The sequence below is a fragment of the Caballeronia sp. LZ033 genome (assembly GCF_031451265.1).
Lineage (GTDB): Bacteria > Pseudomonadota > Gammaproteobacteria > Burkholderiales > Burkholderiaceae > Caballeronia.
In genome coordinates, this window is the sequence record NZ_JARUXQ010000001.1 from 3,238,934 (window position 1) to 3,295,117 (window position 56,184).

Consider the following 56,184-nt stretch of genomic DNA (forward strand, 5'->3'; position numbering starts at 1 on the left):
GCGCCGCCACGAGCTCAGCGGCGAGGCTTGCCCAGATCAGTCCGCGCGAGCCGAACGCGAACGCGCCGTATAGACCCGGCATGCGCGGCAGGTCCAGCGGCCAGGCGCCGGACAGCCGCCGCGCGTCGCGGCGGGCGGCGGCTTCATCGGCGAACTGGCCGATCATCGGCATGCGGTCGCTGGTCACGCAACGGAAGGCGACGCGCCCGCCGCGAACCGTGTCTTCGGTGAACCTCAGCCCAGGGAGCATGCCGGCGACGCGTGCGCGGTTCTCGACATGTCCTTCCGCGTTCAACTCAGGATCGGGATCGTCGATGTCGTAGGTCGCGCCGATCAGCGTGCTGCCTGCGCCGAGCGGCACCGCATAGCCTTCGCCGATCACCGGCACGCGCAGCGCATCGAAGTCGGGTGACTCGAGCATGCTCAACTGGCCGCGCACGATGCGCGTCGGCTGCCCGTGGAGACCGGCCAGGCGCGCGGCATCGCGCGCATTGGCGAGGATCATCGCCGGCGCGCGGGCGATCTCGTTGCCGCTGCTGTTGAAGGCTCGCCACAGCCCGTCTTCACGAGCGATGCGCGCCACTTCGATATTCATACGCATGACCATTTGCGCGGCAGACCCGGCCAGTTGCGCGGCGCATAACGCAGCGGGCGAGATTGCGCCGCCTTGCGGGAAGAACCAGCCGCCGCGCGCAACCTCGACGCCTGCCATGCGCGAAGCTTCGTTTTGCGTCATCGGCTGCACATACTCCGATGGATACGCAAAGCGCGCGATGGCGGCCGCGAGGGCCTCCGCGTCTGCGGGCGTATCAGCGATCTGGAGCAGGCCGGCGCTGCTTCGGCGCAAGTCGTGTCCGGCGTGTTCGAGCGGGCGCCAGCGCTGCAGCGCGTGGAGAAAGCCGGCGCGGGTGAGGCGGGCGGCGACGCTGTCGTCGCGCCAGACGATCGGATGGAACACGCCTGCCGGATTGCCCGATGCATCGCGCGCCGGCTGTTCATGCCGGTCGATGAGCGTCACGCGGAAGCCGCGCGCGGTCAGCCGCGATGTCACCGCACAGCCGGCCAGTCCCGCGCCGATGACGATGGCCTCGCGCGCGCCGTCGCCGTCGGGTAGCGGCGGTTCATGCCGACGCACGCGCCAGCGCGGCGCGAAACGTCCCTTGACTTGCTGGCTGGCGCCCGAGGCATGGCATACGAAACCGGCCGCTTTGAGCGCGCGTTCGAACGTCGCATGGATATCGACGGACGCGTTGATGCAAACGGTCGCGTCGTCGCTGGCGAGTCGCGCGAGCGACTTGCACAGCGTTCTCGCATCACGCACGTCTGCGTCGCTCGCATCGGCGTGCAAGGCATCCGCGCGCAGCCATAGCTTCGGCAGCATCTCCTGGCGCTCGCCGACCGCAAGCGTCAACACGACCCGGCCGTCCGCAAACTCCAGGCGATGCAGGCCCGGCACGCGCATCGGCCAAGCGCGCTGCAGCTCGGCTTCAAGGGGCGAACCCGTGTTCGCCGGAGGATGATCGAGCGCGGCGAGCGGTGCGACGGCAACGACATGGAGACGCTCGCAACGCGCTTCGTCGTCAAGCCAGCCTTGCCACGCGGCAAGAAAGCTTTTGCAAGGCGTGAAGGTCAGATCGACGACCGTGAAGACGCGCCGGCCGCGCCAGCGTGCGGGCAGGTCGTGCGACGGGAGAAGCGAAGGCCCAGTCATGCGCTCGGTCATGGGGATGGAGGAAAGGCGCGTTGGCGAGCCAAGGATTCGACGGAGATCAAGTGCGGCATGGGTTGTGCGGCTCGCCTTGGGCTTGCGACGCGCTTGCACCTTCCCGAAGACTGGGACCGACCGACGACCGGACCCATGGCCTTGATGAAAGTGCTTGCAAGAGCGCTGCACGGCCCTGGGCCGCAGCCGTCAAACCCAATGTGGGCAAGGCTGAGAGCGAGGGCGGGGGAAGTGGGCGGGAACGTTGGCAAAAACCAACGGCATCTTGTGATGAGGGATCCGTTTTTGCCACAAGCGTCGAAAGTCGATGTCCCACGCTGAAAAACCCCGCCGGAAGCCCGAAAAATATAAGGGTAAATCTTTGAAACCCTTATCCTGATTGGGTTTGCGCTGCGCTATCATACCAAGCGCTGCCTACAGAGGCGGCGTGAAGGCGACGATGTGGAGCAACGTCCGTGAAGTGACGCCGGAGAACGTCAAATCGTCGGGCGGGCCTGTCAGAAGGCCGTCCCTACTCGACGGCACGGCTTGCGCACGTATAATCGGCGCGTTCGCGCTGTTCGTGTCAACCTAAACTGATAAAGGAACCTTAATGAACAAACAGGAATTGATCGACGCCGTAGCCGCTCAGACCGGCGCCAGCAAGGCTCAAACCGGCGAAACGCTGGACACGTTGCTCGAAGTGATCAAGAAGGCTGTCTCGAAAGGTGACGCAGTGCAGTTGATCGGCTTCGGCAGCTTCGGTTCGGGAAAGCGCGCAGCGCGCACCGGCCGCAACCCGAAGACTGGCGAGTCCATCAAGATTCCGGCCGCAAAGACGGTCAAGTTCACGGCTGGCAAGGCATTCAAGGATGCAGTGAACAAGCGGTAAGTTTCTTGCCGATTGTCCGGCTACCCGTGGTAGCCAGTGATACATGACCCGCCTTTGGCGGGTTTTTTTTGTCTGCGCTCATTGATGCTTTGCCCGGCGACGACACGCCGCAGGCGTGCCGTCTTGCCGGTCAGTGCCGGTCAATGCCGATGATCCTCGCAACCGCAGTCGGGACCATGATCGTGGTCGTGGTGATCGTGATCGTGATCGTGGTCTTCGATATCCCACGCAGGGAACGGATCGGCCAGATGCTTCCAGCCATCCGCGCCGAGCGCCCATTCATCGTCGGTGAGAAGACACGCGTCGAACGTGTCCTGCCAGTACGCCGGATCGAGATCCAGGCCGATCAGCACCAGCTCCTGGCGACGGTCACCGATGCTGTTGTCATCCGGATCGCCAACCCATTCCGCGACGATCTCTGCTTCGAGCTCGGGATCATCGGTGGGCCATTCGCTGCGATCCTGCGCCGCCCACCACACGCCCGCCGGCCCATGCCGGCACGTGCCGCCCGCCTGCGACAGCGAACCGCCCACTTCACTGCGCGTCGCGAGCCAGAAGAAGCCCTTGGCGCGCAGCACGCCGGTCCATTCGCGATGCAGCAGGTGCCATAGACGCTCCGGATGGAACGGCCGACGCGCCCGATACACGACATGACCGACTTCAGTGACGTCCGCTGCATCGTCCGGATTCGTCGATGGCGCTTCGTCGAGGATGGCAAGCCAGCCCGGCGCGCTTGCCGTTGCATCGAGATCGAAGCGTCCCGTGTCGAGAATTTCGCCCGGCGAAACGATGCCGGATTGCGTCGTGATCTGAAGCGCGCGCGGGTTGAGCGCGTGAAGAATTCGCGCGATCTTCTCCGTCTCCGCGGCATCGACGAGATCGGTCTTGTTGATCACGATCACGTCGCAGAACTCGATCTGCGCGATCAGCGTTTCCACGACCGTCCGGTCTTCCTCATCGTGCGCGCCTGTCTGCAGTCCGCGTTCGGCCAGCGAGTCCGACGACATGTAGTCACGCAGGAAATTCGCGGCATCGATCACGGTGACGAAGGTATCGAGCGCCGCGTGGCCGGCGAGTGTGGCGTCATCGTCGTCGCCGAACGCGAGGTTCTCGGCGATCGTCATCGGATCCGCGGCATGCGATGTCTCGACCAGGATCGCATCGAAACGCTGCTGTTCGGCAAGCCAGGTGATGGCGCCTTCCAGCGCGGACATGGATTGATCGCTCAAGGTGAGCAGCAGTCCGCCGTTGGGAAGCTCGGTCGTTTCCTGGTCGGCGGCCGGCGGGGCCTTGCCGCACGTGATCGCGCCGATGCGTACGGCTTCGGTATTGGCAAGCAAGGCATCGACGAGCGTGGTTTTACCCGCGCCTGTGAATCCCGACAGCACGGTGATCGGAAGGGGCGATTGGTTCATTGCAGTGGACCGGACGGGGAAGAAGGCGCGCAAGCGCGGGTCCGCTGCGCTGCGCGCGGCGCGGACGATCGAAGAGGGGATTTTGCATCAATTGCGCCGGACGCGGATGCGGGCGCGGGTGATGTCAGGGATGAGGGACCGCGCGCCCGCTCAGCGCTTGGCTTCGACCAGCTTCCAGCGGCGCAGGATCTCGATGATCTGGGCCGAGTACTTGTCGCGCAGCGCAGGCGTTTCGGAATGGTAAGCGCCGACCGCCTGCCATGAATTGCCGTACTTGTTCATCTTCTGGCGCAGATGCCACGCAGCGACGTAGACGCTCTTGCACGGCTGCATCAGCGTGCCGCTGGAAATGCCGTATTGAGCCAGTGTGTCGAGGTGGATGGAGTTGATCTGCATCAGGCCGTAATCAGTGGACCCGTTGGCGTTCTTGTTGATCGCGTCCGGCCTGTTGTGCGACTCCTGCCAGGCGATGGCGCGCAGGATGAGCGGATTGACCTTCTGATACTTGGCGGCTTCGTCGAAGCAGTCCGCGTGTGCGGAAGCGGCCGCCAGCAGCGACCCGCATAACGCGACGCATGACACAAGTCTGCGCGTGATTCTCTTCATCTTCTTTCTGCTCCATCCGCCCATGCGGAACGTCATGCCGCCGTTGCGGCGCCTTGGCGCCAACGCCAAACAACACACGTCCGCGGCCGGGTTCGCAGGCTCGAAGGGAACCAATGTTTCGGGAAAACCCACCCTTTTCGAGACAGCCCGTCAAGCGGAACCGACCGTATCATACCGGCTGATGTTTCTGGTACTAAGTTGGCTATCAGACATACGCCAATGCGCGCGCGAGAAGGCCGTTCGCGTGCAAGTGTGCCAGACCTGCAGTTGGCTGTGCGCTAAATGTATGAATATTAAGAGTTCTGGACGCGCTACAATTCGGCTCCCGCGCAAATCGGCTCGTTCCTGAAACCTGTTACGAGCATGGTCTGACGGCAAGTTCCTTGAAGGCTTGAGCGCTGGAATGCATCGCGCGATGCAGCTTCAGACAGATTGCGATCTGGTACGAATTGGCATAATTTCGTTACATAAAGCTGTTATCGTCATATTTTTTTACCCGACTGAGACCGTGCGCCCCGCGCGTCCGATCGCGGTCGGCAGCGCATCCCGCTGACGGGCAGCGCTGCCTTGGCCGGCTTCCCGGTGATCCGGCTCTGATATCACATCCATGAGAAGACAACCTATGGCACTGCGTCGCATCGCGACGGCACTGCTGGCGGCGGGACTCATCGTCGCCCAAGTCGCGCACGCGCAAGTGACGTTGAATTTCGTCAACGCGGATATCGACCAGGTCGCCAAGGCGATCGGCGCCGCCACCGGCAAAACCATCATCGTCGATCCCCGCGTCAAGGGGCAACTGAACCTTGTTTCGGAAAATCCGGTTCCCGAAGATCAGGCGCTGAAGACGCTACAGTCGTCGCTGCGCATGCAGGGCTTCGCGCTCGTGCAGGATCACGGCGTCCTGAAGGTCGTGCCCGAAGCCGATGCCAAGCTGCAGGGCGTGCCGACCTACGTCGGCAATACGCCGGGCGCGCGCGGCGACCAGGTGATCACGCAAGTCTTTCAGTTGCGCAACGAATCGGCCAACAACCTGCTGCCGGTGCTGCGCCCGCTGATCTCGCCGAACAACACCATCGCGGCCTATCCGGCCAACAACACGCTGGTGGTCACCGATTACGCCGACAACATTCGCCGTATCGCGGGGATCATCGCGGGCGTGGATACGGCGGCGGGCCGCGAGGTCGATGTCGTCACGCTGAAGAACGCGAACGCCATCGATGTCGCCGAGCAGATGAACAAGCTGCTCGATCCGGGCACGATCGGCAGCACCGACGCGACGCTCAAAGTCACCGTCACGCCGGACGCGCGCACCAACTCGCTGATGTTCCGCGCGTCGAGCAGCGCGCGGCTCGAGGCAGCCAAGGCGCTCGCGAAGAAGCTGGATGCCCCGACCGGCCAGCCCGGCAACATGCACGTCGTCACGCTGCGCAACGCCGACGCCACGCGCCTCGCCAAGACGCTGCGTGGCATGCTCGGCAAGGGCAGCGGCTCCAGCGACAATTCCAGCTCGTCGAACTCGAACTCGAATAACGGCTACGGCAACAGCGGCGGCGGCCTCGGCAGCAACTCGTCGCTGTCCACCGGCCAGTCCGGCGTGCCCCCGCTGCCGGGCGGCCTCGGTTCGTCCAGCTCGGGCAGCGGCAACAATCCCTTGACGGGCGGCAGCGGCAACCGCGACTCGAGCTTCTCGTCGAACAAGGACAGCGACAACGGCAACGATCAGGGCGGCGGCATGATCCAGGCGGATTCGGCGACGAACTCGCTTATCATCACCGCGCCGGATCCGATGTACCGCAACCTGCGCGCCGTGATCGACCAGCTCGACGTGCGCCGGCCGCAGGTCTATATCGAGGCGCTGATCGTCGAGCTGGATGCGACGTCCAATGCAAGCCTCGGCATTCAGTGGCAGGGCGCATTGCTGTCCAACAGCGGCAATAACGCGCTCTACGGCAGCACGGGCTTTCCGACTGTCTCGGGCACGAGCAACAACATCGTCGATCTGACGCTGGCGGGCGGTGCGGCCGCGCAGAATACGTCCGCGCTCACGGCGGCGACCGGCTTGCTCGCTCCGGGCCTCAACGTCGGCTTGCTGCACCGTTTCGGCAGCCTGTTCGGACTGGGCGGCCTGCTGCAGGCGCTGGCGACGTCCTCGGACGCCAACGTTCTCTCGACGCCTAACCTCATCACGCTGGACAACGAAGAAGCGAAGATCATCGTGGGCCAGAACGTGCCGGTGGCGTCGGGCTCCTACTCCACGCCGACCGCGAATACGACCACCGGGATCAGCGCCTTCAACACGTACGATCGTCGCGACGTCGGCGTGGTGCTGCACGTCAAGCCGCAGATCACCGACGGCGGCGTGCTGAAGCTCCAGGTCTACCAGGAAGACTCGAGCGTCGACGCCACGACCGTGAACAACGTGTCCGGGCCGACCATCAACACGCGTTCCGTGCAGTCCACCATCATGGCGGACGACGGCGAGATCGTCGTGCTGGGCGGCCTCATGAAGGACGAGTACGACAGCAGCACCAGCAAGATTCCGTTGCTTGGAGACATTCCGTTCATCGGCAGCCTGTTCCGCAGTGAAAGCAAGGTCCGCACGAAGACCAACCTGATGGTGTTCCTGCGGCCGGTGATCGTGCGCGACCAGGCCACGTCCTCGCAGATCGCGAACACGCGCTACGACTACATGCGTCAGCAGCAATACGGCGCGACCTCCGACAACCGCCTCATCAAGGACCAGAACGTCCCGATGATTCCGCCGAAGCCGCTCGGCCCGAGCGAAGGCGGCGGCGCGCCGGCCGACAACCTGCTCGACTGGAGCAGCATGGCGCGCGGACCGGGACCGAGCACGACGCTGCCGCAGAACCCCGATGCGGGACCGGCGCCGCAACCGGTGCAGACAGCGCCGCAGTCCACGTTGCCGTCGCAGAACAGCTATCCGGCGCCCGCCGGCGCAGGCGGCAATACAGGCAACGGCCAGACCGGAGTACGGCCGTGAGCACGGTGAACGGCGCAGAAGGCGCGCACGACCACGCGAGCACGGCGGCGTCGCCGCTGGCGGCGCGGCTCGTGCCCTACGGCTTCGCGCGCAGCGGACAGATCCTGCTGGCGCACCAGCATCCGGACGGCATCGAGGTCTGGATCAGCGAGCGCACCAGCGACGCCGCGCTCGCCGAGGTCGCGCGCAACTTCGGCGCGCTGTCGATCGTGCGCAAGTCGTCCGACGAACTCGCCGCCGCCATCAACGCCGCCTATGCGCGCAATGACGGCAGCGCGGCGCAGGTGGTGGGCGAGGTGGAAGGCGAGGTCGACCTGTCGCGCCTGATGCAGGACATTCCGGAAGTCGAGGACCTGCTGGAGTCGGAGGACGACGCGCCGATCATCCGCATGATCAACGCGCTGCTTACGCAGGCGGCGCGCGAGCAGGCGTCGGACATTCATATCGAGCCGTTCGAGAATGCCTCGGTGGTGCGCTTTCGCGTGGACGGCACGCTGCGCGACGTCGTGCGCCCGAAGAAGGCGCTGCACGGCGCGCTGATCTCGCGGATCAAGATCATGGCGCAGCTCGACATCGCGGAGAAACGTTTGCCGCAGGACGGGCGCATCACGCTGCGCGTCGGCGGACGTCCGGTGGACGTGCGCGTCTCCACGCTGCCCACCGGCCACGGCGAGCGCGCGGTGCTGCGTCTGCTGGAAAAGGACGCACAGCGCCTGAATCTCGAAACCCTCGGCATGGCGCGCGACACGCTCGTCCACTTCGACAAGCTGATCGGCCGGCCGCACGGCATCGTGCTCGTGACGGGGCCGACCGGCTCCGGCAAGACCACCACGCTGTATGCATCGATGTCGCGGCTGGAGACCACCACCACCAACATCATGACGGTGGAGGATCCGATCGAGTACGACCTGTCGGGCATCGGCCAGACGCAGGTGAACGAGCGCATCGGCATGACCTTCGCGCGGGCGCTGCGCTCGATCCTGCGTCAGGATCCGGACATCATCATGATCGGCGAAATTCGCGATCTCGAAACCGCGCAGATCGCCGTGCAGGCGTCGCTGACGGGCCACCTGGTGCTCGCGACGCTGCACACCAACGATGCCGCCTCCGCCGTCACGCGTCTCACCGACATGGGCGTGGAGCCGTATCTGCTGGCGTCGTCGCTGCTGGGCGTGCTGGCGCAGCGGCTCGTGCGGCAGCTGTGTCCGGTGTGCAAGGAAGAGCGCGTGGAAGAAGACGGCGTGCGCCACTGGCATCCGGTGGGCTGCGAGCGCTGCGGCCAGTCGGGCTATGTGGGCCGCCGCGGGGTCTATGAATTGCTGCTGATCGACGACACGATCCGGCCGCTCATCCACCGCAACGCCGCCGATGCCGAGATTCTCGAAGCCGGCCGCAAGCAGGGCATGCGCACGCTGCGCGAGGACGGCGACCGCTGGCTGGCCGCAGGCGTTTCGTCGCTCGAAGAAGTGCTGCGCGTGACCGGCGGCGATTAAGAGCGAACCAGCGCGGAGAACCAACGTATGCCGGCTTTTCGTTTTGAAGCCATCGATTCGGCGGGCAAGACCCAGAAAGGCGTGCTCGACGCCGACAGCGCCCGCGCCGCGCGCAGCCAGTTGCGCACGCAAGGGCTGACGCCGCTCGTCGTCGAAGCGGCGGGATCGCGCACGCGCGGCGAACGGCAGCAGCGGCTGTCGCTCGGGCGCCGTCTGTCGCAGCGCGAGCAGGCCATCCTGACGCGCCAGCTGGCGAGCCTGCTGATCGCCGGCCTGCCGCTCGGCGAGACGCTCGCCGTGCTGACGGACCAGTCCGAGCGCGACTACATCCGCGAACTGATGGCCGCGATCCGCGCCGAAGTGCTCGGCGGCCATTCGTTCGCCAATGCGCTCGCGCAGCATCCGAAAGACTTCCCGGAGATCTATCGCGCGCTGGTGGCGGCGGGCGAGCATACCGGCAAGCTCGGTCTGGTGCTGTCGCGCCTGGCGGACTACATCGAGCAGCGCAACGCGCTCAAGCAGAAGATCGTCCTGGCGTTCACCTATCCGGGCATCGTGACGATCATCGCGTTCGGCATCGTGACCTTCCTGCTGAGCTACGTCGTGCCGCAGGTCGTGAACGTGTTCGCGAGCACGAAGCAGCAACTGCCCTTCCTCACCATCATGATGATGGCGCTGTCCGCCTTCGTGCGCAGTTACTGGTGGGCGATGCTGATCGGCGTGGCGCTGTTCGCCTGGATCGTGAAGAGCATCCTGGCAAGGCCCGGGCCGCGCATGTCGTTCGACCGCTGGCTGCTCGGCGCGCCGCTGGTCGGCAAGCTGGTGCGGGGCTACAACACGGTGCGCTTCTCCAGCACGCTCGCCATCCTCACCGCCGCCGGCGTGCCGATCCTGCGCGCGCTGCAGGCCGCCGGCGAAACGCTCAGCAACACGGCGATGCGCGACAACGTCGACGACGCCATCGTGCGCGTGCGCGAAGGCTCGTCGCTGTCGCGGGCGCTCGGCAACACGAAGACCTTTCCGCCGGTGCTGGTCCATCTGATCCGCTCGGGCGAGGCGACCGGCGACGTCACCACGATGCTCGACCGCGCCTCCGAAGGCGAAGCGCGCGAGCTCGAACGCCGCACGATGTTCCTGACGAGCCTGCTCGAACCGCTGCTGATCCTCGCGATGGGCGGTGTGGTACTGGTGATCGTGCTCGCGGTGATGCTGCCGATCATCGAACTGAATAATCTGGTGCAGTAATGAACGCCTTGCAAACCCGACTCTTGTCGCTGGCCGCCCTTGCGCTCTTTTGCGTGACGATCACCTACTGGGTCGTCACGCTGACCGCGCGCCAGACCACGCCGCTGCCCGGCGCGGCCGCGACGCGCACGCCTTCGGTCGAGCAGGCCGCGACCATCTTCGGTGGACGGCTCGAACGCCAGGCCAACTCCGACGTCCACCTGTTCGGCATCCTGGCGCTGCAGGGCGGCGCCGCGGCCATCGTGAGCTACGGTGGCGAGCCGGCCAAGGCGGTGTCGCTCGGCGGGCCGCTCACGCAGGGCGTGAAGCTGTCGGAGGTGCGCGCGCGCTCGATCATCATCGAGCGCAACGGCGTGAAATCGGAGATTTTCCTGCCGCAGAATCCGCCCGGGCCGACCATCTGGGTGCGCTGAACGCGGCGCGGTCCGGCTCGCTGCGACGCGATGCCCGCATGCGGCGGCCACGCATGATGAAAGCGGATCGATAGAATGAGCGGCGGCGGCGTCCCACGCACGGCCGCGCGATTGTTTCAGAACACCGGACGCGAGAGTCCGGAACGTTATTTTCAATTGAAGAGGGTGTTATGCATATGTTGACCCAACGCCGCATGCGGCTTCAGCAAGCCCAGGCGCAAGGTCGTCGCCAGCGCGGCTTCACGCTGATCGAAATCATGGTCGTGATCGCGATTCTCGGCATTCTCGCCGCGCTGATCGTGCCGAAAATCATGAGCCGTCCGGATGAAGCGCGCCGCGTCGCCGCGAAGCAGGACATCGGCACGATCATGCAGGCGATGAAACTCTATCGCCTCGACAACGGCCGTTATCCGACCCAGGAGCAGGGCCTGCGCGCGCTGATCGAGAAGCCCTCCACCGAACCCGTGCCGAACAACTGGAAGGACGGCGGCTACCTGGAGCGCCTGCCTGCCGATCCGTGGGGCGGCCAGTATCAGTATCTGAATCCCGGCGTGCACGGCGAGATCGACGTCTTCAGCTACGGCGCGGACAACAAGGCGGGCGGCGAGGGCAACGATGCCGACGTCGGCTCGTGGCAATGACCGTCCGGCGGTAGGAAGGAACGCAGCGTGAACAGGCACGGCAGGCACATCGACGCACGGCGCAACGCCGGCTTCACGCTGCTCGAGATGCTCGTCGTGCTGGTGATCGCGGGTTTGCTGGTGTCGCTTGCGTCGCTGCAGCTGACGCGCAATCCGCGCACCGATCTCAACGAGGAAGCGCAGCGGCTCGCGCTGCTGTTCGAAGCGGCAGGCGACGAAGCCCAGGTGCGTGCCCGGCCCATTGCGTGGCAGCCGCAGGACGGCGGCTTTCGCTTCGACATCCGCAGCGAAGACGGCTGGCGCCCGTTGCGCGACGACCTGCTGCGCGCGCGCCACTGGGAAGGCGGCGTGACCGGCGTGAGCATCCAGTTTCTCGATTCGGACAAGTCGGTGAGCCGGCTCGTGTTCGGCACCGAAGCGATCGACACGCCGATGGAAATCACGCTGTTCTCGGCCGCGGGCCGCGCGACCATCGTGGGCAGCGGCAACGGCCGCTTTCAGGTGCGATGATGCGGCACCGAAGTCATCGAACCGGTCAACGCGGCTTCACGATGATCGAAGTGCTCGTGGCGCTGGCGATCATCGGCGTGGCCCTGGCGGCGTCGATCCGCGCGGTCGGTTCGCTCGCGACCGGCGAGGCCGACCTGCACCGGCGTCTGCTGGCGGGCTGGAGCGCGGACAACGAACTCGCGCAGCTGAGGCTCTCGCATCAGTTTCCGCCGCTCGGTTCGCGCAGCTTCGACTGTTCACAAGGCAATCTCAAGCTCACCTGCACGCAGCGCGTGAGCCAGACGCCGAATCCGATTTTCCGGCGCGTCGAAATGTTCGTCTCGACGCCGGGCCGCTCCGGCAATCTCGCGCAAATGGTCACGGTGGTGGCGAATGAAACGAACCGCTCGCTCTGACCGCCGGCCGCTGACCGGCAAACGCGGGCAGCGCGGTTTCACGCTGCTCGAAATGCTGATCGCCATCGCGATTCTCGCGGTGATCGCGGTGCTGTCGTGGCGCGGACTGGACTCCGTGATCCGTGCCCGCGCGACCATCGAGAATGCGATGGAAGACGAGCGCATCGTGGCGCAATTGTTCGACCAGATGCGTATCGACGCCCGCCAGGCCGCCACTGACGACGAAGCCGGCCAGCCCGCCGTGCAGATCGGCAACGGCTCGCTGCAGATCGTGCGCGGCGTGTTCGCGGCGAATGTGCCGCCGCGCCTGCAGGTGGTGCGCTACCGGCTGTCGAACGGGCGTATCGTGCGCTATGCGTCGCCGCCGCTGGCGAACGTCGGCGAAGTGCGGCGCGCGTTGTCCGGCGACACCGGCGGCTGGAGCTCGATTCCGCTGATGGGCGGCGTGGGGTCGCTCGCGACGCGCGTGTTCATCCCGGAGAAAGGCTGGACGACGCGCATGAGCGACGTGCTCGCGCAGATCAACCAGAACGACAACAACCTGAAGGTGCCGCAACTGGGCAACGCGCCGCTGCCGCGCGCGGTGTCGGGCATTCAGGTGGCGGTCGCCGCGCAGACGTTGAAAGCGCCGCTCACACGCGTGTTCCTGGTCGGAGAATGACAATGCGCCATCGTTCGAACCGTCGGCCGGAAAGGAAGCAACGCGGCGTGGCCATCATCACCGCGCTGCTGGTCGTGTCGCTGACAGCCATCCTCGTGTCGGGCCTGCTGTGGCGCCAGCAGGTGCAGATCCGGCGCATCGAGAACCAGCGGCTGCTCGCGCAGGCGCAATGGATTTCGCGCAGCGCGCTCGACTGGACGCGCCTCATCCTGCGCTCGGAGGCCGATACCTCGCCCACCGTCACCTATCTCGGCGGCGTCTGGGGCGTGCCGATCGCACGGACCAAGCTGTCGGACTTCCTCGGGCAGATCGGCGAGGTGCGCGCGCAGCAGGGCGCATCGACCTATCTGTCCGGCTCGATCGAGGATGCGCAGGCGAAGTTCAACCTGCGCAATCTGGTGTCCACGCCGACGCCCGGCGTGCTCACCGTCAACGTCGAGCAGATCCAGGCGTTCCAGCGGCTCCTGACGATGCTCGGCATCAACGGCTCGCTGGCGAAGACGGTCGCGCTGCAGATGCGCGCGGGCCTGCAGCGTTCGGCGACGCGCTTCCAGACGCAGACCGGCACCACCGCAGGCACCAGCGGCACGACGGCGGAAGCGCAGATTGCCGCGCTCGCGCAGGGCGGCGGCGTGGGCGGCGGCAACTTCACGGACGATCCGGGCCTCAAGGACTCGGATGACAACTCGCCGGTCGCACCGCTGCAGATGATCACGGTCGATTCGCTGCTCGACGTGCCGGGCTTCTCGCCGGAGGCGGTCGCGAAGCTGCGGCCGTTCGTGACGGTGTTGCCCACCACGTCGGCCGTCAACATGAACACCGCGCCGGCGGAAGTGGTGGCGGCGATGGTGCAGGGCATGAGTCTCTCGCAGGCGCAGGCGTTCGTCGCGCGCCGCGAGACGGTGTTCTTTCACGACGTCGGCAACGTGCAGCTCGCGCTGTCCGGCGCGGGCGTGAAGACGACATCGATCGATCCGAACGAACTCGATGTCACGACGAAATACTTTGTGATTCACGGACGCGTCGATCATGAACGCGCGCAGCTCGAGCGCACGACGCTCGTCTATCGCGATCCGACGACGCATGCGACGCGCATCGTCTATACGCGCGATTCGACCTGATGGTCGTGTCGCAGTCATTGTTGAGGGGAAGTGTCGCTTGAGCACACTGATCGTTTCATTACCGCCGCGCGATCCCGCGGTGCGCTCGGAAGAGTGGCATCTGCCGGATCTGCCTTTTCTGCTGCTCGACAAGCGCGGCGAGCCGCAACGCATCGGCCGCGCGGCGCTCGGGCTTCTGCCGCGCGCGAGCGCGACGGTGCTGATCGTCGCCGCGCGCGACACGCTGTTGCTCGCCGCCACCGTGCCGCCGCTCAAGGGTCCGCGCTTGCGGCAGGCGCTGCCGAACGTGGTCGAAGACCAGCTCATCCAGGATCCGCAGACGTGTCATATCGCCGTCGATCCCGTTGCGCTGGCGGACGGACGGCGCGTCGTGGCCGTGATCGACCGCGGCTGGTTCCGCTTTGTCGTCGGCGCCTTCGCGGGTGCGGGGCATCGCAACCTGAAGGCGGTGCCCGCTATGCGCTGCCTGCCGGTACCGACGGCTGCGGCTGCGCCTGTCGAGCCTGATGCCGCGCTCGATGCCGACGCAGATGAGGGCGCGCTGCCCTCGACGCCGTTCATCGCCGGCCTGCTGGGCCCGGTGATCTCGACCGCGCCCGCGCTCATCGGCGAGATGGCCGCGCCCACGCCGGCGTCGCTCGGCGCGCCGCGCATCGAGATCGCGATCGCGCGCGGCGAACGCGCGGCGCTCGGCGAAGGCCTCGCGCTGTCCGCCGAATCCATCGTGCCGACGCTGACGGCGCTCGCCGGCGACCATCCGGCGACGCTCTATTCGCTGGTCGACCTGCCCGGCGACGAGCCGCGTCTTGCGAGCGTACGTCCCGTCGCGGGCCATGTGGACATTCCGGGCGCGCAGCCGATTGCCTTCGAAACGCTCGCGCGCAATGCGCTCGCGAGCCGCTTCGACCTGTGTCAGTTCGAGTTCGCCGCGCAGCCGTGGAAACTCGATCGCGCGACCGTGCGGCGGCTGCGCGTGCCGATCGCGCTCGTGGCGCTGTCCGTGCTGGTGTCGATCATCGGCATCAACGTGCAGTGGCTGCAACTCGCCCGCCAGCGCGATGCGATCAACGCGCAGATGACCGAGTTGCTGCTCAACGCGTTCCCGAAGACGACCGTCGTGCTCGATGCGCCCGATCAGATGACGCGCAACCTCGACCGCCTGCGCACGGCGTCGGGGGAACTGTCGCCGGCGGACTTCCTGTCGCTGGCCGACGGGCTCGCGCGTTCGCTCGGTCCCGTGCCGGTGAACGGCATCGCGGGGCTCGACTATCGCGACCGTCATCTGGAAGTGACCTTCAAGTCCGACACCAAGGTCGATCCCGATCTCACCAAGCGCCTCGCCGCGAATGGCCTGAGCGGTTCGATCGACAGCAACACCGGCAAATGGACCATCGGGAGCGGCCAATGAAAGCGGAACTCCTCCGTTCCCTGGCGGAATTCTGGGAAGCGCGCACGCCGCGCGAAAAAACCATGCTGATGTGGGGCGGCCTCGCGCTCGGCATCCTGCTCGTGTATCTGGTGCTGTGGGCGCCGGCGTTCGAAGGCCGCGCGCGGCTGCGCGACACGCTGCCCGGGATGCAGCGCCAGCTTGCGACGATGAACGCGCAGGCCAATGAAGCGCGCTCGCTCGCGCCGGCCGCGGAAGGCGTGACGCCAACCGGCGGCGCGCTGCGCGACGCGTTGCAGAAATCGCTCGCCGACAACGGCATGCAGCCGACGCAGGTGCAGGTGATCGGCGCGGCGGTGCAGATCCAGTTGAAGAACGCGTCGTTCCCGAACTGGACGATGTGGCTCGACGACGCGCGCAAGCAGTTCAAGGTGCAGGTGTCGGAGGCGCACATCACCGCGCTGAAGCCGGATGGCCAGGTGGACCTGACGGCGTCGCTGCAACCGGCCGGCGTGAAATGAGCTACTGGACCCGACGCATCCGGCTGGCGGTGCCGGCGTTGCTCGTGATGATCGTGTCGATCGGCGGGACGCTGCTCGTGATGATGCCGGCCGCGTGGATCGTGCCGCAGTTTTCGAAGGCCACTGATGGACACGTGAACCTGGTCGATCCGTCCGGCTCGCTGTGGCGCGGTTCCGCCACCCTGATGCTTGCCGCCGGCAGCGATGGTTCGGGCGCGACGCTGCTGCCGGGGCGCATCGAGTGGAGCACGGCGTTCTGGCCGCTCTTCACCGGCCGCGTGCACATGACGATGCGCCAGACGCAGGCGATGCCCGATGCCGTGATCGTCGACGCCAGTCCGCGCGGGGCGACGCTCAGCGCGAGCGAGATTGCCGTGCCGGCGACGCTGCTGTCGGGCCTGGGCGCGCCGTTCAACACGCTGAATTTCGACGGCAACGTGCGGCTCGCCTGGACCGAACTGCGTTTGTTGAACCGTAATGCCTACGGGCAGGTGGTGGTGACGCTCGACGACATGGCGTCGAGCGTTTCACGCGTGAAGCCGCTCGGTTCATATCGCGTGGCGTTGCAGGCGCAGGGCGGGCAGGCGAGCATCGATCTGTCCACGAGCAAGGGCCCGCTGATCCTCAAGGGCAATGGCTCGATCTCGCAGGAATCGACGTCGTTCCAGGGCACCGCGACGTCCACGCCCGAACAGCGCGAGAATCTGGCCGGGCTGCTCAACCTGCTCGGCCGTCACACGGATCCGGATACCGTCGCGCTCGTGTTCGTGCGCTGAGGCTGAAGCTGGAGTTGTAGCGTTCAGCGCGCGATTGTGCGGCTTGCGTCCGCCGCGTTGGCCACCGGAGCCGATGCAGCCGCGGGCGCTTGCACGTCGCCGGTTTCGTGGTCCATCTGTGCGACGTCCCAGCCGCCGCCCAGCGCCTTTACGAGTCCCACCGACGACACCATCCGCTGCCCCGCGATGTTCGCGAGCTTCTGCTGTGCGGTGAAGGCCGTGGTCTGCGCGGTCAGCACGTTGATGTACGCGACCGTTCCCGCCTTGTACTGATTGTTGATGATCGCCAGCGCCTGTTGCGCGGATTCGACCGCCTGCTGCTGCACGACGATTTCCTTCTCCAGGATGCGCAGCGACGCGAGGTTGTCTTCGACATCCTGGAACGCCGTGAGCACGGTCTGGCGATAGGTCGCGACGTTCTGGTCGTAGGCGGCGCGCGCGGCGTCGGTGCGGGCGGAGCGCAGGCCGCCGTCGAACAGCGTGGCTGCGATATCCGGCCCGAGCGTCCAGAAGCGCGACGGCGCGCGCAGCAGCTGCGACAACACCGAACTCTCGAAACCGCCTTGCGCCGACAGTGTCAGGGTCGGGAAATACGCGGCCATTTCCACGCCGATCTGCTCGTTCGCCGCGGCGGCCTTGCGTTCCGCGGACGCGATGTCCGGACGCCGTTCGAGAATGGCCGACGGCATCTGCACCGGGACGGTCGGCGGGGTGGCGTCGAGCGGAATGGGCGGGATGGAGAAAGTCGAGGCCGGCTCGCCGACCAGCACGGCGATCGCGTGCTCGTATTGGGCGCGCGCGACGCCGTTGTCGATCGCCGACGCCTGTGCCGATTGCAACTGCGTCTGCGCCTGGATCACGTCCGAGCGCGCGACAATGCCTTGTCCGTACTGGTTCTGCGTGAGCTTGAGCGACTGCTCGTAGGCGGCGACGGTGTCGTCGAGCAGCCTTTGCTGGGCGTCGAGCGAGCGCAGCTGGAAGTAGGTCTGCGCGAGCGTGGCCTGCGCGGAGAGCCGGGCGTTGGCGAGATCGGCGGCGGCGCCCTGTTGTCCCGCTTTCTGCGATGCCACCGTGCGCGACACGCTGCCCCACAGGTCCGGCTCCCACGAAGCATCGAGCGAAGCGCTGAACTGGTTGTTCACGGAGCCTTGCTGGCCGAAGCTGGAACTGCTGGTCGAGCGGTTGCCGGCGCCGGTACCCGACCGCGAGCCCGATGCGGACGCGCCGATGGTCGGGAAATAGGCCGCGCGCGCTTCGCCGACGAGCGCGCGCGCCTGCCGATAGGCGGCGGCATATTGCGCGACGGTCTGGTTCGATTGATTCAGCTGGGCTTCGAGCGCGTCGAGGCGCGGGTCGGTGTAGACGGTCCACCAGGTGCCGCGATCCGACTGATCCGCCGGTTGCGCGACCTTCCACCCTTCGGGCGCTTCCTTGTAGCTTGCCGGGAGCGTCACGGACGGACGCTGATAGTCGGGCCCGACCGCGCACCCGGCGATCAGCATCGCGAGCGTGGCGGCGAGCGCCGTGGCAGTGAGCCGGCGCGGGCTGAGAGAAGCGGAGAGGGCGGTACGGTGCGGCATCTGCGGGTCGGAAGTCCTGTCGGCGCCGCGCCGTTCAAAACGACGGACGCGGCAAGCCGGGATGATAGTGGAGCACTCGTGGAACGCCAACGCCGTGCGCTCGGCGCGCGATCAAGGCGCTTTCTGCGCCTGAACAGACCTGGCGGGCGTGTCGGGCAGACGTTAGCGTACCGGGTTCGCCGTAAGCCGGGTGTTACGCGACTGAGGAAATCGGTTACGACGCGTTACCGGCTGGCGTGACGGCCTGGATTCAGGCGCCGGTGGCGCCGCCGTTTCCAGGGCAGGGCGCGCAGGGCGGCTGGAGCAGCGGCCGGGCGGCCACGGGTGACGCTGCAGGAGTTTTCGCAGGCGCGGCTTCCTTGCGCCGATGCCGGTTCTCGTACCAGCCCATGCCCAGCACAATGAACGATCCGCCCGGCAGCAGAAAAACGATCAGATACAGCGCAAATTTCCACGTATTCAGCTTCGGCGGGACGAAGTGACGGGAAGCGTGGGCGATCGTGCTGCTGAGAGTGCCGAAACGTCGGCGGGCGGTGCGTACGAAGCGGGTCATGGGAGGGATCCTGGGGGCGTCGGCGGGCGACGCTGCGGGCGATCAGAACATGGTCTCGGGTGGCGCGGGAAGCGCGTAACTCGTTGCATGAAATAATATTGACTGTGCAAGTATTTTTCAAGATACTTCCGACGGCTTTTTTGTGAATGTGGCCCCTTTGTAACGCGGTGCAGCATCGCGGGCTTTGCACTCTTAGCAAGACATGAGCCGCGTGCTCGAGGCCTCCATGAACCGCGACCCGCTCTACGATCCATCGACCATCCGGCTCGAAACGAGCCTCGGCTATCTGCTCGCCAAAGCGCGTAACGTGCTCGTCGCGCGGACCGATCAGGCGCTCAAGCCGCTCGATCTCACCGCGCAGCAGATCGGCGTGATGCTGGCTTTGGCTTCGGGCCGCGCGCGTACGCCGCTGGAGCTGTCGCGCGAGATGTCGTATGACAGCGGATCGATGACACGCATGATCGACCGGCTCGAGAAGAAGGGCTTCGTCAGCCGGTCGAGAAGCGAGGCGGACCGCCGCATCGTCGAACTTGCGCTGACCGAGCGCGGGCGCACCGCGGCGGGGCAGCTTCCGGCGATCGGCGCCGCCGTGCTCAATGAGCAACTCGACGGCTTCAGCCGTGCAGAACTGGATCAGTTGACCGGACTGCTGGCGCGCTTCATCGGCAATGCGGCAGCGGGCGACTGTCCCCCCTGTCCACTCGGCGACGAATAGCAGCGAGTCGAAATCAAGGCGTTTGAATGCCCATATCGCTGTCTGGGCAGAGAATGTCGCGACAAGAGAAAGATTGCATGCGATGCGAGCCTTCACCCTCGCCCCGCTGCTGAAGCTAAAGACGATGTCAACAACGACAACCTCCGCACTACCCGCGCCCATGCCGCTCAAGGGCGGCATCCTGGCCCTGCTGACGCTGGGCCTGGCGCTCGGCACCTTCATGGAGGTGCTCGACACGTCCATCGCGAATGTCGCGGTGCCCACCCTCTCCGGCAGTCTCGGCGTGGCGACGAGCGAAGGCACCTGGGTCATTTCCTCGTACTCCGTGGCGTCGGCAATCGCGGTGCCGCTGACCGGCTGGCTCGCGCGGCGCGTCGGCGAAGTGAAGCTGTTCACCATCTCCGTACTGCTGTTCTCCGTCGCCTCCGCGCTGTGCGGCCTCGCGCACAACTTCGAATCGCTGATCGCGTTCCGGTTGCTGCAAGGGCTCGTGTCCGGACCCATGGTGCCGCTCTCGCAAACCATCCTGATGCGCAGCTATCCGCCCGACAAGCGCGGCCTCGCGCTCGGACTCTGGGCCATGACGGTGATCGTCGCCCCCATCTTCGGCCCGATGATGGGCGGCTACATCACCGACAACTTCACCTGGCCGTGGATCTTCTACATCAACGTGCCGATCGGTGTGCTGTCGGCGGCGCTCGCGTGGTTCCTGCTGCGCGGTCATGAAACGAAAACGACGGCGCAACGCATCGACGGCGTCGGGCTCACGCTGCTCGTGATCGGCGTCGCGAGCCTGCAGATGATGCTGGACCTCGGCAAGGACCGCGACTGGTTCAGCTCGCATCTGATCACCACACTGGCGATCGTCTCGGCCATCTCGCTCGCGTTCATGTTCGCGTGGGAGCTGACCGAGAAGGAACCGGTGATCGACCTCTCGCTGTTCCGCGACCGCAATTTCGCGATGGGCGTGCTCATCACGTCGCTGGGCTTTCTGGCGTTCTTCGGTTCGGTCGTCGTGCTGCCGCTGTGGCTCCAGACCGTGCTTGGCTACACGCCGTGGCTCGCGGGTCTCGCCACCGCGCCGGTCGGCGTGCTTGCGCTCGTGCTGTCGCCGCTCATCGGGCAGAACATGCATCGCCTGAATCTGCGTGTGGTGGCGAGCTTCGCGTTCCTGACCTTCGCGTTCGTGTCGCACTGGAATTCGACCTTCACGCTCGACACGCCCTTTCATCAGATCATCATGCCGCGTCTGATCCAGGGCATCGGCGTCGCCTGCTTCTTCGTGCCGATGACGACCATCACGCTCTCCAGCGTCTCCGACGACCGGCTCGCGGGCGCGGCGGGATTGTCGAACTTCCTGCGGACGCTGTCGGGGGCCATCGGCACGGCGGTCAGCACGACCTTCTGGGAGAACGACATGATCCGCCATCACGCGCGGCTCACCGAGTCGGTCACGCCGTATGCGACCGGCACGACGGCCTATTCGGATCTGCTGTCGGGGCTTGGGCTGGGCGGCCAGGCGCTCACGGCGCAACTGGATCGCGTGGTGTCGGCGCAGGCGTACATGATGTCGACCAACGACTTCTTCCGCATTTCGTACTATGCGTTTCTCGTGCTGGCCGTGATGGTCTGGCTGACGCGGCCGAGAAAGGGCGCGTCAGCCTCGATGGGGCATTGAAGGGCGTTACTGCGGTGTGAGCGGAGTCGCGGATTGACCCGGCTGGCTCTCGAGATTGAGCGGCGGCGGGGTGTCGAGCGGACTGACCTGCACGCCGCCCGGCACGGGAGCCGGCACCGGTGCGGGCAGCGTTGCGCCCGACTGCACGGCTTGCGGCGTCGCGGACTTGCGCAGTCCCGGACCATTGCGGATGAACTGCTTGAAATCCGCGCCCGCCTGCCACGGATTCGGCTCGCAGCCGAGCGGGTTGTCGCAATGCGCAGCGAAACCGATGGTCGCGGTGCCCTCGTTGGTCGGCGTCTTGGTGACCTGGTAGGCAAGCGCGCGTTTGCCGCTCGACGGACCGGCCGTCATGATGATCGAGTCGGTGACGGTCTGAATGCGGTATTCCGAATGATTCGTGACCCAGACCTGCGCACGGGCCCACCAGGCGTCGCATTCCGGCTTGCTCATGCAGGTGAGCGGCTGGGTGGCCTGCTCCATCGTCGTGCTGCTGACCTGATCCTGCACCGCGCAGCCGCCCAGTAACGCGAGCGACGCAGCCCCCAGCGCGGCCGCGCCGAAGAACTTCTTGTTCATTGCTCCCCCGATCGTCGAAAAATGAGCCACATTTTGACCCGCCAGACCGGCCGATGTTGCGCTGCGTTGCGCACTGTTGCACACGCCGGTAAGCGTTGCCGTCGGCGCCTGACACCGGCGTGGCAATTCTGCCAGTGAACGGCGAGCGGCCGGTTCAGACGCTTTCGGTGTCCGGCTTGTAGGCCTGATAGGCGGCGACGAAGGCCTCGAACGATTCGCTGTCCCGGCTTTCGGCCTCGACCTGTTCCACCAGCGACTTCGCCGCGAGCTCTTCCATCCTGCGTTCCTCGTCCGCATTAAGCGGTCGTTCGCGAAACGCCGCTGCGTGGCGCGCGCTGAGTTCGAGCGCGAATGCGTCGAAGGATTGCTGCTTGTCGTGCATGATGCGCAGCACGCGCGCCGACGGCGTGAGCGACGCATCCGCCAGCCGCGGCCGCAACGCCGCGAGTGCACGCGTGTGATCGTCACGGCCCGCGAGGGCGTCGAGCGTCTTTGCCACGGGCTCGATGGCATCGAACAGTTGTTCGGCCCATTGCCGCATCGGCACGCTGGCGCCGCCGCGTTGCAAGGCCAGACCCGGCTTGCGCCCTTCCTTCGCCACCGCGCTGAAGTTGGCGTTGGCTTCGAGATTCGCGTCGGGCGGCAGCAGCGGACTCTCTTCCAGTGCGCAGTAGAGCAGATAGGCATCGAGGAAACGCGCGGTTTCGAGCGCGATGCCGGTCGGCTCGAACGGATCGATGTCCAGGCAGCGCACCTCGATGTACTGCACGCCCCGCTCGCACAACGCATGCAGCGGACGCTCGCCGGAATGCGTGACGCGCTTGGGGCGGATCGTCGAGTAGAACTCGTTTTCGATCTGCAGCACGTTGGTGTTGATCTGCACCCATTCGCCGTCGCGCTGCGTGCCGATCTCCTCGTACGGCGCATACGGCTGGCTGACCGCGCGGGAGAGCACGCGCAGATAGGCGCCGAGGTTGTCGTAGCTCGGCAGCAGGTCGGCCTGTGCGGGGTTGTTGGTGTAGCCGAGATCGCTCATGCGCAGGCTGGTGGCGTGCGGCAGGAAGAACGTGTCGGCGTCGAAGGATTCGAGATGATGCGCGCGGCCTTCGACGAAACGCCGGTTCAACGCCGGCGATGCGCCGAACAGGTACATCAGCAGCCAGCTCGTGCGGCGGAAGTTGCGGATCAGCGCGAAATAGCGCTCGGACTGGAAGTCCTTCGCCGATAACGTGCTGTCCGGATCGAGCGCCTGCCAGGCACGCCAGACGTTTTCGTGCAGCGAATAGTTGTAGTGAATGCCGGCGATGCACTGCATCGTGCGGCCATAGCGCAACGCGAGGCCGCGCCGGTACACGTGCTTCAGCTTGCCGATGTTCGACGTGCCATACGTGCCGAGCGGAATCTCGTCTTCCGGCGGCAACGTGTTGGGCATCGAGTTGTTCCACAGCAGTTCGTCGCCCATGCGCGAATACACGAAGCGATGCAGCACATCGAGCCGTTCGAGCGTGATCGACACATCCGTTTCAGCGGGCGTGATCAGCTCGACGAGCGCTTCCGAGTAATCGGTTGTGAGCAGCGGATGCGTGAGCGCGGATCCGAATGCACGCGGATGCGGCGTCATCGCGAGTTCGCCCAACGGCGTCACGCGCAAGCTTTCTTTCTCGATGCCGCGCAAGCCTTGACGCAAGGCGTCGGCATGCGTGCCCGACGCGAGCGCGGCGAGCCTGCGCTGATAGGCGCCGGCTTGGGGATCAGCGGGATTCTGGTTTGCCATGAAGCAATCTGCGAGGAGCGCGAGCGATGAAGCCCGGGTCGTATTTTTAGGGTAGCGGGCACTTTAACATCTCGGTGTAAGGCGTGCTTGAGCGCAAGACCAGCAAGGGTTTGCGGGTTTTTCGGGGTATTCGCGCGAGGTTTCGCGGAGGATGTCGGAGCCGTCTGGAGCGGCTCGCGAGGAGAACGAAGCGCCGACGGGCGCTTCGGTTCCAATGATGACGAGCGCGTCAGGAACGGTCAGGCGATTTCGTCGGCGGCGTGCTGCGTGCGCTCGGTGTGGAGCAGCGTTTCCTTGCGCGACGCGCCCCAGCGATAGCCCGCAATCGCGCCGTCCTTGCCGATCACGCGATGACACGGAATCGCGAGCGCCACCGGATTCGAGGCGCACGCGTTCGCGACGGCCCGCACCGCGCGCGGCAAGCCGAGCGTTTCCGCGATGTCGCTGTAGCTGCGCGTCTGCCCGTACGGAATGTGGCGCAGCGCATCCCAGACGCGTCGCTGGAACGCGGTCGCGCCGATGTCGAGCGGCAGGTCGAAGCGCTCGCGCGTGCCTTGCAGATAGGCGCGGATCTGCGCGACGAACGGTTCCATCCGCGCGGCGTCCTCGAGGCGCTCGGCCTGGGAGAAATCGGCGGCCAGCTGATCGACGAGCGTGGCGGCGTCGTCGCCGAACGCGATCTTGCACACGCCCTTGTCCGTGGCCGCGACGATCACGATGCCGAGCGGCGTGGCGGCGGTCGTGTAACGCACCGTGAGTCCCGCGCCCTGGCGCTTGTAGGCGGAGGGCGTCATGCCGAGTTCGGCGGGCACGGCGTCATACATGCGCGACGGCGAGCCGAATCCGGCATCGTGGGTGGCGCGCGTGACGTCGCGGCCGCGCTGCAACGCGTCGCGTAGCACCCCGGCGCGCTGCGCGGCCTGATACTGGCGCGGCGAAATGCCGACGATCCGCGAAAACAGCCGTTGCAGATGGAACGGGCTGACGTGTACTTCATCGCTCAGCTGGGCGAGCGTCATGCGCTCCTGCGGATGGGCGTCGAGCACTTTGCACGCACGTTCGACGATGGCCAGGTCGCGCGGCAGACGAGTCGGCTGGCAGCGCTTGCAGGCGCGATAGCCGGCGGTTTCGGCCGCGTCGGTCGTCGCGAAGAACTCGACGTTCTCCCGGCGCGGCGCCCGCGACGCGCACGACGGCCGGCAGAACACGCCGGTCGTGCGCACGGCGAAGAAGAACACGCCGTCGGCGTGGGCGTCGCGCTGCACGACGGCTTGCCAGCGGCTGTCGTCAGAGGAAAAAACGGGGGCGGTTTCGGTTTTCATCACAAGCCTCGGTGGCGCAGTGGGTATGCGACCACTGTAGAGCCGTGCCGATGAGGTTACGCGCCGATTCTTGCGCTGTCATTGCATGGCCGGGCGCGGAATCTCAGGGGCAGATACCACATAGTGACGCCATAGGGGTTTTTACTAAAATTTCTATTGCGTCGCATCAAGGGGCTGTGTATTATTGGAACTGTCTCCTCCATGTCTCCTCCTGATATGGATTCAGCCCGCCAACCTAGGCGGGCTTTTTTTCGTCCGTACGTTTCGTCTGGCGCCCTTCCGAGCACCCACGAAAAAGCCGGGCACACTGGCCCGGCTTGGCTGGATCAGCTTCCTGAAAGGCCGCTCAATTCCTCACAGCACGTAACGCGACAGGTCTTCGTCCTGCGCCACGTCGCCGAGTGCGCGATCCACATACGCCGCGTCGATTCGCACCGGCTGGCCCGCGTGATTGCCGGCCGCGAACGACACTTCTTCCAGCAGCTTCTCGATCACCGTATACAGCCGCCGCGCGCCGATATTCTCCGTTTTCTCATTGACCGAGAACGCGATCTCGGCGAGACGCCGGATGCCTTCCCCGGTGAAATCGAGTTCGACGCCTTCCGTCGCGAGCAGCGCCTTGTACTGCTTGACGAGACTGGCGTCGGTGGAATTCAGGATCGATTCGAAATCGCCCACCGACAGCGAATCCAGCTCGACGCGAATCGGGAAACGGCCCTGCAATTCGGGAATCAGGTCGCTCGGCTTGGCCAGATGGAACGCGCCGCTCGCGATGAACAGAATGTGATCCGTCTTGATCATCCCGTACTTGGTGTTGATGGTCGTGCCTTCGACGAGCGGCAGCAGGTCGCGCTGCACGCCCGCACGCGACACCTCGGCGCCGCCGGCCTCGCTGCGCGACGCGATCTTGTCGATCTCATCCAGGAACACGATGCCGTTCTGCTCGACGTTCTGCACGGCGCGGCTCTTGACCTCTTCGTCGTTGAGCATCTTGCCGGCTTCTTCGTCGGTCAGCAGCTTGAGCGCTTCCTTCACCTTCACCTTGCGCCGCGTCTTCTTGCCGCCGCCCATGTTTGCGAACATCGAACGGATCTGCTCGGTCATGTCCTCCATGCCCGGCGGCCCCATGATGTCCATGCCGGTCTGCGGCATCTCGATGTCGAGTTCGATCTCCTTGTCGTCCAGCGCGCCTTCGCGCAGACGCTTGCGGAAGGTCTGCCGCGTGGCGTTGTCGCCTTCGCCCGACGACGCGCCGGCCGACGCATCCGCCGTGCCGAAGCCCACCGGACGCGCGCCCGGCAGCAGGATGTCGAGAATGCGGTCTTCGGCGCGATCTTCGGCCTTGGTGCGCACCTTCTTCATTTCCGACTCACGCGTCTGCTTGACCGAGATTTCGATCAGGTCGCGCACGATGCTGTCCACGTCGCGGCCCACGTAGCCGACTTCGGTGAACTTGGTCGCTTCGATCTTGATGAACGGCGCGTCCGCGAGCTTGGCGAGACGCCGCGCGATTTCGGTCTTGCCGACGCCGGTCGGCCCGATCATCAGGATGTTCTTCGGCGTGATTTCCTGGCGCAGCGGCTCGGCCACCTGCTGACGGCGCCAGCGGTTGCGCAGCGCGACGGCGACAGCCTTCTTCGCGCGGCCCTGGCCGATGATGTGTTTGTCGAGTTCCGAGACGATTTCGGCGGGAGTCATGGTGGTCATCGTCATAGTCCTTTATTCGATCGTCTCGATGACGCGATTGTGATTGGTATAGATGCACATGTCGCCGGCGATGGTCAGCGCCTTCTCGACGATCTCGCGCGGCGAGAGGTCGGTGTTCTCCATCAGCGCCTGCGCGGCGGCCTGCGCGTAGGCGCCGCCCGAGCCGATTGCCGCGATGCCGTGTTCGGGATCGAGCACGTCGCCGTTGCCGGTGATGACGAGGGTGGCATTCGCGTCGGCGGTGATGAGCATGGCTTCGAGGCGGCGCAGCATGCGGTCGGTGCGCCAGTCCTTGGCGAGCTCGACGGCGGCGCGCGTCAGGTTGCCCTGATGTTTCTCGAGCTTCGCCTCGAAGCGGTCGAGCAGCGAGAACGCGTCGGCGGTGCCGCCGGCGAACCCGACGAGGACCTTGCCGCCATAGATGCGGCGCACCTTCTTCGCGCCCCCTTTCATGACGATGTTGCCGAGCGTCACCTGACCATCGCCGCCCAGCGCGACCTTGCCGTCGCGGCGCACGGAAACGATGGTCGTGCCGTGAAATTGTTCCATGTGCGTTCCTTAAGAAAACCGGATGAACGCGGGGCGGTTTCGTGTCTTAGAAGGCCGCCACGCAGTCGAGAATTCGATGGAGTGCACGGCGCGGGGTTCCGTCTATGAGTGGTCACGGACGAACGGCGCCGCGCACGCGCCCGGCCGCACGGATGCCGTACCGTGCGTTTGCGAGGCGCGTCGGATTGATTTTAGGGCGAGGGAGGAATAATCAAGACGTGCGGGGCGATGCATCCGCTTTTTACTGGCAGAAAGCAAAAAAGGCACACGTTCGACGTGTGCCTTTTTGGTGATGCGCGTGACCGTGGTCCGGCTTTTCGCGGCGGCGTGTTCCCCGCTGCGGGCGGTCCCGCAACGAGCGCCCGGTTGCGGCGGGATCAGTCGCCGAAGAGCTTCTGGCGCAGTTCGCGGCGTTCCTGGGCTTCGAGCGAGAGCGTGGCGGTCGGACGCGCGAGCAGACGCGGAATGCCGATCGGTTCGCCCGTTTCCTCGCACCAGCCGTAGTCGCCGGACTCGATGCGCGCGAGCGATTGCTGCACTTTCTTCAGGAGCTTGCGTTCGCGGTCACGCGTGCGCAGTTCCAGTGCATGCTCTTCCTCGATGGTCGCGCGATCCGCCGGGTCCGGCACGATCACCGTTTCCCGGAGATTTTCGGTTGTCTGGCCGGCATTCTTCAGAATGTCCGCTTGCAACTGTTCGAGCCGGTTCTTGAAGAAGGCGAGTTGCTCCGCATTCATGTAGTCCTTCTCGCTCATCTTCAGGATTTCGGCTTCGGTCAAGAGTTTCGTTGTCATCTGCTTGCTTCTTCAATGTGAGGCGCTGTCTTCGCAACGCCCGCAACTGCGTTACCCGCATGCAACGCACCGGTACGCGCGAGCATCAGGCGACACGCCCATGCGGGGCCGAACTCCTCTGGAAACCGATTCTGGATGATGCTCCGGACTGACTGGCGTGTGCTGCAAGGCCCGACATGACCGGCCCCGGTGCTTTGACTTGATTTGCCTTCCCCCGGCAAATCGAGGCATCGTCCCGACGGGACATCCTTTCTCCTGGTCCGCTGACCGAACATCCGAAGATGTGCGTGCAACGAAACTGCCCTTCTCCAGTGGGGCTGTATTGTAACTGAACCGCAATTTCCGACGACAACCGAGGAAAACCCTGTCGATTAGTGCCGGAATCCCAAAAATATAACGCCTGGTCGTTCAAAAAGCGATGCCGAAGCGTGCCCGCGACTACATAACCGTGCCGAAAGCCGATGTCGAAAAAAACGCCGCGCGCGAATGCCCGCGGCGGCGTCTGGTCTTTCAAGGCTGCTTGCGCCGCGCGGAACACGCGCAGGTCAAGCGAGATGCATGCCGGTTTATTTGACGAGGCAGGCGTCGAGACCGTCGATGATCAGATCCTTCGGCAATTCAATGCCGATGAACACCATCTTGCTGTTCTTCTTCTCGATCGGCAGCCACTTGCTCGCGAGGTCGCTGCCCATCATCTGATGCACGCCCTGGAAGACGACCTTGCGATCGACGCCCTTCATGTAGAGCACGCCCTTGTAACGCAGCAGGCGTTCGCCATAGATCTGCAGAATGCCGCCGAGGAAGTCTTCGAGGCGGTTCGGGTCGAACGGCTTGTCGCTGCGATACACGAACGATTTGATCTTGTCGTCGTGATGCGCGTGATGATGGTTGTGGTGGTGCCCGTGCTCGTGATCATGGCTGTGATCGTGACCGCAGGTCGCGTGGTCGTGATCATGGTCGTGCGCGTGGTCGTGATCATGCGCGTGCTCGTCTTCGGCGAGGAAGTCCGGGTCGATCTCGAGCTTCGCGTTCAGGTTGAAGCCGCGCAGGTCGAAGATTTCCTTGATGTCCGCTTCGCCGAAATTGACGACCTTGATCGCCGCGCGCGGGTTCATGTGCAGCAGGCGATGCTTGAGCGCGTCGAGCGCGGCGGCATCGACGAGATCGGACTTGGTGATGAACAGGCGGTCCGCGAAACCGACCTGGCGCTGCACCACTTCCTGCTGGTCGAGCTGCTGGTTCGCGTGCTTGGCGTCCACCAGCGTGATGATGGCGTCGAGCAGGAATTCGTCGGCGACGGTGTTGTCCATGAAGAACGTCTGCGCCACTGGACCCGGGTTCGCGAGGCCGGTGGTTTCGATCACGACGCGGTCGAAATCCAGCGTGCCCGCCTTTTTGCGGTTGGCCAGGTCTTCCAGTGCGCGCGCCAGGTCGCCACGGATCGTGCAGCAGATGCAGCCGTTGCTCATCTGGATGATCTGCTCGTTCGTTTCCTGCACGAGAATTTCGTTGTCGATGTTCTCTTCGCCGAACTCGTTCTCGATCACGGCGATCTTCATGCCGTGCTGCTCGTTCAGGATGCGCTTGAGCAGCGTGGTTTTGCCGCTGCCCAGAAAGCCGGTCAGGATGGTTACGGGAATCATGGAGTCGCCTGTGTCCTTGTCTGTGTTCGGGAGATGCGCGGCGGCGCGTCGAACTGTTTATTGAAACATATTTGTCAAGCGGACGCCGCAGCGGTCCGCGCGGCCGTCAATCGCGCGTAGGTGGAGACGTTCACGCGATTTGCAACATCAGGCCCTTCAGGTATTCGCCTTCCGGAAACGCCGTCAGCAGCGGATGATCGACGCCGGCACCCAGCCGCTTCAGGATTCGGGCATCGACGCGGGCGTCCGCCGCCGCGCCCGCGACGATCTTCTGAAACAGGTCCGAATCGATCGCGCCCGAGCACGAATACGTGAACAGGAGGCCGCCCGGACGCAGCAACTTGAAGCCGCTCAGATTGATGTCCTTGTACGCGCGCGCGGCGCGATCCACGGTTTCCTTCGACGGCGCGAACTTCGGCGGATCAAGCACGATGAGGTCGAAGCGCCGGCCTTCGTCATGGAGGCGGCGCAGGGTCTTGAACGCATCGGCGTCCAGCCATTCGGCCTTGTCGGCGTCGAAGCCGTTCGCCTTGACGTTGTCCTTCGCGAGCGCGAGCGCATCGCCGGACGAATCCACCGAGGTCACGTGCGTCGCGCCGCCCTTGAGCGCCGCGAGCGAGAAGCCGCCCGTGTAGCAGAAGCAGTTCAGCACCTCGCGGCCCGCCGCGCTCTGGGCGACGAGCACGCGGTTGTCGCGCTGGTCGACATAGAAGCCGGTCTTGTGGCCGTGGCGCACGTCCACGTGATGACGCACGCCGCACTCATTGGTGATGAGCGTCTCGGGCGGCGCGGCGCCGGCGAGCACGCCGGTGATCTGTTCGAGTCCTTCCTTCTGGCGGATCGACACGTCCGAGCGTTCATAGACGTTCGGGCATCCGGTCGCGCCGGTCAGCGCCTGCACGAGCGCTTCCTTCCAGGCTTCGACGCCGGTCGCCATGAACTGGCAGACGAGCTGCGCGTGCGCGCCGTCATCGGCGATGTAGTAATCGACGATCAGGCCCGGCAGGCCGTCCGCCTCGCCGAACACGAGCCGGGTCGCGCCGGTGTCCTTCACCAGCGTGCGCCGATGCTCGACCGCACGCTGCACGCGGCGCTTGAAGAACGCGTGATCGACGGGTTCGCTTTCATCAAAGGTCCAGACGCGCGCGCGGATCTGCGACTGCGGACTGTACGAAGCGCGCGCGAGAAAGCGGCCGTCGGCGGCGCGCACGGTCACGGTGGCGCCCGGCGCCGGATCGCCGTCGATGCGCGCGATGGCGTTGGCGTAGATCCAGGGATGACGGCGGGCGAGCGATCTGTCCTTCGCCGGTTTGAGGGTGATGGTGTTCATGGCCATGCGGATGAGCCGCGTGTGGACGCGGCTGGATTAATCGTGCGCTCAGTCGCGTTTTTTGGCGCGCGGATGCGCCGAGTCATACACGCGGGCGAGATGCTGGAAGTCGAGCGAGGTGTAGACCTGCGTCGCGGTGATGCTCGCGTGGCCGAGCAGTTCCTGTACGGCGCGCAGATCGCCGCTCGATTGCAGCACGTGCGTGGCGAACGAATGGCGCAGCACGTGCGGATGCACGTTCGACGGAATGCCCGCCAGCAACGCCAGCCGCTTTACGCGCGTGCGCACGACGCCCGGCGCCATGCGGTTGCCGCGCACGGAGAGAAAGAGCGCGTGGGGATCGAGCTTGACGAATTCGCCACGCACGGCGATCCACGCGCGCAGTGCCTCGATCGCCTTGCGCCCGACCGGTACCGAGCGACGCCGGCTGCCCTTGCCGAGCACGGTCACTTCCTCGTGCTCGAGATCGAGCCAGCCTGCCGAGCGGTAGCCGTTCTCTTCGACGAAGCGCACGTCGAGTCCCACCAGTTCCGCGAGCCGCAAGCCCGACGAGTAAAACAGTTCGAGGATCGCGTGATCGCGCAGCGCTTCGGTCGTGCCGGCTTGCGGCGCGTCCATGAGCGCCATGGCGTCGTCGACGGAAAGCGCCTTCGGCAAGGTTTTTTCGCCTTTCGGCGCGCGCACCGTCGAGACCGGATTGGCCGGCATCTCGACCCGTTCGGCCAGCCAGCGATAGAACGCGCGCCAGGCCGACAGCCGGTGCGCGATGGAGCGCGGCGACAGTCCGCCCGAATGCGCCCGCACGACGGCGCCGCGGATATCGGCGGCGGTGAGCGTTTGCAGAGGACGCTCCTTGGCCAGCGCGCGCAGTTCACCGAGCTCGTAGGCGTAGGCGCGCAACGTGTGCTCGGACAGCCGCCGCTCGTGTTCGAGCATCGCGAGATAGGTGGCGATGGCCTCGGCGGTGTCCATGGCTCAGTGCGGCAGCAGGCGGGACACGGCCGCGCTCGCGAGCGCGCCGATCTGCATCAGGAAGTCGGTGGCCATGCCGTCATGGAAGCGGCGCGGGTCGGGCGAACCCATGACCAGCAAGCCGATGCTCGGCGCATCCGGACCAGCCTGCGGGTCGCGCAGCGTGACCAGCGCGACCGACTCCACCTTGCGTTCGATGTCGGACAGACCGTCGCCGGGCGCGACTGTCGCCGAGGCCGAGTTCTCGACGCCGAGCCATTGCGCCGCCGCGAAATCCGTGTTCGCGCCGCAGTACGGCACGGTCAGGCTGTTCGCGAAGATGCGCACTTCCTCGCCCACCTGTCGCGCGAAGTCCGCCTGGCGATACGCTTCGTCGATGTCCCACAGGCGCAGCGCCGCATGCGGCACGTCGAAGACTTCGCACAGGCCCGCGCTGATGGTCTTGGGCAACGCGTACGGATCGCGCTGCGAGATCACGCGCACGGTCCAGCGGTTGAACTTGGTCGAGATGCTGTCGTTCTCGTGGCCGTAGCGCAGCAGTTCGGCGAGGCGCCGTTCGAGCTGCTTGTTCTTGTCGCGCAGCATTTCCATCTGGCGCTCCTGCAGCGACACGGCGGCCTTGCCATGCGGATTCGAGAGCCGGATGCTGCCGAGCAGTTCCGCGTGCTCGGCGAAGAAATCGGGATTGTCGAGCAGGTAGTCGGCGACTTCGCGTGGATTCATGGTCGATAGGGTTGCGTTAGACGATGCGATCGAGCTCGATTTCGCCTTCGAAGACCGTCGTGGCCGGGCCCGCCATGAACAGCGCGGCGGAGGTGTCGCGCGCGCCGTCCCAGCTGATCGTGAGCGTGCCGCCGTGGGTCTCGACGCGCACCGGCGAGTCCAGCACGCCACGGCGAATGCCCGCCGCCACGGCGGCGCAGGCGCCCGTGCCGCACGCGAGGGTTTCGCCCGCGCCGCGTTCGAAGACGCGCAGCTTGACCGAATGCCGGTCGATGACCTGCATGAAGCCCGCGTTCACGCGCTTCGGAAAGCGCGCGTGGCGTTCGATCAGCGGTCCTTCAGTCAGTACCGGATATGCCTCGACGTCCGCGACGATCTGCACCGCGTGCGGATTGCCCATCGAGACGGCGGAGATCCAGCGCGTTTCACCGGCTACATCGAGCGGCCAGAGCGTGTCGTCGTGCTCGCGGCGGCCTTCGAGCCCGTGCGCGTCGAACGGCACCAGCGGCGGATCGAACACGGGCGTGCTCATGTCGACGACGACCTCGCCGTTGTCTTGCATCGTCAGCGTGATGACGCCGTTCTGCACCTGCACGCGCACGCTCGACGCATCCGTCAGCCGCCGCTCGCGCACGAACTTCACGAAGCAGCGGGCGCCGTTGCCGCAATGCTCGACTTCGCCGCCATCGCAATTGAAGATGCGGTACTTGAAATCCACGCCGCCGATGGTCGGCTTCTCCACGAGCAGCAGCTGGTCCGCGCCGATGCCGAAATGACGGTTGGCGAGCGCGCGCACCTGCGCGGCGCTCAGGTCGAGCACCTGCGTATAGCCGTCGAGCACGACGAAGTCGTTGCCCGCGCCCTGCATCTTGGTGAATTTGAGTTTCATGGCCGCTATTGTATGTGAGGCGTCGCGCGGCGTTTCCTGCCGCGCCCGCTTCAGTGCCGCTTCAGTGCCGCTTCAATAGAAGCCGGGCTCGCCCGGCGGCCGCGTCTTGAAGCGTTTGTGCACCCAATAATATTGCTCGGGCATGTCGGGAATGTGCTCTTCGAGGAACGCGTTCATGCGCCGGGCATCGGCTTCGTCGTCGCCGGTCGGATAGTTGTCCCACGGCGCGAAGATCTTGAGCCGGTAGCCCTTGTAGTCGGGCAGCACTTCGCCGATGAACGGCACTACCTGCGCGCGTCCCGTCTTGGCGAGCCGGCCGACCGCCGTCAGCGTACACGTGGGAATGCCGAAGAACGGCACGAACGCCGAGTTGCGCATGCCATAGTCCATGTCCGCGCCGAGCATCACGGGCTTGCGGTCGCGCAGCCAGCGCAGCACGATGCGCGCGCTGTCGGCGCGGCTGGCCATGTCGGCGCCGAAGCGGCCGCGCTGCTTCTTCGCCATCTCCTCGACCTGCGGGTTCGAGAACGGCTGGTAGAGCGAGCCGCATTGCCGGTGCAGCGAGGAGTTGAGGAAGATGGAGCCCGCCTCGATGCCGACGAAATGCAGTCCGAGAAACAGCGTGGGCGGCAGGTTGGGGTCGGTGAGGTCGACGGCGCTGTCGAGCTGGATCAGCTTTTCGAGCTTCCTGGCCGAGCCGAACCACTGCACGCTGCGCTCAACGTAGCTGCGGATCGCGTGGCGGAAATGCTTCTGCGCGATGTCCTCGCGCTTCTCGTCGGACCACTCCGGAAAGCACAGCTTGAGGTTGGTGTGGACGATGCGCTTGCGGCGGCTCGGGATCTGATAGAGCAGCCAGCCGAGACCGTCGCCGAAACGCGCGGTGATGCCGTATGGAATGATCGCGAGGAACTTGAGAAAGCCAATCGCAAGGGCTACCCCGATACGCCCTAGCATGATGTGCTCCAGCGAACATACGGGTGGCCGCGAGGTACGGAAGATTGATGCGGGGCGATTGGCGTCAAGCGGTCGGCTCTGAAAAAATAAGGGAAGCCGGTATAATAAAACCTTCGCCGAGTTAATGGACAACTTGCGGGGCGAAGCGGGCGCGGGGCTTCATGCAGTCTTGCAGTCATGGAGTTGCCGGCCTGGTAAGGATATCCGCTAAAGCGTCGCCGCTTCAGACTCCAAACGAAGTCGGCTACGTGAATACCAACCGTACTCAAACTGGAGTCTGAAGCGTGTCGAACGACTATCTCTTTACTTCCGAATCTGTTTCCGAAGGCCACCCGGACAAGGTCGCCGACCAAATCTCCGACGCCATCCTCGACGCCATCCTGGCTCAGGACAAGTATTCGCGCGTCGCAGCGGAAACTCTGTGCAACACCGGTCTCGTCGTGCTCGCCGGTGAAATCACCACCACGGCCAATGTCGACTACATCCAGGTCGCGCGCGAAACCATCAAGCGCATTGGCTACGACAACACCGATTACGGCATTGATTATCGCGGTTGCGCGGTGCTCGTCGCGTATGACAAGCAGTCGCCCGATATCGCTCAAGGCGTGAACAAGGCGCACGACGACAACCTCGATCAAGGCGCCGGCGACCAGGGCCTGATGTTCGGCTACGCATGCGACGAAACGCCCGAGCTCATGCCGCTGCCCATCCATCTTTCGCACCGTCTGGTCGAGCGTCAGGCGAACCTGCGCCGTGACGGGCGCCTGCCCTGGCTGCGTCCGGATGCGAAGTCGCAAGTCACCGTGCGCTACGTGGACGGCAAGCCGCATTCCATCGACACCGTGGTGCTCTCCACGCAGCACGCACCGGACATCGACCTGCCGCAGCTGCGTGAAGCCGTGATCGAAGAGGTCATCAAGCCGACGCTGCCGAAGGAACTCATCAAGGGCGACATCAAGTTCCTGGTGAACCCCACGGGGCGCTTCGTGATCGGCGGTCCGCAGGGCGATTGCGGTCTGACGGGCCGCAAGATCATCGTCGATACGTACGGCGGCGCGGCTCCGCACGGCGGCGGCGCGTTCTCGGGGAAGGATCCGTCGAAGGTCGACCGTTCGGCTGCGTATGCGGGCCGCTATGTGGCGAAGAACATCGTCGCGGCGGGCCTCGCGTCGCGTGCGCTGATCCAGGTGTCCTATGCGATCGGCGTGGCGCGTCCGACCTCGATCATGGTCAACACGTTCGGCACGGGTCGCATCTCGGACGCCGAGATCACCAAGCTCGTGCAGGAACACTTCGATCTGCGTCCGAAGGGCATCATCCAGATGCTCGACCTGCTGCGTCCGATCTACGAGAAGACCGCCGCCTACGGCCACTTCGGCCGCGAAGAGCCGGAGTTCTCGTGGGAAGCCGCCGACAAGGCGCTCGTGCTGGCCGAAGCGGCAGGCACCGAGCCGGTCGCGAGCGTCGCGTAACACGCTTCGCCGCACCGTAGTACAGGTCGTCAAGGGACCGGCAGGCAGCGCGCCTGCCGGTTTTTTTTGCGCACGTTTCTTGCGCTGCAATGAGCGGATTCTCGGAACTTCCGGAGCCGCCATGTCGCATGAAACGCTCTTCTCGCCGCTCGGCATCGGCCGTCTTGAATTGCCGAATCGCATCGTCATGGGGCCGCTCGCGCGGCATCGCGCCGCACAGCCCGGCGACGTTCCCGTCGAAATGAATGCCCGCTATTACGCGCAGCGCGCGAGCGCGGGCCTGATCATCACGGAGTCCGCGCAGATTTCACCCGCGGGACGCGGCGGCTATGCCACGCCCGGCATGGTTTCGGATGCGCAGGAAGCGGGATGGAAAGCCGTCGCGGGCGCGGTGCATGCCCGGCATGGTCGCATTGCGCTGCAGTTGGCGCACGCCGGGCGACTGTCGCATCGGCGCTTGCAGGAAAGCGGCGCGCCGCCCGTCGCGCCCTCGGCGATCCGGGCGCGCGACGCAAAACTCCTCGTGCGCGACGACGACGGCGCGTTCGCCTTGATCGATGCCGATGACCCCCGAACGCTGGAAACGAACGAGATCGCGAGCGTCGTGCTGCAATACGTCGATGCCGCGCACCGCGCCGATCGGGCCGGTTTCGACCTGCTCGAAATTGACGCGTCCGACGGCGCGCTGCTGCATCAGTTCATCGCGACCGGCACGAACCGTCGCAGCGACGAATACGGCGGCGGCGTCGAGCAGCGAACGCGGCTCGTCGTGGACGTGCTCGAGGCGGTGTCAAGCGTGCTTGGCGCGGATCGTATCGGCTTGCGGCTGTCGCCGCTCTTCGCAGGCGCGGATATCGAGGATGCCGAAGCACGCGAATCGGCGACGTACCTGGCGCATGCACTCGAGCGGATCGGCATCGCGTATCTGCAGCTGGCCGATTTCGACGACGCCCTGCTTCACAGCGTGCGCGATGCGTATAGCGGCGCGCTCATCGCGGCCGGCGACTGGCGCATCGACGAAGCGAGCGCGCTGATCGGGCGCGGCGCCGCCGATGCCGTGGCATTCGGCCGCGCCTTCGTCGCGAATCCGGATCTGGTGGAACGGGTGAAGGAGAACGCGCCGCTGGCCGAGGCCGATCCCGCAACCCTTCGAGGCGGCGGCGAGGCGGGCTATACCGACTACGCGGCGCTGAACGACAAGAGCGCCTAGCGCGCGGCGAATGCGTACCAGCCGGCGCTGCTCGTCGACAGGCGGCGCGGACGGCGGCTCGTCAATGCAGCCGGTTTGGGTTTGGGTTTGGGCGTGGGTGCGCGCAATGACACCGGGCGTCGCAACAAGGCTCGCAACGACACGCGGCGCGATGCTGCACGTACCCGAAGATTGAAGAAAAGTCCGCGGAACCACGAGCGAATGCCATCGACGGGATGGACCTGCTTCAATTGCTCCGCAAGCAGGCGAGTGCGGGTGGAATGATGGCGCAGTGCGCGGATCATGCCGCGGCGGGCAGGACGCGCCGCGCGTGATGCTGCACGGGAAAGGCCCATGGCGATTCGGGAGTTCATGTCGGCGGGAGGTCGGTTTGCTGGATGGCAAACCTGACGGTAGTCGTCTCAAAAATAACGTTCAAGCCTTCGATCCAACTCTGTTCATCAAGTTGCACCGAATTGATGCGGCCAATGTACAAGAGCTTCGTGACCCGGGTAAGTCCGCGTTTTCCCTGTAATTTTCTGTAGCGTTCGCTGACAAGAATCAGGTAAAGCTCCACCGCATGGGCCTTGGCGCCGCGACGGAATTACAATCGATGAATTCGAACCAATTCCGGATATAGCGTCATTGGCATGAATGATCGAGCCAAGGCACGCGGAACTGAAATGTCTGATCAAAACTGGCTGAAATCCAAAAAAGAACAGGTGCGTGAACTGCGCGAAACGGGCTTCGTCATCGTCAAGGGACTCGTTTCCCAAGAACGTTGCGACGCCATGCGCGACGTCGCGCGTCAGCAACTCGCCGAGGCCGCGGCGCCCATCGAGTTCGAAGCGGACCTCAGGTATCCGGGCGCGCCGGATTCAAAGGAAGCGCCCGGCGGCCACACGGTGCGTCGTCTGCTGGACGCCTACGCGCGGCATCCGCTGTTCGCTGAGTTCGCGACATCGCCGGAAGTGCGCGGCTGGATGGAACTGTACTTCGGGGAAACGCCGTATCTCTCGCGCGCGCATCACAACTGCATGATGACCAAGCATCCGGCGTACGGCAGCCTGACCGGATGGCATCGGGACGTGCGCTACTGGGCGTTCGAACGGGACGACCTGGTGTCGGCGTGGATCGCGATGGGTCGCGAGACGGTGGATAACGGCGGGCTGTGGTTCGTGCCGGGATCGCACAAGCTGCCGTTCACGTCGGATCGTTTCGACGACGCCAAATTCTTCCGCTCCGACGTGCCGGAAAACGCCGCCCTGATTCGCACGGCGGTGTCGCCGGAACTCGCACCGGGCGACGTCGTGTTCTTCCACTGCAATACGCTGCATTCGGCCGGCAAGAACCTCACTGACCAGGTGAAGTTCTCGCTCGTCTACACCTATCGCGGGGCGAGCAACGCGCCGCTGCCGGGCACGCGTTCGGCATCGAAGCCGGAAGTGGCGCTCGCCTGATCCGGCGGGCTCAGCGCCGCGAAGGAATGGCCAGTCCGATCAGCCCGGCCAGACACGCCAGGACGCCGCCGGCGATCAGCCAGATGGTCTTGTTCGTCGGCGAGCCTGTGAAGAAACGGGCCACGTCGTTGGACAGCGAATGGAACGACTGGCCGCCGAAGTACAGCAGCACAATGCCGCCGACAAGCAGCGCAACGGAAATCGCTCGGGTCATGGTCTGGTCTCGTGACTGAAAGGCGCGTCAGGTTAATCGGTTGGCAAGCCGGCGTCCACCCGCCCGTTGGCCAACCGATTCAGGCGGCCTGCGCTTCCTCGCGCGTGAGCGGCTGGATCTTGCGCAGCAGATCGGCCATCACGTTGGCGTGATCGCCCCGGCTCGTCCACGCGCCGAGGTTGTACTTGACGCCGGTATCGGTGTAATCCGTCACCGCAATCCACGGCGCCGACGGCCCTTCCTGCACGATGCGCGCATCCTCGCCGACCAGCCGGCGCAGTTCGCCGAGCACGTGATCCACTTTCAGCCCGTGCTGCGCCTGGAAGTTGATGACGACGCGCCGGCGGTCGTTCGCGCTGTAGTTGGTGATGGCGTTCGCCCAGATCAGGCTGTTCGGCACATACATGACGATGCCGTCGGCTTTCGTCAGACGCGTGGTGAAAAGTCCGATTTCATTGACGGTGCCCGCCGTGGTGCCGACGCCTTCGATGTAATCGCCAACCCGGAACGGCCGCAGCAGCAACAGCATCAGCCCCGCCGCGATGTTCTGCAGCGTGCCTTGCAAGGCCAGCCCGATAGCCAGGCCCGCGGCGCCGAGCACGGTGAGGATGCTGGCCGCCGCGATGCCGAACTTGCCGAGCGCCGCGACGATGGCGACCACGCGGATCGCCCATAGCGCGATGCTGGCGAGCACCGGCGTGAGCGTCGCGTCGACATTGGTGCGGGCCAGCGCACGGCGCAGCGCGTTGGCGACGACATTGGAAATCCACCATCCGGCCAGCAGGATCAACAGGGCCAGCAAGATGTCGATGCCGTACGTCACGGCGATGGCGGTAAAGGAGTCGTAGGCGGGGCGCAGTCGGTCGATCGAATCCATGGGAAGCTCCAGAAACGGGATGAGCATTGGTCCGGCTGGACCGGCGAACGTTCACTGTAGCTGGCAGCGTCCCGGTGAAAGGCGGTGCCAAATAACGGGACGGCGGGAAGGACGCTGCACGCCCGCCGTCGATCGGCTTACCATGGACGCCCTTGGCAGGTCGCGTGCCCGCACGGCGTACGCTGCCATGCCGGTCGCAAGTCCGTTCAACATGCAAATCCGCAGAGGAAATCCGTCATGGCTTACCACGCATCATCCGAGCGCTATACGCAGATGCAGTACCGCACCTGTGGCAGAAGCGGGTTGAAGCTGCCGGCGCTTTCGCTGGGCCTGTGGCATAACTTCGGCGACACCACGCCCATTTCCACCCAGCGCGAAATCCTGCGTACCGCGTTCGACCTGGGCGTCACGCATTTCGATCTCGCCAACAACTACGGCCCGCCCTACGGCAGCGCCGAAACCAACTTCGGGCGCCTCTTCAAGGACGATTTCCGGCCGTACCGCGACGAACTGCTGATTTCGTCGAAGGCCGGATGGGACATGTGGCCGGGACCGTACGGCCAGGGCGGCGGCTCGCGCAAGTACGTGCTCGCGAGCCTGGATCAGAGCCTGAAGCGCATGGGCCTTGATTACGTCGACATCTTCTATTCGCATCGTTTCGACGCCGACACGCCGCTCGAGGAAACCGCCGGCGCGCTCGCCACCGCGGTGCATTCCGGCAAGGCGCTGTACGTGGGCATTTCGTCCTATTCGGCGACGAAGACGCGTGAAATGGCGAAGCTGCTCGCCGAACACAAGGTGCCGCTGCTGATCCATCAGCCGTCCTACAACATGCTGAACCGCTGGATCGAGAAGGAACTGCTCGACACGCTTGACGACATCGGCGCCGGCAGCATTGCGTTCACGCCGCTCGCGCAGGGTCTGCTGACGAACAAGTATCTCAACGGCGTGCCGCAGGATGCCCGCGTCAACAAGCCGGGCGGTGGGTCGCTCAAGCAGGAGCATCTGAGCGACGCCAATCTGGCGCACGTGCGCAAGCTCGATGAACTGGCGCAGAAGCGCGGCCAGAGCCTCGCGCAAATGGCGCTGGCGTGGGCGTTGCGCGGTTCGCGCGTGACTTCGGTGCTGATCGGCGCGAGCCGCGCGGAGCAGGTCACGGAGAACGTCGCCGCGCTGAAGAACCTGGAGTTCACGGCGGAGGAACTCGCTGAGATCGACCGGCATGCGCAGGAAGGCGGCATCAATCTGTGGGAGAAGCCCTCCACCGATCAGCGCATCTGACCGGCGCAAACGCGTCCAAGCCTTTCTGCGGAAAGGGGTTTTTCCAGCCGGCGACGGTTCCGTTGCTATCATGCGGGCTCGGCGGCTTCCGGCGATTCGATCATTGCCAGGAAGCCCGCTGAAGCCCGCCGCCCGCCAGCCACACGCCAGCCAGCGACATCCGTTCAGCGCGCTTTTTCGTCCGCGCGTTACGTCTGGAGACAGACGTGCGCGACTCTGCCGCAGCGGCGTCCCGCGCGGCCCCGGACGACGCGGATTCGCTATCGGGTTAAAATGCACGACTCCGCCGGGCTGTCGCGCTGCCTGGGTGTAGTCCGAGTCGTAGCCTGAGTCGTACCGAAGCGCCTGGGTCGTACCGATCCGCGGCCGTCACCACTCGATCGTCCTTTCGCGCAGCGCAGCGCCTTCGTCGTGCGCGCGTTTGCAGCGCGGCCCCGGCGTGGCGATGGTTGCCGCAAGCCGGCCGCGATCGTCGGAGCGCCACCGTTTTCGCACAGTTCAAGAAGCCATGAGCAACCTTAACTCTCAAACCGTCCTGAGCGTCCATCACTGGACCGACACGCTTTTCAGTTTCACCTGCACCCGCGACAGCTCGTTCCGCTTCGAGAACGGCCAGTTCACGATGGTGGGCCTCGAAGTCGAAGGCAAGCCGCTGTTGCGCGCCTACAGCCTCGCGAGCGCCAACTACGAAGAGCATCTCGAATTTCTGAGCATCAAGGTGCCGGACGGTCCGCTGACCTCGCGCCTGCAGCACTTGAAGGTGGGTGATTCCGTGCTGATCGGCAAGAAGCCGACGGGCACGCTCATGGCCGACAACCTGCTGCCCGGCAAGACGCTGTGGCTGCTGTCGACGGGCACGGGGCTCGCGCCGTTCATGTCCATCATCAAGGACCCGGACGTGTACGACCGCTACGAGAAGATTGTGCTCACGCACACCTGCCGTTTCGTCGACGAGCTCGCGTACAAGGACTTCATCACCGAGCATCTGCCGGCGCACGAGCACATCGGCGAGATCGTGTCGGAGAAGCTGGTCTACTACCCGACCGTCACGCGCGAGGAATTCGCCAACCGCGGCCGCATCACGGATCTGATCGAAACGAAGAAGCTGTTCGCGGATCTGGCGGTTGAGCCGTTCTCCGTCGAAAACGACCGCGTCATGCTCTGCGGCAGCCCGCACATGCTCCGCGACACGCGCGAACTGCTCGACGCCATGGGCTTCAAGGAAGGCAGCAACAATCATCCTGGCCACTATGTCGTCGAGAAGGCGTTCGTCGGCTGATCGTTGCGCCGCATTCGCTGGGCAAGAACCGGAGCCACGCGCTCCGGTTTTTTTTCGCCTCGACTCACAGTGCGCAGTTACAAATTTGCCGTCGCCGCCAGCGTGTCGTAGGTGTTTTTCCTACGCATTGTGTGCGCCGGACTTGGCAAACGACATGAAGTTCACCGTTCCAGGCCTTGTCAGACATGGATTTATCATATTTTTGAGATATGATCCGTTTACGCCTGAGACGGCGCGCGCGCCGCGCGCCCCATCTTCGATGTTACAGAGTGTAAATTCAGTTACGCCGCTCGCGGGTCAGCCGGGGACGTAGCTCCAGTTGCGCTCAAAGCGAGGAATGTGAATGAACCCGCCGGCCAAGATCTCGCTCGACGAGACTCCGATTCGTCGCGCCCCGTTGCGCGGGGTGTCGTCACCGCCGCCGGAATGTCCCGGCGCGTCTTTTAGCCTTCCGTCTTCGTCTCCGTGGTCCGCGCTCATCGACGCCAAGCTCAAGGGCGATCGGCAGATCCAGCGTCTCACCGCGCGCGTGCAGGAACTGGCCGCGCTGCTCGCCGCCACCGAAGAACGCGCGCGCCAGGCGCTTGCCCAGGATCTCCACGACGAAACCGGCGCAGCGCTCACCATCGCCAATCTGGCGCTCGCGCGCGCCGGACACTGGCTTCCCGCCGATGCCCCCGCCGCACTCGACGACGCGCTGCATCAGGCGCGCGCCGCGCTGGCCGAGGTCAGCGAAACGAGCCATCGCATTGTCGAGGGTCTGCATGCGCCGACCTTCGCCGCCGGTCTTGGCGCCGAACTGCTCAACTGGATCGAAAGCTTCCAAGCCCGCACGACGCTTGCCGTGACGTTCGTCTGCGCGCGAGACGCGCATCTCGACCGCCTGTCCGATGACATGTCGCTCGCGCTGTTTCGCGTGGCGCAGGAAGCGCTCGGCAATGTCGCGCGCCACGCCGGCGCCACGCGCGCGAACGTCACCCTCGACGCCGACAACGACGCCATCACGCTGACCGTCGAGGACGACGGCATCGGCATCAGCACGGCCGCGCGTCGCAAGAGCGGGCGCTTCGGCCTGTCCGGCATGCGTGCGCGCTGCGAGTCGCTGTGCGGCAGCCTGCGCGTCGTGGCGGCAAAACCGGCGGGAACCATCGTGCGCGCGCGCCTGCCGTGGGCCGCGGCGCGGCCGGCGTTGTTCGCGGTCGGCGTCATGAGCGCCTGAGGCCGCCGATGCTCAAGGTCCTGCTCGCCGACGACCACGCCATCGTGCGCCGCGGCGTCGCGCAATTGCTGGTGGAGCGCGGCGTCGCCGCTGAAGTGTCGGAGGCCGAAACCGGCATGCAGGCGCTCGCGCTTGTCGCGCGCCGTCCGTTCGATGTCGCGATGCTCGACATCTCGCTGCCCGACGTCAACGGTATCGACCTGCTGAAGCGCATCAAGCGCGACGCGCCGCGCTTGCCGGTGCTGATGTTCTCGATGTACCGGGAGGATCAGTACGCGGTGCGGGCACTGAAGGCGGGCGCGGCGGGCTATCTGTCGAAGACGGCCGATCCCGCGCTGATGCTCGGCGCGATCCGCCAGGTGGCGGAGGGCCGGAAATACGTGAGCCCGGAAATGGCCGAAGCGCTCGCAACCTACGTTTCGCTCGATACCGAACGGCTGCCGCACGAAAAGCTGTCGGACCGCGAGTTCCAGACGCTGTGCATGCTGGCGTCCGGCAAGCGCCTGACGGATATTGCGAACGCCTTATCGCTTTCGGTTAAAACGGTGAGTGTTTATCGCGCGCGGTTGTTGGAGAAGATGAAGCTCGCCAACAACGCGGAACTGACCTTCTACGTCATGAGCAACCGTCTCGTCGACATGAATCCGGGCATCGCCAGCTGATAATTTATCTTTCTCGAGATAAATTCGTAAAACTTCGCCACAGCATGCGTGACGTGCCCCATCTCAGGGCAATCTTTGAGTCTCCGATAAAATGCCGGGTTTCCCGCAGCAGGGCGCCCGCGTGCCAGAAGGAGATTCATCGCAATGTCGTTGTTCCGCAGGAAGAATGTCGAGCACATGCTGGCCAGCGCGTCCGGCACCTCGCTCAAGAAAACACTCGGCGCCCTCGATCTGACCTTTCTCGGCATCGGGGCGATCATCGGCACCGGGATTTTCGTGCTGACCGGCACGGGCGCCGTGCAAGCAGGCCCGGCCCTGATGATCTCGTTCATCGTCGCGGCAGTCGCCTGCGGTTTCGCCGCGCTGGCCTACGCCGAATTCTCATCGACGATTCCCGTCGCCGGCTCCATCTACACCTATTCCTACGCGACACTCGGCGAACTGGCCGCGTGGATCATCGGCTGGGATCTGATGCTCGAGTACGGGCTCGCGTCGTCAGCCGTGTCCGTGGGTTGGTCCGGCTATCTGCAATCGCTGTTGTCCGGCTTCGGCGTCGCCTTGCCCACCGTCCTGACCGCCGCGCCCGGTGCGCTGCCCGGCCAGGTCACCTGGTTCAACCTGCCCGCGTTCCTGGTAATGATGGCCATCACCACGCTGCTCTCGGTCGGCATCAAGGAATCGACGCGCGTCAACAACCTCATGGTCGCGATCAAGGTGACGGTCGTGTTGCTGGTGATCGCCGTGGGCGTGTTCCACGTCAAGCCCGCGAACTGGCATCCGTTCATGCCGCACGGCTGGTCCGGCGTGTTCGGCGCGGCCGCCGTGATGTTCTTCGCGTTCATCGGCTTCGACGCGGTGTCGTCGGCGGCGGAAGAAGTGAAGAATCCGAAGCGCGATCTGCCCATCGGCATCATCTCGTCGCTGGTCGTGTGCGCCGTGCTGTACGTAGCGGTGGCGGGCGTCGTGACGGGGATCGTGCCGTCGGCGCAGTTTGCGAACAATCCGCATCCGGTGTCGTTCGCGCTGCAGTTGGCGGGGCAGAACTGGGTGGCCGGCTTCATCGATCTCGGCGCGGTGCTCGGCATGCTCACCGTGATTCTCGTGATGAGCTACGGCCAGACCCGCATCATCTACGCGATGTCGCGCGACGGTCTCCTGCCCGCGCGCCTGTCGAAGGTGCATCCGCGCTTTTCGACGCCTTTCTTCACTTCCTGGCTCGTCGGCATCGTCTTCGGGCTGATCGGCGCGCTCGTGCCGCTCAATGTGCTGGCGGAACTCATCAACATCGGCACGCTGGCCGCGTTCTCGCTGATGTCCGTCGCGGTGCTGATCCTGCGCCGTACGCACCCCGACCTGCCGCGTGCGTTCCGCTGCCCGGGCGTGCCGGTGGTGCCGGTGCTGGCCGTCGCCTCGTGCCTCTTCCTCATGGCCAACCTCCAGGCGACCACCTGGATTGCCTTCCTCGTGTGGCTGGTGGCCGGTCTGGCGATCTATTTCGCCTATTCGCGCCGTCACGCGCTGCTGGGCCGCGCGCCGTCTGAAGCGTCGGGCGCGTCTGCCCGTTTGAATGAGCGCGAAACCGCGACGCACTGAACGCTCTGCACAGGTTTCCAAACGCCGCCTCCGGGCGGCGTTTTGCAGTGCGGCGGCCTGAACCGGACGGGCGTTCGCGCGGATGGCGACGCCCGTCGATTTGTGTTTTACTCGACGTCACAAACACAACACCCAACCCAGCTGAACGCTCACGGCGGCAGTAAGGCAGGTGCAACGGCGTGAAGCGGGTCCGTCCTCACATGGAGACAGTGAAATGGCGCTCAGCATCAGCCTGACGGTCAACGGCAAGCCCGTGACCGCCACCGTCGAACCGCATCTTCTGCTGGTCCAGTTTCTCCGCGATCAACTCCGCCTCACCGGCACCCACATCGGCTGCGACACCGCCCAGTGCGGTGCATGCACCGTGCACCTCGAAGGCCGCGCGGTGAAGTCGTGCAACATGCTCGCCGTGCAGGCGGACGGCATGGACGTGACGACCATCGAAGGCATGGCGCGAGACGGCCAGCTCCATCCGATGCAGGCGGCATTCAAGGACTGTCACGGCTTGCAGTGCGGCTTCTGCACCCCGGGCATGGTGATGAGTGCGAGCGCGCTGGCCGCGCAGTCGGCCAACCTGTCCGAGGAAGAAGTCCGAGAGCAGCTCGACGGCAACCTGTGCCGCTGTACGGGCTATCACAACATCGTCAAAGCGGTGCTCCAGGGCGCGCAGGACATGAAAGCGGGCGCCTGATCCCGGTTCCGATCCCCCTCCGAAACGATGAATCGCGCCTGAACAGGAGACCGCGATGAATGCCCCTGAGCATAAGAAATTGATCGGCGCCGGCGTCAAGCGCAAGGAAGACTATCGCTTCCTGACCGGCGCGGGCCAGTACACGGACGACGTGGTCCTGCCGCAGCAAAGCCATGGCGTGTTCCTGCGCTCGCCGCATGCGCACGCGCGGATCACGCGCATCGATATCGAGGCGGCGAAGGCGTCGCCGGGCGTGATCGGCATCTTCACGGGCCGGGATCTGGCGGGCGAGAACGTCGGCGGCCTGCCGTGCGGCTGGCTGATCCACAGCACCGACGGCTCACCGATGCACGAACCCCCGCACCCGGTCATCGCCCACGACAAGGTGCTGCATGTGGGCGATCAGGTGGCACTGGTGATCGCGGAGACGGTCAAGGAGGCGAAGGACGCGCTCGAACTGATCGAGGTGGATTACGACGAGCTGCCCGCTACGGTCGATACCGGCAGCGCATCCGACGCCGGCCAGCCGCTGGTACACGACAGCGTGCCGAACAACATCTGCTACAACTGGGGCCACGGCGACAAGGCCCGGACCGACGCCGCCTTCGCGCAGGCCGCGCACGTGACGACGCTCGATATCGTCAATCAGCGTCTCGTGCCGAATGCCATCGAACCGCGCGCCGTCAACGCGAGCTACTCGAAGCACGACGAGAGCTACACGGTCTACGTCGCGAACCAGAACCCGCACGTGGAACGTCTGCTGATGGCGGCGTTCGTACTGCAACTGCCGGAGTCGAAACTGCGCGTGATCGCGCCGGACGTCGGCGGGGGCTTCGGCTCGAAGATCTTCCTGTATCCGGAAGATGTCGCGCTGACGTGGGCCTCCCGGAAAGTCGGGCGGCCGGTCAAGTGGACAGCGGAACGTTCCGAAGCCTTTCTCTCCGACGCGCACGGCCGCGACCACGTCACGAAGGCGGAACTTGCCATCGACGGGGACGGCAAGTTCATCGGCATGCGCGTGCATACGACGGCGAACATGGGCGCGTATCTGTCGACCTTCGCCTCGTCGATCCCGACCGTGCTCTACGCGACGCTGCTCGCCGGCCAGTACACGACGCCCGCCATCTACGCCGAAGTGAAAGCCGTGTTCACCAACACCGTGCCGGTGGATGCGTATCGCGGCGCGGGCCGGCCGGAAGCGACGTATGTGGTCGAGCGGCTGGTGGAAACGGCGGCGCGCGAGCTGAACATCGACCCGGTGGAACTGCGGCGCCGCAACTTCATCCGCGAGTTTCCGTATGCGACGCCGGTCGGCCTGACCTACGACACCGGCGATTACGACGCCTGCCTCGATCGCGCGCTGGAACTCGCCGACGTGAAAGGTTTCGCGGCGCGGCGCGAGGAATCGAAGCAAAACGGCAAGCTGCGCGGCATCGGTTATTCGTGCTACATCGAGGCGTGCGGACTGGCGCCGTCGAACGTGGCGGGCGCACTGGGCGCGCGCGCCGGTCTCTTCGAAGCAGGCGAAGTGCGCGTGCATCCGACCGGCTCGGTCACCGTCTTCACCGGCTCGCACAGTCACGGCCAAGGCCACGAAACCACCTTCGCGCAAGTGGTCGCGGACCGGCTCGGCATCGCGATCGAAAACGTCGAGGTCATCCACGGCGATACCGGACGCATTCCCTTCGGCATGGGCACGTACGGGTCGCGCTCGATCTCGGTCGGCGGCTCGGCGATCATGAAGGCGCTCGACAAGGTCGAGTCGAAGGCGAAGAAGATCGCCGCGCATCTGCTGGAAGCGGCGGTGGAGGACATCGAGTTCCAGAACGGCGTGTTCCGGGTCGCGGGAACGGACCGCACCAAGACCTTTGTCGATGTCTCGCTGGCCGCCTACGTGCCGCACAACTTCCCGCTCGACCAGATGGAGCCAGGCCTCAACGAGAACGCGTTCTACGATCCGACCAACTTCACCTATCCGTCCGGCGCCTACGTGTGCGAAGTGGAAGTGGACCAGGACACGGGCGAGACGCGCATCCAGAAGTTCACCGCCGTCGACGACTTCGGCAACGTGATCAATCCGATGATCGTCGAAGGCCAGGTGCACGGCGGGCTGGGACAGGGCATCGGGCAGGCGATGCTCGAACGCTGCGTGTATGACGACAGCACCGGCCAGTTGCTGTCCGGCTCGTTCATGGACTACGCGATGCCGCACGCCGTGGATCTGCCGAACTTCACCGTGGAGACCGCGAAAGGCACGCCGTGCACGCACAATCCGCTCGGCGTGAAGGGCTGCGGCGAAGCGGGGGCGATCGGCTCGCCGCCCGCCGTCATCAACGCGATTCTCGACGCGCTCGCGCCGCTCGGCGTGAAGGACTTGCAGATGCCCGCGACGCCGCACCGCGTCTGGACCGCGATGCACGCCGCCCAACCCGCATAAGGAGACCGGCCATGTACTCATTCGACTATCAACGGCCGGGCGAAGCGCAGGCAGCCGTCGCGGCGCTTTCCTCAAACGACGAGGCCAAGTTCCTCGCCGGCGGCCAGAGCCTGCTGCCGACCATGCGCCTGCGTCTCGCGCAGCCGTCGGCGTTGATCGACGTGACGCGCATCGCGTCGATGAAAGCCGTCACGTTGAATGGCGGCACGCTCACCATCGGCGGCGCCGTGTGCCATGCCGCCGTGGCGGCGAACCCCGACGTGCAGCAGGCATTGCCGGGCCTCGCGGATCTCGCGGGCCGGATCGGCGACCGCCAGGTGCGCGAACGCGGGACCATCGGCGGCTCGCTCGCCAACGACGATCCCGCCGCGTGCTATCCGTCCGCCGTGCTCGCGCTGAACGCGACCGTCGTGACGGACCGCAGGCGCATCGCCGCCGACGACTTTTTCATCGACATGTATCAGACCGCGCTCGAACCCGATGAACTCATCACCGCGGTCGAGTTTCCGCTGGCCGAGCGCGCGGCGTATGAGAAGTTTCGCAATCCCGCGTCGCACTTCGCGCTGGTCGGCGTGTTCGTCGCGAAGTTCAAGGATGGCGTGCGCGTCGGCGTGACCGGCGCGGCGCCGTCGGTGTTCCGGTCCGCCGAGCTGGAGGCGGCGTTGTCGAGGGACTTTTCGGTGGCGTCGGCGCGCGGCGTGACCATCGCGCCGGATCAACTCAACGCCGACATGCACGCCAGCGCCGCATACCGCGCGCACCTGATACCGGTGCTCGCGGGCCGCGCGGTGGAACGTGCGCTGTCCTTCTAGCCGCGATGCAGGACGACCCCGCTTCCATCGACGAAACGCTCGCGCGCCTGCGCGAGCAGCAGTACTTCGCGACCCGCGAACTCGCGACGGCGCTCTTCCTCGCGCTGAAGCTGCAGCGCCCGCTGTTTCTCGAAGGCGAGCCGGGCGTCGGCAAGACCGAGCTCGCGAAGGCGGCGGCCGGCGTGTGCGGCACGACGCTGCTGCGGCTGCAATGCTACGAAGGACTCGACACCGCGAGCGCGCTGTACGAATGGGACTATCCGCGGCAGATCATGGCGCTGCGGCTGGCGGAAGCGGCGGGAGAGACGCCGTCGAACGAATCGCTGTATCGCGGCGAGTTCCTGCTCAAGCGTCCGCTGCTGCAGGCCTTGCTGCCCGACGCCGCGCATCCGGAAGCGCGCCGCGTGCTGCTGATCGATGAAATCGACCGCGCCGATGAACCGTTCGAGGCCTTTTTGCTGGAACTGCTGTCGGACTTCCAGGTGTCGATTCCCGAGTACGGCACCGTACGCGCCGCCCGGCCGCCGCTCGTCGTGATGACGTCGAACCGCACGCGCGAAGTCCACGATGCGCTGAAGCGCCGCTGCCTGTATCAGTGGATCGGCTATCCGGCGCGTGACGTGGAACTGGCGATCGTCGCGGCGCGCGCGCCTGAGGCGGGGCAAGACTTGCAGGCGCGCGCCGTTGCCTTCGTCCATGCGCTGCGCACGCTGGACCTGTTCAAGGCGCCGGGCGTGGCGGAGACGATCGACTGGTGCCGCGCGCTGGCGGCGTTGTCGGTGTCGGAGCTCGATCCGCAATCGGTGCAGGACACGCTGGGCGTGCTGCTCAAGTACCAGGACGATCTCGCGCGCATGGACGCCGATACGCTCGCGCGCTGTCTCGCGGCGGCGCCATGACGCTGGGACCGTTCGCGCGCAATGTCGTGCATTTCGTGAGGCTGCTGCGCGGCGCGGGGCTCGGCATGTCGCCTGCGCAGGCCGTCGATGCACTCGACGCATTGCGCCATGTGGATCTCGGCCGGCGCGACGATGTCCGCGCGACGCTCGCCTGTCTGCTGGTGCACGCGAGCGACGAGCGCGAGATCTTCGACGCAGCCTTCGATCTGTTCTGGCGCGATCCCGACTGGGAAGGCAAGCTGCGCGCGCTGCTGTTGCCGAAGGTGACGAACGGCATGCCGCCGCCGAAGCGCAACAACCGTCTCGCCGATGCGCTGGCGGCGCGCGCCGCGCCAGTGCAGACCCCGCAGCCGCCGCCTGCCGACGCGCAGCCGGAGCAGGCGCATGCGCGCATCACGTTCAGCGCGCAGGAGCGCCTGAGTCACCGCGACTTCGACACGCTCAGCGCCGACGAATGGCGCACACTGCGGCATCAGATTCGCGCGCACCGCATTCCGCTCGCGACCGAGCCGACCCGCAGGCTCAAGGCTGCGTCGCGCGGCACGCACGCCGACCTCAAAGCGAGCGCGCGGCATGCCGTGCGTTCAGGCGGCGACTGGACCGTGTGGAAGTATCGCGCGGTCGTCGAGCGCCGGCCGCCGCTGGTGCTGCTGCTCGATATCTCGGGCTCGATGAGCGCCTATTCGCGCGCGGTGCTGTATTTCTGCCACGCGCTCGTGCAGTCGCGTGAACGGCTACAGGTCTTCCTGTTCGGCACGCGCCTGACTCACGCCACGCGCGCGCTGCGCGAACGCGATCCCGATATCGCGATCGCGGCGCTCGGCCAGAGCGTCGCGGACTGGTCGGGCGGTACGCGCATCGGCGCGGCGCTCGCGGAGTTCAACCGCCGCTGGGCGCGCCGCGTGCTGGCGGGACGCGCAACGGTGCTGCTCGTGACCGATGGCCTCGATCATGAAGCCATCGACGTGCTCGATGCCGAGATGCACCGGCTCAGGCGCTTCGCACATCGGCTCGTGTGGCTCAATCCGCTGCTGCGCTACGCCGGTTTCACGCCGCGCGCGCGGGGTGCGCGCGCGATCCTGCCGCACGTCGATGCGATGCTCGCGGCGCATAACCTCGACAGTCTCGCGGCCGTCGGACGCGAGCTTGCTGCCTTGTCGCAACATCCGCCCTCCGGAGGCCCGCGATGGAACTGACCGAAACGCACATCTTGCCCGTCACGCAGGAACGCGCGTGGGAAGCGCTGAACGACACGTCGATCCTGAAAGCCTGCATTCCGGGCTGCGACAGCATCGAAGCCGACGGCGAAAACACCTACGCCGTTGCGATGACGGCGGCGGTCGGTCCGGTGAAGGCGCGGTTCAAGGGCAAAATGGAGCTGACGAACATCGACGCGCCTCGTACCTATACGATCGTGTTCGAAGGGCAGGGCGGCGCGGCGGGTTTCAGCAAGGGCAGCGCGACGGTGCATCTCGAACCCGGCGACGAAGCCGATTCGACCAAGCTCAGCTATTCGGCCACCGCGCAGGTGGGCGGCAAGCTGGCGCAGATCGGCTCGCGTCTGGTCGACGGCGCGGCGCGCAAAATTGCGGCAGAATTTTTCAAGCGCTTCGGCGCGCAGCTTCAGGGCGGTCAGGCGCCGCAGGATGCCGCAGCCGAGGGCAGCGGCGAGGCGCCGGATGCGCCCGAAGAACAGGACGTGCAGCAAAAGGGAAAGAAATCATGGACAGCGTGGATCTCGAAGTCCTGAAGAACAGCGCGCGATGGCTCGAAGAAGGCCATCGCGCACTGCTCGTCACGGTCGTCAAAACATGGGGCTCGTCGCCACGGCCCGAAGGCGCGATGCTCGCCGTGCGCGGCGATGGACACGTGGTCGGATCGGTATCGGGCGGGTGTATCGAGGATGATCTGATCGAGCGGGTGCGGCAGCGGGGCATCGAGCAGACCGCGCCCGAGGCGGTGAAATACGGCATCAGCGCCGAAGAGGCGCATCGCTTCGGCTTGCCGTGCGGCGGCACCATCCAGCTCGTGCTGGAGCCGCTCACGCGCGCGAGCGGCATCGCGGAGCTGTGTGCGGCCGTGGAAAGCGGCAGGCTGGTGGCGCGCACGCTCGACATGGCAACCGGCGCCGCGCGTCTCGAACCGGCCCAGGCCACCGATGGCGTCCTCTTCGACGACCAGCAACTGCTGACGATCCACGGCCCGCGTTACCGGATGCTGGTGATCGGCGCGGGGCAGTTGTCGCGTTATCTGTGCAGCATCGCCGTAGGGCTGGATTATCAGGTGACCGTGTGCGACCCGCGCGAGGAATACACGGAAGAGTGGAACGTGCCGGGCACGACGATCGTCCGCACCATGCCCGACGACACCGTCATGGAGATGCAGCTCGACGAACGCTGCGCGGTGATCGCGCTGACGCACGATCCGAAGCTCGACGACCTCGCGCTGATGGAAGCGCTGAAGACGCCGGCGTTCTATGTCGGCGCGCTGGGATCGCGGCGCAATAACGCGGCGCGGCGCGAACGGCTGAAGGAGTTCGATCTCAGCGAAGCCGAACTGGCCCGGCTGCATGGGCCCGTAGGCATTTATATCGGCAGCAGGACGCCGCCGGAAATCGCGGTGTCGATACTCGCCGAAGTCACCGCTGCCAAGAACGGCGTCTCGCTGCCGGAACTGCTGCAGGTGGAAGGCGCAAAGGCGGCGCGTGAAGTGGCGGGCAAAGGAGAGGTGTGCGGCGTGTGAGCGTCGTGAGAACGCTCATCGCGTGACGGAGCGCTCAGATCAGCCCGCAGACGATCGCCGCAATCAGCGAAGCCGCCACGATCACTGCGCCTGCCGTGCGCTTCTTGTTGAGTTCGGTCCAGAGCAGCACGCCCGTCAGCGACAGCAGCACGATGCTGCCCGCGAAGGTATCGATGAGCAGGATCCAGCCGACGCTCAGGCCCACGCCCTTGTGCAGGTTGGTCATCATCGCGAGGAAGGTGTTGTCGGTGCGCTTCACCGAAACGAAGTTGTTGCCCACCCAGTATTCGGCCATCACGTTGCCGCCCGGCGAAGCCACCATCACCGACCACTGTTCCGGCTGCATCGTGCTCTTGTCGCCCCAGCCCACGGCATGCGACGGTTCGCGGCGCGTGCGGCCGAGATTGCCGTCGAGCTTCAGTTCGCGCTTGAGCCAGGCGCCCATGTCGCGCGGCGTCTTGAAGCCTTCTGCCGGCAACGGCATTTGCAGCTGCGACACCTGCGGCTCGCCCGTCGAGATGCGCAGCGGCGGCGCGCGATGATTCAGCAGAAAGCCCGTCACGCCGAACAGGAGACCGAGCAGCGCACCCCACAGACCAATCCAGCCATGCACCTTGCGCAGCCATTTGAGAAAAGTTGAGCGGCGCGAGCGGTTCTTGCGCACGAACTGCTCGGCGTCGTCGATCAGACGGCCATGCGGACGATAGTGGGCCGGGCCGCTCGCTGCAGGCGGCTGCGGATTGAGGGTGTCGGGCGCGTTCAAGCGTCTCTCCAGGATTTCGAAACGGATGCACAAGCCCGCCCCCGATCGCAGGCGCGGCGATCAAAAAGAGGCGGGAAGATGAGAATCGTTATCGTTACACGCGCTAAAAGGCTTTGCAATCGTTTGTGATTGTTTAAAACGCCCGGGGTGTCACGAAAGATTTCAGACGGGCCAGAGCGGCCCTTCCTGCATGGCGCCGACCTGCTCCCGCAATTCGAGGATTCGCTCCTCCCAATAGCGCTGCGTGTTGAACCACGGAAACGCGGCAGGGAAGGCCGGATCGTTCCAGCGGCGCGCGAGCCACGCCGAATAGTGGATCAGGCGCAGCGTGCGCAGGGCTTCGATCAGATGCAGTTCGCGTGGATTGAACTCGCAGAAGTCCTCGTAGCCGGCGAGCAGGTCCGTCAGCGCCCGCGAGGCGTCCGCGCGGCCCGCCGGCAGCAGCAGCCACAGATCCTGGATGGCGGGGCCCATGCGGCTGTCGTCGAAATCGACGAAATGCGGGCCGCAATCGGTCCACAGCACGTTGCTCGGATGACAGTCGCCGTGCAGGCGCAGATGCTGTACGTCGCCCGCCCGCTCGAAGCAGTGCGCGACGCCTTCGAGCGCCATCGCGACGACCGTTTCCCATGCCTCGCGCACGTCGGCGGGCACGAAGTCGTGCGCGAGCAGATAGTCGCGTGGTTCGTAGCCGAAGGTGGTGATGTCGAGCGTCGGACGTTCGCGATACGGCTCGATTGCGCCCACCGCGTGAATCCGCCCGATGAAGCGCCCGAGCCACTCGAGCGTATCAGTGCGATCGAGATCAGGCGCGCGTCCGCCGCGCCGCTCGAACACGGAAAAGCGGAAGCCGCCGAACGCGTGCAGCGTGGCGCCTTCGAGCACGCGCGCGGGCACGGCCGGAATCTCGCGTGCGACGAGGCTCGCGACGAACGCGTGCTCTTCGAGGATCGCGCCGTCCGACCAGCGTTCCGGCCGATAGAACTTCGCGATAACCGGCGGGCCGTCCTCCACGCCCACTTGATAGACGCGGTTCTCGTAGCTGTTCAGGGGCAGCAGGCGGCCGTCGGTACGCGTGCCTGCGGGAATCAGGACGCTGTCGAGTGCATCGAGCACGCGCTCGGGCGTGAGGCCGGCGAAGGGGGGCGCGTCGCCATCGCGGGGAACGGGCGCGCCGTGGGAGTCGGGATCGATCGGGTTCATCCCGGCATTGTGCCGCGCCGGCGCGCGGACGGCATCAGCACGGCGGGTTTTCAGTGAGACTCAGTGAACGACCGTGTTCGCCGGCCGCACGATGTCGCCGGTGTCGATCAGGTCTTCAAGAAAGAACGGCTCCGTGTTGAGGAGCTGGGTGACGCCGGGCTCGCCTGCGTACCAGGCGACCATGGCCATGTCGCCAAGGATGCGCATGACGATGCCGCGCGCGCCCTGAGGCACGGCGATATGCACTGAGCGGACAATCGAACCGATTTGCATGATGAATCCCCGTTTCAACGCCGGCTGAGGATGACGCGCCGGTCAAAAAATATCGCAACAAGCACAGGCTTCTGACGGCTCGTGCACCACACTTTCGCTGCGTCAGCCTTGCGCGAAGGGGCTCGGCGCGCGGCGATCATGAACGATTGTGCGCTTACTTTAGCGCATCGCGGCGCGCCGACGCGACGCCAATTGCCGTCTTATGTTGTCGAGCGCAGACGGTTGGAAGTAATTACTCGCTGATCTTCCGCCAAACCGTTCCGCGCATTAGGCAAAACCCTCAGGGCGGCGTATCGTTGAAGGTTTGTCAGAGAATACTTAAAAATGAGCGCTGCTTCGGCTGGGCAAACTCCGGAAGGCGATGTCGATGAGCCCCCGTATCTCGAACGCGGCTCGCGGGCCTACTGGCGGGCGTCGCTCGCGCTGCTGTTCGCCGGCTACGCCACCTTTTCGCTACTTTATTGCGTGCAGCCGCTGCTTCCGGAGTTCACGAAGGCGTTCGGCGGCAGTCAGCGCGCTGGCGGTGTCGGTCAGCACGGCCGCCCTGGCGATCGCGATCTTCATCGCGGGATTC

At 65.5% G+C, this 56,184-nt stretch carries 53 protein-coding genes and 1 pseudogene (2 of these 54 only partly in view); 31 read left to right on the forward strand and 23 right to left on the reverse strand.

Going from position 1 to position 56,184, the window contains the following annotated elements; translation table 11 throughout:
- Positions 1-1,711, reverse strand: the 5' portion of a protein-coding gene (gene mnmC / locus QCE62_RS15125) for a bifunctional tRNA (5-methylaminomethyl-2-thiouridine)(34)-methyltransferase MnmD/FAD-dependent 5-carboxymethylaminomethyl-2-thiouridine(34) oxidoreductase MnmC (RefSeq protein WP_309919284.1). It extends 131 nt beyond the left edge of the window; 1,711 of the gene's 1,842 nt are visible here — the first part of the coding sequence; its start codon is at positions 1,709-1,711; the stop codon falls past the left edge of the window.
- Positions 1,712-2,315: 604 nt separating this feature from the next.
- Here mnmC and QCE62_RS15130 point away from each other — a divergent pair.
- Positions 2,316-2,594 (forward strand): HU family DNA-binding protein, encoded by a 279-nt coding sequence (locus QCE62_RS15130; protein WP_008352404.1) that lies wholly within the window; start codon positions 2,316-2,318, stop codon positions 2,592-2,594.
- 140 nt (positions 2,595-2,734) lie between these two features.
- On the opposite strand, the gene QCE62_RS15135 is transcribed toward QCE62_RS15130, so the two are convergent.
- Both QCE62_RS15135 and QCE62_RS15140 read right to left on the reverse strand, forming a co-directional pair.
- Positions 2,735-4,009 carry a GTP-binding protein gene (locus QCE62_RS15135; protein ID WP_309919286.1) on the reverse strand — a complete coding sequence of 425 codons (1,275 nt, stop codon included), beginning with the start codon at positions 4,007-4,009 and terminating at the stop codon, positions 2,735-2,737.
- Between the two features lie 150 nt (positions 4,010-4,159).
- The gene (locus QCE62_RS15140) at positions 4,160-4,615 is read right to left on the reverse strand and encodes a lytic transglycosylase domain-containing protein (RefSeq protein WP_309919289.1); all 456 of its coding nucleotides are present in this window, start codon (positions 4,613-4,615) and stop codon (positions 4,160-4,162) included.
- A gap of 622 nt (positions 4,616-5,237) precedes the next feature.
- On the opposite strand from QCE62_RS15140, the gene gspD reads away from it, so the two are divergent.
- From gspD to QCE62_RS15200, 12 genes are all read left to right on the forward strand, one after another.
- Positions 5,238-7,616, forward strand: a complete 2,379-nt coding sequence (gspD, locus tag QCE62_RS15145) for a type II secretion system secretin GspD (protein WP_309919292.1) — start codon at positions 5,238-5,240, stop codon at positions 7,614-7,616.
- Positions 7,613-9,109: a type II secretion system ATPase GspE gene (gene gspE / locus QCE62_RS15150; protein ID WP_309810993.1), complete on the forward strand. Its 1,497-nt coding sequence runs from the start codon at positions 7,613-7,615 to the stop codon at positions 9,107-9,109. The genes gspD and gspE overlap by 4 nt, the downstream gene beginning before the upstream one ends.
- A gap of 27 nt (positions 9,110-9,136) precedes the next feature.
- The gene (gene gspF, locus QCE62_RS15155) at positions 9,137-10,354 is read left to right on the forward strand and encodes a type II secretion system inner membrane protein GspF (RefSeq protein WP_309919295.1); all 1,218 of its coding nucleotides are present in this window, start codon (positions 9,137-9,139) and stop codon (positions 10,352-10,354) included.
- Complete coding sequence (locus QCE62_RS15160; protein ID WP_309811001.1) at positions 10,354-10,767, forward strand: hypothetical protein; 414 nt, start codon at positions 10,354-10,356, stop codon at positions 10,765-10,767. The genes gspF and QCE62_RS15160 overlap by 1 nt, the downstream gene beginning before the upstream one ends.
- A gap of 170 nt (positions 10,768-10,937) precedes the next feature.
- Positions 10,938-11,408 carry a type II secretion system major pseudopilin GspG gene (gspG, locus tag QCE62_RS15165; protein WP_404987337.1) on the forward strand — a complete coding sequence of 157 codons (471 nt, stop codon included), beginning with the start codon at positions 10,938-10,940 and terminating at the stop codon, positions 11,406-11,408.
- A gap of 27 nt (positions 11,409-11,435) precedes the next feature.
- Entirely contained in the window at positions 11,436-11,918 is a 483-nt protein-coding gene (locus QCE62_RS15170) for a GspH/FimT family pseudopilin (RefSeq protein WP_309919298.1), read from the forward strand.
- Complete coding sequence (gspI, locus tag QCE62_RS15175; RefSeq protein WP_309919301.1) at positions 11,915-12,313, forward strand: type II secretion system minor pseudopilin GspI; 399 nt, start codon at positions 11,915-11,917, stop codon at positions 12,311-12,313. The genes QCE62_RS15170 and gspI overlap by 4 nt, the downstream gene beginning before the upstream one ends.
- On the forward strand, positions 12,291-12,974 hold the full coding sequence (locus QCE62_RS15180) for a prepilin-type N-terminal cleavage/methylation domain-containing protein (RefSeq protein WP_309919304.1): 684 nt from the start codon (positions 12,291-12,293) through the stop codon (positions 12,972-12,974). The genes gspI and QCE62_RS15180 overlap by 23 nt, the downstream gene beginning before the upstream one ends.
- Positions 12,971-14,095, forward strand: coding sequence for a type II secretion system minor pseudopilin GspK (gene gspK / locus QCE62_RS15185; protein WP_309919307.1), 1,125 nt, complete (start codon positions 12,971-12,973; stop codon positions 14,093-14,095). The genes QCE62_RS15180 and gspK overlap by 4 nt, the downstream gene beginning before the upstream one ends.
- Before the next feature lie 37 nt (positions 14,096-14,132).
- Positions 14,133-15,503, forward strand: a complete 1,371-nt coding sequence (gene gspL, locus QCE62_RS15190; RefSeq protein ID WP_309919310.1) for a type II secretion system protein GspL — start codon at positions 14,133-14,135, stop codon at positions 15,501-15,503.
- Positions 15,500-16,003 carry a type II secretion system protein M gene (locus tag QCE62_RS15195; protein ID WP_309919313.1) on the forward strand — a complete coding sequence of 168 codons (504 nt, stop codon included), beginning with the start codon at positions 15,500-15,502 and terminating at the stop codon, positions 16,001-16,003. Before gspL ends, QCE62_RS15195 begins: the two co-directional genes overlap by 4 nt.
- A complete protein-coding gene (locus QCE62_RS15200; protein WP_309811026.1) occupies positions 16,000-16,779 on the forward strand; it encodes a type II secretion system protein N in 780 nt (259 codons plus the stop codon). Before QCE62_RS15195 ends, QCE62_RS15200 begins: the two co-directional genes overlap by 4 nt.
- A gap of 23 nt (positions 16,780-16,802) precedes the next feature.
- Here the strand turns inward: QCE62_RS15200 and QCE62_RS15205 are convergent, their stop codons facing one another.
- Both QCE62_RS15205 and QCE62_RS15210 read right to left on the reverse strand, forming a co-directional pair.
- Positions 16,803-18,359: an efflux transporter outer membrane subunit gene (locus QCE62_RS15205; protein ID WP_309919315.1), complete on the reverse strand. Its 1,557-nt coding sequence runs from the start codon at positions 18,357-18,359 to the stop codon at positions 16,803-16,805.
- A 250-nt stretch (positions 18,360-18,609) separates the two neighbouring features.
- Complete coding sequence (locus QCE62_RS15210; protein WP_309919318.1) at positions 18,610-18,912, reverse strand: hypothetical protein; 303 nt, start codon at positions 18,910-18,912, stop codon at positions 18,610-18,612.
- A 226-nt stretch (positions 18,913-19,138) separates the two neighbouring features.
- Between QCE62_RS15210 and QCE62_RS15215 the strand changes: the two genes are divergently transcribed.
- Both QCE62_RS15215 and QCE62_RS15220 read left to right on the forward strand, forming a co-directional pair.
- Complete coding sequence (locus tag QCE62_RS15215; RefSeq protein WP_309919322.1) at positions 19,139-19,627, forward strand: MarR family transcriptional regulator; 489 nt, start codon at positions 19,139-19,141, stop codon at positions 19,625-19,627.
- Between the two features lie 124 nt (positions 19,628-19,751).
- A complete protein-coding gene (locus tag QCE62_RS15220; RefSeq protein ID WP_309919325.1) occupies positions 19,752-21,305 on the forward strand; it encodes a DHA2 family efflux MFS transporter permease subunit in 1,554 nt (517 codons plus the stop codon).
- Positions 21,306-21,311: 6 nt separating this feature from the next.
- On the opposite strand, the gene QCE62_RS15225 is transcribed toward QCE62_RS15220, so the two are convergent.
- The 12 genes from QCE62_RS15225 to QCE62_RS15280 form a co-directional block, all read right to left on the reverse strand.
- Positions 21,312-21,884: a hypothetical protein gene (locus tag QCE62_RS15225; RefSeq protein WP_309811040.1), complete on the reverse strand. Its 573-nt coding sequence runs from the start codon at positions 21,882-21,884 to the stop codon at positions 21,312-21,314.
- A gap of 154 nt (positions 21,885-22,038) precedes the next feature.
- A complete protein-coding gene (gene gshA / locus QCE62_RS15230) occupies positions 22,039-23,658 on the reverse strand; it encodes a glutamate--cysteine ligase (protein ID WP_309919328.1) in 1,620 nt (539 codons plus the stop codon).
- A 239-nt stretch (positions 23,659-23,897) separates the two neighbouring features.
- The gene (ada, locus tag QCE62_RS15235; RefSeq protein WP_309919331.1) at positions 23,898-24,980 is read right to left on the reverse strand and encodes a bifunctional DNA-binding transcriptional regulator/O6-methylguanine-DNA methyltransferase Ada; all 1,083 of its coding nucleotides are present in this window, start codon (positions 24,978-24,980) and stop codon (positions 23,898-23,900) included.
- 354 nt (positions 24,981-25,334) lie between these two features.
- Positions 25,335-26,687: an ATP-dependent protease ATPase subunit HslU gene (gene hslU, locus QCE62_RS15240; protein WP_309919334.1), complete on the reverse strand. Its 1,353-nt coding sequence runs from the start codon at positions 26,685-26,687 to the stop codon at positions 25,335-25,337.
- A gap of 12 nt (positions 26,688-26,699) precedes the next feature.
- Positions 26,700-27,236, reverse strand: coding sequence for an ATP-dependent protease subunit HslV (gene hslV / locus QCE62_RS15245; RefSeq protein ID WP_309811053.1), 537 nt, complete (start codon positions 27,234-27,236; stop codon positions 26,700-26,702).
- Between the two features lie 377 nt (positions 27,237-27,613).
- Positions 27,614-28,030, reverse strand: coding sequence for an RNA polymerase-binding protein DksA (gene dksA, locus QCE62_RS15250; protein ID WP_309898454.1), 417 nt, complete (start codon positions 28,028-28,030; stop codon positions 27,614-27,616).
- Positions 28,031-28,596: 566 nt separating this feature from the next.
- Complete coding sequence (locus tag QCE62_RS15255; protein ID WP_309919337.1) at positions 28,597-29,673, reverse strand: GTP-binding protein; 1,077 nt, start codon at positions 29,671-29,673, stop codon at positions 28,597-28,599.
- A 130-nt stretch (positions 29,674-29,803) separates the two neighbouring features.
- Positions 29,804-31,003 (reverse strand): class I SAM-dependent rRNA methyltransferase, encoded by a 1,200-nt coding sequence (locus tag QCE62_RS15260; protein ID WP_309919340.1) that lies wholly within the window; start codon positions 31,001-31,003, stop codon positions 29,804-29,806.
- Between the two features lie 48 nt (positions 31,004-31,051).
- Positions 31,052-31,975 (reverse strand): tyrosine recombinase XerC, encoded by a 924-nt coding sequence (xerC, locus tag QCE62_RS15265; RefSeq protein WP_309919342.1) that lies wholly within the window; start codon positions 31,973-31,975, stop codon positions 31,052-31,054.
- Positions 31,976-31,978: 3 nt separating this feature from the next.
- A complete protein-coding gene (locus tag QCE62_RS15270; protein ID WP_309919345.1) occupies positions 31,979-32,698 on the reverse strand; it encodes a DUF484 family protein in 720 nt (239 codons plus the stop codon).
- A 16-nt stretch (positions 32,699-32,714) separates the two neighbouring features.
- Positions 32,715-33,587, reverse strand: coding sequence for a diaminopimelate epimerase (gene dapF, locus QCE62_RS15275; RefSeq protein WP_309919348.1), 873 nt, complete (start codon positions 33,585-33,587; stop codon positions 32,715-32,717).
- A gap of 72 nt (positions 33,588-33,659) precedes the next feature.
- Positions 33,660-34,544, reverse strand: a complete 885-nt coding sequence (locus QCE62_RS15280; RefSeq protein ID WP_309919351.1) for a lipid A biosynthesis lauroyl acyltransferase — start codon at positions 34,542-34,544, stop codon at positions 33,660-33,662.
- 284 nt (positions 34,545-34,828) lie between these two features.
- On the opposite strand from QCE62_RS15280, the gene metK reads away from it, so the two are divergent.
- Complete coding sequence (gene metK, locus QCE62_RS15285; RefSeq protein WP_309919354.1) at positions 34,829-36,016, forward strand: methionine adenosyltransferase; 1,188 nt, start codon at positions 34,829-34,831, stop codon at positions 36,014-36,016.
- Between the two features lie 121 nt (positions 36,017-36,137).
- On the forward strand, positions 36,138-37,226 hold the full coding sequence (locus QCE62_RS15290; protein WP_309919357.1) for an alkene reductase: 1,089 nt from the start codon (positions 36,138-36,140) through the stop codon (positions 37,224-37,226).
- Here the strand turns inward: QCE62_RS15290 and QCE62_RS15295 are convergent.
- Positions 37,223-37,510: a hypothetical protein gene (locus QCE62_RS15295; protein WP_309919890.1), complete on the reverse strand. Its 288-nt coding sequence runs from the start codon at positions 37,508-37,510 to the stop codon at positions 37,223-37,225. The two genes, QCE62_RS15290 and QCE62_RS15295, sit on opposite strands and share 4 nt — an antisense overlap.
- A gap of 378 nt (positions 37,511-37,888) precedes the next feature.
- On the opposite strand from QCE62_RS15295, the gene QCE62_RS15300 reads away from it, so the two are divergent.
- On the forward strand, positions 37,889-38,665 hold the full coding sequence (locus QCE62_RS15300; RefSeq protein WP_309919360.1) for a phytanoyl-CoA dioxygenase family protein: 777 nt from the start codon (positions 37,889-37,891) through the stop codon (positions 38,663-38,665).
- 10 nt (positions 38,666-38,675) lie between these two features.
- Here QCE62_RS15300 and QCE62_RS15305 read toward each other — a convergent pair whose 3' ends face one another.
- Positions 38,676-38,879, reverse strand: a complete 204-nt coding sequence (locus QCE62_RS15305) for a DUF3185 family protein (RefSeq protein WP_309919363.1) — start codon at positions 38,877-38,879, stop codon at positions 38,676-38,678.
- Between the two features lie 79 nt (positions 38,880-38,958).
- Positions 38,959-39,756: a mechanosensitive ion channel family protein gene (locus tag QCE62_RS15310; RefSeq protein WP_309919366.1), complete on the reverse strand. Its 798-nt coding sequence runs from the start codon at positions 39,754-39,756 to the stop codon at positions 38,959-38,961.
- 237 nt (positions 39,757-39,993) lie between these two features.
- On the opposite strand from QCE62_RS15310, the gene mgrA reads away from it, so the two are divergent.
- The 12 genes from mgrA to QCE62_RS15370 all read left to right on the forward strand — a co-directional run bounded on the left by mgrA (position 39,994) and on the right by QCE62_RS15370 (position 53,371).
- A complete protein-coding gene (gene mgrA, locus QCE62_RS15315) occupies positions 39,994-41,037 on the forward strand; it encodes an L-glyceraldehyde 3-phosphate reductase (protein ID WP_309811091.1) in 1,044 nt (347 codons plus the stop codon).
- Between the two features lie 508 nt (positions 41,038-41,545).
- Complete coding sequence (locus QCE62_RS15320; RefSeq protein WP_309811093.1) at positions 41,546-42,316, forward strand: ferredoxin--NADP reductase; 771 nt, start codon at positions 41,546-41,548, stop codon at positions 42,314-42,316.
- Between the two features lie 343 nt (positions 42,317-42,659).
- On the forward strand, positions 42,660-43,535 hold the full coding sequence (locus QCE62_RS15325; protein WP_309919369.1) for a sensor histidine kinase: 876 nt from the start codon (positions 42,660-42,662) through the stop codon (positions 43,533-43,535).
- Between the two features lie 8 nt (positions 43,536-43,543).
- A complete protein-coding gene (gene rqpR, locus QCE62_RS15330; RefSeq protein WP_309919373.1) occupies positions 43,544-44,197 on the forward strand; it encodes a response regulator transcription factor RqpR in 654 nt (217 codons plus the stop codon).
- 144 nt (positions 44,198-44,341) lie between these two features.
- Positions 44,342-45,790, forward strand: a complete 1,449-nt coding sequence (locus QCE62_RS15335; protein ID WP_309919375.1) for an amino acid permease — start codon at positions 44,342-44,344, stop codon at positions 45,788-45,790.
- 214 nt (positions 45,791-46,004) lie between these two features.
- On the forward strand, positions 46,005-46,481 hold the full coding sequence (locus QCE62_RS15340; protein WP_309919377.1) for a 2Fe-2S iron-sulfur cluster-binding protein: 477 nt from the start codon (positions 46,005-46,007) through the stop codon (positions 46,479-46,481).
- 55 nt (positions 46,482-46,536) lie between these two features.
- Complete coding sequence (locus QCE62_RS15345) at positions 46,537-48,918, forward strand: xanthine dehydrogenase family protein molybdopterin-binding subunit (protein WP_309919379.1); 2,382 nt, start codon at positions 46,537-46,539, stop codon at positions 48,916-48,918.
- 11 nt (positions 48,919-48,929) lie between these two features.
- Positions 48,930-49,730 (forward strand): xanthine dehydrogenase family protein subunit M, encoded by an 801-nt coding sequence (locus QCE62_RS15350; protein WP_309919382.1) that lies wholly within the window; start codon positions 48,930-48,932, stop codon positions 49,728-49,730.
- A 5-nt stretch (positions 49,731-49,735) separates the two neighbouring features.
- Positions 49,736-50,629, forward strand: coding sequence for a MoxR family ATPase (locus QCE62_RS15355; protein WP_309811114.1), 894 nt, complete (start codon positions 49,736-49,738; stop codon positions 50,627-50,629).
- Positions 50,626-51,825: a VWA domain-containing protein gene (locus QCE62_RS15360; protein WP_309919385.1), complete on the forward strand. Its 1,200-nt coding sequence runs from the start codon at positions 50,626-50,628 to the stop codon at positions 51,823-51,825. The genes QCE62_RS15355 and QCE62_RS15360 overlap by 4 nt, the downstream gene beginning before the upstream one ends.
- On the forward strand, positions 51,816-52,379 hold the full coding sequence (locus QCE62_RS15365) for a carbon monoxide dehydrogenase subunit G (protein ID WP_309919387.1): 564 nt from the start codon (positions 51,816-51,818) through the stop codon (positions 52,377-52,379). Before QCE62_RS15360 ends, QCE62_RS15365 begins: the two co-directional genes overlap by 10 nt.
- Positions 52,352-53,371, forward strand: a complete 1,020-nt coding sequence (locus QCE62_RS15370) for an XdhC family protein (protein ID WP_309811122.1) — start codon at positions 52,352-52,354, stop codon at positions 53,369-53,371. The genes QCE62_RS15365 and QCE62_RS15370 overlap by 28 nt, the downstream gene beginning before the upstream one ends.
- A gap of 34 nt (positions 53,372-53,405) precedes the next feature.
- On the opposite strand, the gene QCE62_RS15375 is transcribed toward QCE62_RS15370, so the two are convergent.
- The 3 genes from QCE62_RS15375 to QCE62_RS15385 all read right to left on the reverse strand — a co-directional run bounded on the left by QCE62_RS15375 (position 53,406) and on the right by QCE62_RS15385 (position 55,610).
- Positions 53,406-54,134 (reverse strand): PepSY-associated TM helix domain-containing protein, encoded by a 729-nt coding sequence (locus tag QCE62_RS15375; RefSeq protein WP_309919390.1) that lies wholly within the window; start codon positions 54,132-54,134, stop codon positions 53,406-53,408.
- A gap of 162 nt (positions 54,135-54,296) precedes the next feature.
- The gene (locus QCE62_RS15380) at positions 54,297-55,337 is read right to left on the reverse strand and encodes a serine/threonine protein kinase (RefSeq protein WP_309919393.1); all 1,041 of its coding nucleotides are present in this window, start codon (positions 55,335-55,337) and stop codon (positions 54,297-54,299) included.
- 60 nt (positions 55,338-55,397) lie between these two features.
- Positions 55,398-55,610 (reverse strand): hypothetical protein, encoded by a 213-nt coding sequence (locus QCE62_RS15385; protein ID WP_309811131.1) that lies wholly within the window; start codon positions 55,608-55,610, stop codon positions 55,398-55,400.
- A 324-nt stretch (positions 55,611-55,934) separates the two neighbouring features.
- Between QCE62_RS15385 and QCE62_RS15390 the strand changes: the two are divergent.
- Positions 55,935-56,184, forward strand: a pseudogene (locus tag QCE62_RS15390) (MFS transporter) (it continues 1,041 nt past the right edge of the window).

What these genes read in the sequence shown, in the direction of transcription:
- QCE62_RS15140 (WP_309919289.1), bottom strand. Translation starts at nt 4,615, where the DNA reads ATGAAGAGAATCACGCGCAGACTTGTGTCATGCGTCGCGTTATGCGGG.
- ada (WP_309919331.1), bottom strand. Translation starts at nt 24,980, where the DNA reads ATGAAAACCGAAACCGCCCCCGTTTTTTCCTCTGACGACAGCCGCTGG.
- QCE62_RS15280 (WP_309919351.1), bottom strand. Translation starts at nt 34,544, where the DNA reads ATGCTAGGGCGTATCGGGGTAGCCCTTGCGATTGGCTTTCTCAAGTTC.
- QCE62_RS15335 (WP_309919375.1), top strand. Translation starts at nt 44,342, where the DNA reads ATGTCGTTGTTCCGCAGGAAGAATGTCGAGCACATGCTGGCCAGCGCG.
- QCE62_RS15135 (WP_309919286.1), bottom strand. Translation starts at nt 4,009, where the DNA reads ATGAACCAATCGCCCCTTCCGATCACCGTGCTGTCGGGATTCACAGGC.
- QCE62_RS15295 (WP_309919890.1), bottom strand. Translation starts at nt 37,510, where the DNA reads ATGATCCGCGCACTGCGCCATCATTCCACCCGCACTCGCCTGCTTGCG.
- QCE62_RS15370 (WP_309811122.1), top strand. Translation starts at nt 52,352, where the DNA reads ATGGACAGCGTGGATCTCGAAGTCCTGAAGAACAGCGCGCGATGGCTC.
- QCE62_RS15305 (WP_309919363.1), bottom strand. Translation starts at nt 38,879, where the DNA reads ATGACCCGAGCGATTTCCGTTGCGCTGCTTGTCGGCGGCATTGTGCTG.
- xerC (WP_309919342.1), bottom strand. Translation starts at nt 31,975, where the DNA reads ATGGACACCGCCGAGGCCATCGCCACCTATCTCGCGATGCTCGAACAC.
- QCE62_RS15260 (WP_309919340.1), bottom strand. Translation starts at nt 31,003, where the DNA reads ATGAACACCATCACCCTCAAACCGGCGAAGGACAGATCGCTCGCCCGC.
- gspD (WP_309919292.1), top strand. Translation starts at nt 5,238, where the DNA reads ATGGCACTGCGTCGCATCGCGACGGCACTGCTGGCGGCGGGACTCATC.
- gspG (WP_404987337.1), top strand. Translation starts at nt 10,938, where the DNA reads ATGCATATGTTGACCCAACGCCGCATGCGGCTTCAGCAAGCCCAGGCG.
- QCE62_RS15325 (WP_309919369.1), top strand. Translation starts at nt 42,660, where the DNA reads ATGAACCCGCCGGCCAAGATCTCGCTCGACGAGACTCCGATTCGTCGC.
- hslU (WP_309919334.1), bottom strand. Translation starts at nt 26,687, where the DNA reads ATGACCACCATGACTCCCGCCGAAATCGTCTCGGAACTCGACAAACAC.
- QCE62_RS15255 (WP_309919337.1), bottom strand. Translation starts at nt 29,673, where the DNA reads ATGATTCCCGTAACCATCCTGACCGGCTTTCTGGGCAGCGGCAAAACC.
- QCE62_RS15355 (WP_309811114.1), top strand. Translation starts at nt 49,736, where the DNA reads ATGCAGGACGACCCCGCTTCCATCGACGAAACGCTCGCGCGCCTGCGC.
- gspI (WP_309919301.1), top strand. Translation starts at nt 11,915, where the DNA reads ATGATGCGGCACCGAAGTCATCGAACCGGTCAACGCGGCTTCACGATG.
- QCE62_RS15345 (WP_309919379.1), top strand. Translation starts at nt 46,537, where the DNA reads ATGAATGCCCCTGAGCATAAGAAATTGATCGGCGCCGGCGTCAAGCGC.
- QCE62_RS15380 (WP_309919393.1), bottom strand. Translation starts at nt 55,337, where the DNA reads ATGAACCCGATCGATCCCGACTCCCACGGCGCGCCCGTTCCCCGCGAT.
- QCE62_RS15320 (WP_309811093.1), top strand. Translation starts at nt 41,546, where the DNA reads ATGAGCAACCTTAACTCTCAAACCGTCCTGAGCGTCCATCACTGGACC.
- QCE62_RS15205 (WP_309919315.1), bottom strand. Translation starts at nt 18,359, where the DNA reads ATGCCGCACCGTACCGCCCTCTCCGCTTCTCTCAGCCCGCGCCGGCTC.
- QCE62_RS15290 (WP_309919357.1), top strand. Translation starts at nt 36,138, where the DNA reads ATGTCGCATGAAACGCTCTTCTCGCCGCTCGGCATCGGCCGTCTTGAA.
- QCE62_RS15215 (WP_309919322.1), top strand. Translation starts at nt 19,139, where the DNA reads ATGAACCGCGACCCGCTCTACGATCCATCGACCATCCGGCTCGAAACG.
- QCE62_RS15180 (WP_309919304.1), top strand. Translation starts at nt 12,291, where the DNA reads ATGAAACGAACCGCTCGCTCTGACCGCCGGCCGCTGACCGGCAAACGC.
- QCE62_RS15385 (WP_309811131.1), bottom strand. Translation starts at nt 55,610, where the DNA reads ATGCAAATCGGTTCGATTGTCCGCTCAGTGCATATCGCCGTGCCTCAG.
- QCE62_RS15350 (WP_309919382.1), top strand. Translation starts at nt 48,930, where the DNA reads ATGTACTCATTCGACTATCAACGGCCGGGCGAAGCGCAGGCAGCCGTC.
- rqpR (WP_309919373.1), top strand. Translation starts at nt 43,544, where the DNA reads ATGCTCAAGGTCCTGCTCGCCGACGACCACGCCATCGTGCGCCGCGGC.
- QCE62_RS15210 (WP_309919318.1), bottom strand. Translation starts at nt 18,912, where the DNA reads ATGACCCGCTTCGTACGCACCGCCCGCCGACGTTTCGGCACTCTCAGC.
- QCE62_RS15130 (WP_008352404.1), top strand. Translation starts at nt 2,316, where the DNA reads ATGAACAAACAGGAATTGATCGACGCCGTAGCCGCTCAGACCGGCGCC.
- hslV (WP_309811053.1), bottom strand. Translation starts at nt 27,236, where the DNA reads ATGGAACAATTTCACGGCACGACCATCGTTTCCGTGCGCCGCGACGGC.
- gspK (WP_309919307.1), top strand. Translation starts at nt 12,971, where the DNA reads ATGACAATGCGCCATCGTTCGAACCGTCGGCCGGAAAGGAAGCAACGC.
- dksA (WP_309898454.1), bottom strand. Translation starts at nt 28,030, where the DNA reads ATGACAACGAAACTCTTGACCGAAGCCGAAATCCTGAAGATGAGCGAG.
- QCE62_RS15360 (WP_309919385.1), top strand. Translation starts at nt 50,626, where the DNA reads ATGACGCTGGGACCGTTCGCGCGCAATGTCGTGCATTTCGTGAGGCTG.
- gspF (WP_309919295.1), top strand. Translation starts at nt 9,137, where the DNA reads ATGCCGGCTTTTCGTTTTGAAGCCATCGATTCGGCGGGCAAGACCCAG.
- mgrA (WP_309811091.1), top strand. Translation starts at nt 39,994, where the DNA reads ATGGCTTACCACGCATCATCCGAGCGCTATACGCAGATGCAGTACCGC.
- gshA (WP_309919328.1), bottom strand. Translation starts at nt 23,658, where the DNA reads ATGGCAAACCAGAATCCCGCTGATCCCCAAGCCGGCGCCTATCAGCGC.
- QCE62_RS15340 (WP_309919377.1), top strand. Translation starts at nt 46,005, where the DNA reads ATGGCGCTCAGCATCAGCCTGACGGTCAACGGCAAGCCCGTGACCGCC.
- QCE62_RS15225 (WP_309811040.1), bottom strand. Translation starts at nt 21,884, where the DNA reads ATGAACAAGAAGTTCTTCGGCGCGGCCGCGCTGGGGGCTGCGTCGCTC.
- QCE62_RS15195 (WP_309919313.1), top strand. Translation starts at nt 15,500, where the DNA reads ATGAAAGCGGAACTCCTCCGTTCCCTGGCGGAATTCTGGGAAGCGCGC.
- dapF (WP_309919348.1), bottom strand. Translation starts at nt 33,587, where the DNA reads ATGAAACTCAAATTCACCAAGATGCAGGGCGCGGGCAACGACTTCGTC.
- QCE62_RS15310 (WP_309919366.1), bottom strand. Translation starts at nt 39,756, where the DNA reads ATGGATTCGATCGACCGACTGCGCCCCGCCTACGACTCCTTTACCGCC.
- QCE62_RS15160 (WP_309811001.1), top strand. Translation starts at nt 10,354, where the DNA reads ATGAACGCCTTGCAAACCCGACTCTTGTCGCTGGCCGCCCTTGCGCTC.
- QCE62_RS15365 (WP_309919387.1), top strand. Translation starts at nt 51,816, where the DNA reads ATGGAACTGACCGAAACGCACATCTTGCCCGTCACGCAGGAACGCGCG.
- QCE62_RS15200 (WP_309811026.1), top strand. Translation starts at nt 16,000, where the DNA reads ATGAGCTACTGGACCCGACGCATCCGGCTGGCGGTGCCGGCGTTGCTC.
- QCE62_RS15300 (WP_309919360.1), top strand. Translation starts at nt 37,889, where the DNA reads ATGTCTGATCAAAACTGGCTGAAATCCAAAAAAGAACAGGTGCGTGAA.
- QCE62_RS15220 (WP_309919325.1), top strand. Translation starts at nt 19,752, where the DNA reads ATGTCAACAACGACAACCTCCGCACTACCCGCGCCCATGCCGCTCAAG.
- QCE62_RS15270 (WP_309919345.1), bottom strand. Translation starts at nt 32,698, where the DNA reads ATGAATCCACGCGAAGTCGCCGACTACCTGCTCGACAATCCCGATTTC.